Origin of the sequence: Streptantibioticus silvisoli (assembly GCF_027947535.2) — a bacterium.
Classification (GTDB): domain Bacteria; phylum Actinomycetota; class Actinomycetes; order Streptomycetales; family Streptomycetaceae; genus Streptantibioticus_C; species Streptantibioticus_C silvisoli.
In genome coordinates, this window is the sequence record NZ_JAAGKO020000044.1 from 1 (window position 1) to 57,090 (window position 57,090).

Below are 57,090 nucleotides of genomic sequence, written 5' to 3' on the forward strand. Positions count from 1 at the left end.
GGACGGGGGTGGGCGGGGTGGCGGCGCGGGGTGGTGGTCGGCGGACGGCGGCGTGGTGGGCGGTGAGACGGCGGCCTGGTGGTCGGCGGACGGAGGCGTGGTGGTCGGCGGGACGCGGGTGCGGCGGAGGAACGGAGTGGTGGACGGCGGCGTGGTGGACAGCGGGCGGCGGAGCGGCGAACGGCCGTGTGGCGGGGGGAGAGTCCGGCGGCGCCCGATCCGTACCGGCGGTCGAACAGCGGGCCCCGGAGCCCGGTGCCCGGCGGCGGGCAGACCCGCCGACGTCAGCAGCGCGGCGGGCGCTCACCGCAGCCCCGCCGGAACCGCACTCACCCCCGGAAAAGGGCCCGGACCCCGGCGGGACCGGGCAACCGTCCCGCCGGGGGCGCCGTCAGCCCTTCTCCGTGACGCCCGCCGCGTCGAACGTGGCGACCTCGTGCATGACGCGGGCCGCGCTCTGCACGAGCGGGAGGGCGAGCAGCGCGCCGGTGCCCTCGCCGAGCCGCAGGTCGAGGTCGACCAGCGGGCGCAGGCCGAGCTTGGTGAGCGCGGCGACGTGGCCCGGCTCCGCGCTGCGGTGGCCGGCGATGCAGGCGGCCAGCGCCTCGGGAGCGATGGCCCGGGCGACCAGCGCGGCGGCGCCGGCGCTGACCCCGTCGAGGATGACCGGGGTGCGCAGCGAGGCACCGCCCAGCAGCAGGCCGGCGATGGCGGCGTGCTCCAGGCCGCCGACCGCCGCGAGAACGCCGATCGGGTCGGTCGGGTCGGGGTTGTGCAGTTCCAGCGCGCGGCGCACCACGTCGACCTTGCGGGCCAGCATCTCGTCGTTGATGCCGGTGCCGCGACCGGTGACCTCGGCCGGGTCGGCACCGGTGTAGACGGCGATCAGCGCGGCGGAGGCGGTGGTGTTGCCGATGCCCATCTCACCGGTGAGCAGCACCTTGTTGCCGGCAGCCACCAGGTCGCGGGCGGTCTCGATGCCGACCTCTATGGCCCGCAGCACGTCCTGCCGGGTCATGGCGGGACCGACGGTGAAGTCGTCGGTGCCGGGCCGGATCTTGCGGGGCAGCAGGCCCGGGGTGCTGGGCAGTTCGCCGGCCACGCCGACGTCGACCACGCACACCTCGGCGCCGACCTGGTTGGCGAAGGCGTTGCAGACCGCGCCGCCGCCGAGGAAGTTGGCCACCATCTGGCCGGTGACCTCCTGCGGCCAGGCGGTGACGCCCTGGGCGTGCACGCCGTGGTCGCCGGCGAAGATGGCCACCACGGCCGGCTCCGGGATCGGCGGCGGGCACTGCCGGGACAGGCCGGACAGCTGCGCGGAGATGATCTCCAGCATGCCGAGCGCGCCGGACGGCTTGGTCATCCGCTTCTGCCGTTCCCACGCCTCGCCGAGCGCCTTGGCGTCCAGCGGGCGGATGCCGCGCAGCGTCTCGTCGAGCAGGCCGTGCGGCTCCTCGCCGGGCAGCGCCCGGTTGCCGTACGCCTCGTCGTGCACCACCCAGGACAGCGGGCGGCGCTTGGACCAGCCGGCCTGCACCAGCTCGGGGTCCTCGGGGAACTCGTCGACGTACCCGACGCACAGGTACGCCACGACCTCCAGGTGCTCGGGCAGGCCGAGTTCGCGGACCATCTCGCGCTCGTCGAAGAAGCTGACCCAGCCGACCCCGAGGCCCTCGGCCCGGGCGGCGAGCCAGAGGTTCTCCACCGCGAGGGCGGAGCTGTAGGGCGCCATCTGCGGCTGGGTGTGCCGCCCGAGGGTGTGCCGGCCACCGCGCGTCGGGTCCGCGGTCACCACGATGTTGACCGGGGTGTCGAGGATCGCCTCGATCTTCAGCTCGCGGAACTGCTTGGCCCGCGCCTTCGGCAGCGCGCTCGCGTATGCCTCGCGCTGCCGCTCGGCCAGTTCGTGCATCTTCTCGCGGGTCTTCTCCGACCGGATGACGACGAAGTCCCACGGCTGGGAGTGCCCGACGCTCGGCGCGGTGTGCGCGGCCTCCAGCACCCGCAGCAGCACCTCGTGCGGGATCGGGTCGGGCCGGAACCCGTTGCGGATGTCCCGCCGCTCCCGGATCACCTTGTGCACGGCGTCCCGCACGGCCGCGTCGTACCCGGGGCTCGGGGGCCCCTGCGGCGCCGCCACCGGCTCGGCCACCTCGGTTTCGGCCTCCGCCTCCACCGGGGCGGCAACGGGCTCGGCCGCGGTCTCCACGGTTTCGGCGACCGCCGCTTGCGGCCCGGTGTCCGCGCCGGTCCCGGACGGATCGTCCGCCGCGATCTCGGCCGCCGGCTCACCGTCCGTTGCGGGGGCCTCCGTTGCGGGAGCGTCCGTTGCGGGGGCCTCCGTTACGAGGTCCTCCGCCGCGGGGGACTCCGCCGCCTGAGACGGTTCCGTCGCCTCGGCAACGGAACCGGCCTCCGCGACCGGCTCCGGGTTGGTGACCGGGGCTGCGTCCTGCGGGTCCTGCGGCGCGGCGGCCGGGACCTCGTCCGGCAGTGCCTCGGCGACCGGCTCCGGCGCTTCGGCCTCCGCGACCGGCTCGGCGCCGGCTTCCGTCCCGGGGGCGGGCGCGGCGTCGGCCTCGGGCGCGGCATCCTCGGGGACGGGCGCGGCGTCGGGCTCCGGCGCGGCACCGTCGACGGCGACCGGCTCCGGCATCGGCTCGGCGTCCGGGACCGCAGCTTCTGGGACCGCGGCTTCCGGTGCGGGCGCCTCCGCCGGGACCTCCGCCGGGACCTCCGCCGGGACCTCCGCCGGGACCTCGGCGGGGATCTCCGCGACGGGCTCCGGCGCGGGCTCGGCAACGGGCTCCGCCACGGCCTCCGCCACGGCCTCCGGCTCGGCGACCTCCTGCGGCTCCGCTTCCGGCAAGGGCGCGGGCGCCAGCTGGACAACGTCAACAGGCGCCCAGTCGACGGGAGTTGCCTCACCCGGCGCAGGCACCTCCGCGGGCGCCACGACCGGCACCCCGGCCACGTCCTCCGGCGCGGGGACGGCCTCCGGTGCGGGCACGGCCTCCGGCGCGGAAGCCACCTCCGGGAGCGGCGCGGCCTCCGGGAGCGGCGCCGCCTCCGCCACGGGCAGCGCCTCCGGCTCGGCGACGGGCCCGGCGTCGGCGGGAGTCGCCACCTCCGGCGCGGGTTCCTCCTCGGCGGGAACGGTCCCGACCGGTGCCGGATCAACGGCGACGGCCTCCGCCGGAACCGCTTCCCCGGCGGCAGGCTCGACAGCCGCCGGATCGACGACGGCCGGCCCGGCCGGTGCCGGGTCAACGGCGGCAGCCTCCACGGCCGGCTCCTCGGCGTCAGCGGGCTGGGCCTCGGCCACCTCGGCGGCGGATGCCTCGGCGTTCAGCACCTCGGCGGCGGGCGCCTCGGCGATCGGCGCCTCGGCGGCCGGCACCTGGACGTCGGCGACCTGGGCGCCGGCATCCGCGACATCGGCCACCGGGACGTCGGCCTCCGCGACGGCGGCGACCTCAGCCGCTGCCTCGGGCACGGCCTCCGGCTGCTCGGGCGCCGCGACGGCTTCCTGCTCGACGGCCGGCGTGGCGGCTTCCGCCTCGGCCGGCGCCGCGGCGGGGTCGGCGGCGGGCGCCGGTTCCGCCACGAGGGCCTCGGGCGCCTCAGGGACTGCGGACGCCTCGGGGATCTCGGACGCTTCAGCGGCCTCCGGCGCCGCGAGGGCCTCCGGCGCCTCGGGGGCCGGCTGGGACTGCGGGAGTTCGGCCGCCGGGTCTGCGGCGGCCTCGGGGGCGGGCGACGGCTCGGCGACGGCCTGGAGGGGGTCGCGGTCGAGGTCGGCGAGGCCGCCGGGCTCGTCGGCGGGCACCGGCTGCGGGTTCTCCGGCACGGCCGCGGCGTCGTCGGGCGTACCCCAGCCGGCGCCCGGCAGCGGGGCGTCGGTGGTCTGCTGGCCCGGGATGACGACGGGCTCGGCGAACGGCGGCGCGGGCGGGGCGGGCGCCGGCGTCGGGCCGCGGTCCGCCAGCGAACGCACCGAGACGCCGGAGGTCGACTCCCGCGGGGTGCCGGGCGCCTGCGGGGGTCCGAGGTTCAGCGGGCGGCGCGGCGGCGGCGCCTGGTCGGCCGGTGCGGCCGGCTCCGGCACCCACGCGGCACCGGGCTCGGCGACGGCCGCCGCGTCCTGCGCCGGCGCCTCGGGCACCGGCGGCGGGCCGGCGGCCGGGTCGGGCATCGGGACGGCGGGGGGCGCGGCTTGGGCCGGCACCAGCGGTTCGAGGCCGACGTGTTCCATCGCCGGCTCCGCAGGCGGTGCGAACGGCTCGGGCGCCTGCGGGGCCTGCGGGAACGCGTCCGGCACGGCGGCGTAGGTCTGCGCGGGGTACCCCTCGGCCGGGTAGGCGTCCGCCGGACAGCCCTCGACGGGGTAACCCTCCGCCGGGTAGCCCTCCGCCGGGGCCGCCGGGATGCCGTCGGCGACGGGGGCCGGGTACTCGACGGGCTGCGGGGGCATCAGGTGCTCCGGGGACGGGGGTTGGGGCGCCGCGTGCTGCGGGGCCGAGGGCGGCGGTACGAACTGCGGGTCGGCCCAGCCGCCTTGCGGGCCGGGCATCAGCAGCTCCTCGTCCTCGTACTCGCCGGGCGGGGCGGCGGCGTCCGCGGGCTCCGGCTGGTCGAGGAAGGTGAACGCCGGGGTGGCGGGGGCCAGGAAGGCGTCGGTGCTCCAGTGGTGGCCGTGCGCCGCCGCGGCTACCGCTTCGCCGGGCTGTCCGGCGTGCGGCGGCCGCACCGCTTCCGTTCCAGCGCTCTCCGGCAGTCCCTCGCCGGGGACCGGGCCGGTGTCAGTCATGCGTGCCCCTCGCCCATCCGTATAGCTCCTTCCAGCCCCGTGACGCGCCGGTGGCCGCGACCCGGGTCCCGCCGGAACGGCACCTGGACCACCCCGAGCGGTACGAGCACGCGCGGCAGGCGGCACGACCGGCTCCGGGACGTCCCATTGTCCCGGCCGGCCGCGCGGCGCGACCACCCGAACCCGTCCCTCGACGGGGGTGAACCACACCACGTCCCGGACCGGCGCTGTGCCCGCGGCCAGCGAAAACACGTCACTGACGGGCAGAAGACGCACGATCACCGGAACACGGCACAACGGTCCGCCAGCCTACCCCGCGATCACCCGATCGTGTTGCGAGTCGGGCGGCGGTGGCAGCCTGCGGCCTCGAACAACCGTGGCCGGCAACGGGGTTGGCGTCAGTTACGCCGCGCGTTCGCCGGATCGCCGGGCGTGCCGCCGCCGGGGACGGCCGGGGTGCCGGTCAGCACGAAGACGGTGGCCCGCTCGATCTCGGCCCAGTCGCCGTCCAGTTCGACCGCCTGGACCAGGGAGCGTTCCACCGTGTAACCGCCCTCGGCGAGGGCGCGTGCGACGGCCTCCGCCTCGTCGCGGGTGCCGGCGGTGACCACCAGGCGTTCCGGCCGGCGGGCCGCGCAGGCGGCGACGACCTCGGCGCCGCCGGCCGCGATCCGTACGACGTCGGGCTCGGGCAGGTCCTCCAGCACGCCGGGCGCGGTGCCGTGCACGACCTGTGCCTGGACGCCGTAGCGGCGGACGTTGGCGGTGGTCAGGGCGCAGGCGTCGACGTCGTGGTCGACGGCGATGACCGCGGCGCCGAGCCGGGCGGCCTCGACGGTGAACTCCCCGCCGCCGGCGCCGATGTCCCACACCAGGTCGCCGGTGCGCGGTCCCAGGCGGGCGAGTTGCAGGGCCCGCGACTGCGCGGAGCGGCCGGGGGCGCCGGGGCCGCGTCCGTAGTCCTCGGCCGGCAGGGCCCAGCCGCGCAACGGGCCGTCGGCCGCCGGGTCCTGGCCGGCCAGCCAGCCGCCGGCGCCGGTCGCGGAGGTCGCGCCGATGACGATGACCACATTGGGATCACGCCAGATGTGGTCGGCGACCTTGTCCGAGGTCAGGACGGTGACGCGTTCACGTTCGGTGCCCAGGGCCTCGCAGATGACGAACGTGCGGTGCACCCCGCCGAGCAGCAGCGCGAGTTCGGCCGGCCCGGCGCCCGGGGCGGTGAGCACCGCGACCTTGGGGCAGGCGCGTATGACGTTGACGGCGCGGCGCAGGGTGCGGCCGTGCGCGACGACGACCCGGGCGTCGTCCCAGGGCATGCCGGCCCGGGCGAAGGCGGTCGCGATCGAGGAGACGGCCGGGACCACCTCGATCTCCAGGCCGTGTTCGGGGGCGCGCAGGGCGCGGACCACGCCGAAGAACCCGGGGTCGCCGTCGGCCAGTACGACCGCGGTGCCGCGGTGCGCGGCGATCCGGCGGGCGGCGAGTTCGACGCTGCCGAGCAGGACGCGTTCGGCGCCTTCCGGGACCTCGCACAGCGTGAGATGGTGCCGGGCGCCGGCCACCAGCGTGGCGGCGCCGAGCGCGGAACGTGCCGCTTCCGTGAGCGGGGTGCCGTCCCAGCCGATCACCGTGACCCGGTCCGCCATCCTCGTCCTTCGCGTCGTGTGCCGGCCGTGGGGCCGGCGGTGGGGTGGCCGCCCGGTGGGCCGGCGGCGCCGGTGCGTGAGCGGCGCGGGCCGTGGGCTGAACACACACTATCCCGCGCAGATTTTCAGACCGCCGCCAGCCGAGTCCGGACGTCCGGGGTCACCACTGACCGTCTCGACGCCGAACGCCTGGGCACCGGGCGTCCGGCGGGCGCCGCGAGCCCGGCAGGCGCCGGCGGCTCCGCTCACCGCCGGCGGTCCGCTCGCGGCACGGTCAGTGCCACTCCGGGTAGGCCGCCTCGGTGCGGCCGTCGGCGGTGGAGCCGGCCGGGGTCTCCAGGTCCTCCGGCAGCAGGCTCCAGACGATGAGGTCGGTCCGCACCGGGGACCAGCCGCTGTCCTCCTCGCGGTGCCGGACCACGCCGGCGTTCCGCAGGACGCCCTCGCTGATGCAGCCGATCTTCTGCGCCACCTGCTGCGCCGCGGAGTTGCCGGCCGCGGTGCGCAGCTCCAGGCGTTCGAACTTCTGGTCGTGGAAGAGCCAGTGGGCGACGGCGAGCACCGCCTCGCAGGCGTAGCCCTCGCCGCGGGCCCAGTGCGCGGTCAGGTAGCGGACCTCCGCGCCGAGCGTGTCCCAGTCGGTGCGGTGCAACTGCACGGTGCCGACCAGCCGCTGGGTGAGGAACTCGGTGACGGCGAAGACGATCCCGGCGCCCGAGTCGCGCTGCCGCGGCGCACTGGAGGTCACCCACGCGCGGGCGTCGGCCTCGGTGTACGGGTGCGGGGCGGGCAGCCAGGCGACGGCGGACTCGTCGTTCATCATCTCCACCAGCGCCGGGAGGTCGTCCTCGTCGTACGGGCGCAGGCTGAGGCGTTCGGTACTGACCGAGACGTCCGGGAAGATGGAAGTCATGCGCCGCTCCTCGCCGAGTGGCCGTGCCCGTCCGCCTCCGGCGTCGCCGCCCGCCGGGTGAAAGGGCCAGCCCGTGTGAAAAACACAGCATGCAGCATCGGACGGACGGCGCGCAGGATCGGGCCGGGCGCGGACCGCGGCGGACGCCGCCCGTTCCCCCCGTCGTCACCCGGTCCTGCTAGCGTCTGCCCGCGTGACGGTCCACCACGCAGCAGGAGTCGGCTACCAGCGTTCGGCGGGCGGATACGAGCGGTCCCGGCCGTCGTACCCGATGGCCGCGCTGAAGGAGCTGGCGGACGCGCTGCCGCTCCAGGGCGGGCGCACCGTGGTCGATCTGGGCGCCGGAACGGGCAAGTTCACCCGCCTGCTGGCGCTGACCGGCGCCGAGGTGATCGCGGTGGAGCCGGTGCGGGAGATGCGCGAGCGGCTGGCGGAGCTGCTGCCGGGGGTGGCGGTGACCGACGGGACCGCGGAGGACACCGGGCTGGCCGACGGCAGTGCCGACGCGGTGGTGGCCGCGCAGTCGTGGCACTGGTTCGACGCGGCCGGCGCGCTGGCCGAGGTGGAACGGCTGCTGCGGCCGGGCGGCGCGCTGGCGCTGGTGTGGAGCACCTACGACACGTCGGTGCCGTGGGTGCGCGAGTTCCAGGACATCTACTTCCGCCGCACCCCGCGCGACCTGCCCAGTCCGCTGGACGGCGGCTGGCGGGCGGCGTTCACCGGCCGGCCCGGCTGGTCGGCCCTGGAGGAGCGGCACTGGGCCAATCCGCACCCGACCACCGTCGACGACGTGGTCGAGCGGATGATGTCGTCCAGCCACATCGTGGTGCTCGGCGCCGCGGAGCAGGAACGGGTCCGGGCCGAGATGCTCGACCTGCTGCGCCGCCAGGGCGCCACCCACGGCGAACAGCGGCTGGAGATGCCGTACACCACCGACGTGTACTGGCTGCGCCGCACCCGCTGACCGGGGCCGGCGCCGGCCCCGGACCGCCCACCCCGGATTCCCGTCCGGCGCCCGCCACGGATTCCCTCTCCCGCACCCACCGCCGGTCCCCTTGCGGCGCCCACCCCGAACCGTCCTCCGGCGCCCGGGCCCGCGCCGCACGCCCCGGCCCGCGCGCACCCCCCGGCCCGGGCCGCACGCCGGGGGCACCGCGCGGGCGGGGCCGCGGCGCGTACTAGAGTCACCGCATGCCCGTTTCACCCTGCCCGGCGGCCGGTCGCCACCGTCGGCCCAGCCCGCGGAGGAGCCGGTGATCGGCGGTCTGACCGTGGCCGTGTCGGTGGCCGCGCTGCTGCTGGCCGCCTGGTGCGGTTACGCCACCGCCCGCGACCAGTCGACCAAGGACTGGCACTTCATCGGCATGGCCGTGGTGACCGTGCTGGCGCTGGCGCAGCTGGTGGTCGGCGTGGTCGAGCTGACCGGCGGGAAGGCCGCCGACGGCGGTGACGTGATCTTCGTGGCCTACCTGGCCGGCGCGGCCCTGGCGGTACCGGCGGCCGGCTTCATGTCGCTGCTGGAACGCACCCGGTGGGGGTCGGCGATCGTGACGGCGGGCGGTCTGGTGCTGGCGGTCCTGGAGATCCGCCTGTTCGACATCTGGGGAGGCGGCCATGGCTGAGACCGGAACGCGCGAGGACGGCCGGACGCCCGGCGACGGCGACCTGCTGCGGCCCGCACCGGACGGCGCGGTGGCCGGTCATCCGGCGGACGCTTCTCCCCAGGACCGCTCCCCGCAGGACGGCTCCCCGGCCGGGGACGGCGAGCGGCGGCGGCCCGGGATCGGCGAGGGGCCGGGGCGGCTGATCGTCTCGCTGTACGGGCTGTTCACCGTCGCGGCCGGTTCGCGGTCGATCTACCAGCTCATCGCCCAGTACGACCGGGCACCGCTGGCGTACCTGCTGTCGGCGGTCGCCGCGGTGGTGTACGCGTTCATCCTGGTGACCCTGGTGCGCGGCGGGGAGTCGGCGCGGCGGATCGGCATCGCCTGCTGCGCGCTGGAGCTGGCGGGCGTGCTGGTGGTCGGCACCCTGACGATCGTGACGCCGTCGCTGTTCCACGACCAGACGGTGTGGTCGTACTACGGGGCCGACTACCTGTTCATCCCCCTGGTGCTGCCGATCACCGGCATCCTGTGGCTGCGCCGGGCCGGCGCCGCGACGACCGCCGCCTGACCGCACGCCGCACGAGCCACCGCCGCACGAGCCACCGCCACGGCCGCACGCCGCACGCCGCACGGACGACCGTCGCACCGGCCACGCATCGCACCGGCCAGCGCCGCACGCCCGAGCCGCCCCACGCACCGCACCCCACGCGGCCCGGCGCGCAGGCCGCACCGCCCCCGGTATGGGACCGGCCGCCCCGGGCCGGAGCCCGGGGCGGCCGGCAGGGAGTCAGGCGGTCGCGGCCAGCGGCGGGATCTGCGCGGTCGGCAGCGGGACGACGGACTTTTCCAGGGTGACCTGGCTCAGGGTGCGGCTGACCTGCTCGGCACCGGTGCGCTCGTAGCCGAGGCGGCGGTACAGCCGCAGGTTGCCCTCGCTGCGGTGGCCGGTGAACAGCCGGAAGCGCTTGGCCTCCCGTTCGGCCGCGAGCCGGGCCTCGATGGCGCCGAGCAGCCGGCCGCCGAGGCCGTGGCGCTGCATGCGGGGGTGGACGATGAGTTTGCCTATCCGGGCGGTGCCGTCGGGGTCGACGGTGCCGCGTACCGAGCCGACGACCTCGGTGCCGAGCCGGGCCACCAGGACGCAGCCGTCGCCGAGTTCGGTCCGCAGGGCGGCGAGGGTCTGGGTGAGCGGTTCGATGCCGTAGTCGCCGTACAGCTCCGCCTCCCGCTGGTAGCAGAGGTACTGGAGTTTGAGGATGTTCTCGGCGTCCTCGTCGGTCGCCGAAGAGATGGTCACGCTCATGCCCATGTGCGCCGGCCTCCCCTGGAGTGGTCCCGGCCGCGAGTGGGTGAGGGTGCGCGTCCGGGAGGTTGCCCTGTCGCGGAGCGCGGCGTGGGCACCCCGCTCTCCGTGGCGCCGATGATGGCACAGGCGTTCCCACCCGCCGTTCCCGGTCGCCGTTGCCGGGTTCCGGCCCTGCGGGGTGTGTTCGCCCGGAGTGCCACCGGCCGCCACCCGCTGTTTTCCCCGTCGCCGCCGGGGCTCAACCCTCTGATCGCAGCAGGGTCCGCAGACAGCCCAGGCAGCGCGAGCGCAGCGGGCCCAGGCTGCCCTGTGAGATTCCCAACTCCCGGGAGATTTCGCGGTATGTGGGATCGGAACCGGACATCAGCGCCGAAAGCAGCTCAGGGCAGCGTCCGGGCAGCCGGCGCACCGCGTCGCGCAGCGCCCGGCCGCGTTCGGCGTCGAGGGCGGCGGCCTCGGCCGAGGCGACGGCGGGTACCGCGCCCGGGCCGTAGGGCACCTCGCGCCGGGCGCGGCGGCGGGCGGTGCGCGCCTCGGCCCGGACCGCGGCGCGCCGCCAGCCGGCGGCGGCCGCGGGCGGTGGACCGGGTCCCTCCATCAGCCGCAGCCAGACGGCTTGTTCGAGGTCGGCGGCCTCCGTTCCGCCCGCGGCGCGGGCCTCCGCGGCGGCCTCGGCGGCGAGCAGCGGGGCCAGCAGCGGCATGAGCAGCAGCCGGGCGGGGCGGTCGGGGCCCGGCGGGAGGGACGCCGGGCCGGGTGGCGGGGCGGGGGCCGAAGGAGCGGTCGCGAGGGTCGGTGTCATATCGGGTGAACGGCCGGGCGGGGGCGTCGTGATCCCGGTGTCGCCGACGTTCACCCGCACGAGCGACCGGGGCAGGCAGCACCGGACGCGTTTGTCAACTCTGTGTTCCGGCTGGGTGAACCTTGCGTGGAACTCGCCGATAACCGCGAGTATCGTCCCCACGGAAGCCGCGCAGGCCGCTTCCCCCGTGAGGAACGGCTCAGGGCCGCTTCCCCGGGCCGGCCGATCACCGACGGAGGATCCGTTGTCCCGCATGTTGCTCAAGGTGCTGCTGCTGATCGTCATGCGGGTGCTGTTCCGCCCGCGCGTCGAGGGCGCCGAGAACATCCCGGGGACCGGCCCGGTCATCCTGGCCGGCAACCACGTCACGTTCCTCGACTCGCTGTTCCTGTCGCTGGTGGTCAAGCGGCAGGTGTACTTCATCGGCAAGGACGAGTACGTCACCGGGCGGGGCCTGAAGGGCCGTCTGATGGCCTGGTTCTTCACCACCGCGGGCATGATCCCGGTGGACCGGGACGGCGGCCACGGCGGCGTCGCGGCGCTGATGACCGGCAAGCGGGTGCTGGAGGAGGGCAAGGTCTTCGGCATCTACCCGGAGGGCACCCGCTCCCCCGACGGCCGGCTGTACCGCGGCCGTACCGGCATCGCCCGGCTGGCGCTGATGACCGGCGCGCCGGTGGTGCCGTTCGCGATGGTGGGCACCGACCGGATCCAGCCGACCGGCAGCGGCGTGCCGCGCATCAGCCGGTTCACCGTGCGGTTCGGCTCGGCGCTGGAGTTCACCCGTTACGAGGGCATGGACCGCGACCGGTACGTGTTGCGGGCGGTGACGGACGAGGTCATGTCCGACGTGATGCGGCTTTCGGGCCAGGAGTACGTGGACGTCTACGCGACGAAGGCCAAGGCGCTCGCCGCCGACCACGCCAAGGCGGCCTGAGCCGACCCCGGCCCGCCGCAGCGCGGGCCGCACGCACGAACGGGCGGACCGGGATCACCCGGTCCGCCCGTCGGCGTTTCACACGGCGGTTCAGCGCCGGGCGTCGGCCCACTCGCGCTGGACGGCCAGGTCGGCCTTGACCTCGGCGAGCTGGACGGCGACCGCGGCGGGCGCGGTGCCGCCGCGGCCGTCGCGGGCAGCCAGGGCGCCGGGCACGTTGAGCACGGTGCGCACCTCGGGGGTCAGGTGCGGGGAGATCGCGGCGAACTGCTCGTCGGTCAGGCCGTCGAGCTCGATGCCGGCCGCCTCGCAGACCTTGACGCACTCGCCGGCCACCTCGTGGGCGACGCGGAACGGCACGCCCTGCTTGACCAGCCACTCGGCGATGTCGGTGGCCAGCGAGAAGCCGGCCGGGGCCAGTTCCGCCATCCGGTCGCGGTGCACCGTGAGGGTGGCCATCATGCCGGTGAACGCCGGCAGCAGCACCTCCAGCTGGTCGCAGGAGTCGAAGACCGGCTCCTTGTCCTCCTGCAGGTCGCGGTTGTACGCCAGCGGCAGCGCCTTCAAGGTGGCCATCAGGCCGGTGAGGTTGCCGATCAGCCGGCCGGACTTGCCGCGGGCCAGCTCGGCGATGTCGGGGTTCTTCTTCTGCGGCATGATCGACGAGCCGGTGGAGAAGGCGTCGTGCAGGGTGACGAAGGAGAACTCCTTGGTGTTCCAGATGATGACCTCCTCCGCGATCCGCGACAGGTCGACGCCGGTCATCGCGGTGATGAACGCGAACTCCGCGACGAAGTCCCGGGAGGCGGTGCCGTCGATGGAGTTGGCGACCGAGCCGCGTTCGAAGCCGAGGTCGGCGGCGACCGCCCGCGGGTCCAGGCCCAGCGAGGAGCCGGCCAGCGCGCCGGAGCCGTAGGGGGACACGGCGGTGCGCTCGTCCCACTGCCGCAGGCGTTCCGCGTCCCGCGACAGCGCCTGGACGTGGGCGAGCACGTGGTGGGCGAAGAGCACCGGCTGGGCGTGCTGGAGGTGGGTGCGGCCGGGCATGGCCACGTCCGGGTGGGTCTCGGCGAGGCCGACCAGCGCGTCCTGGAGGTCGGCGATCAGGCCGCCGATGATCCGGGCGTGGTCGCGCAGGTACATCCGGAACAGCGTGGCGACCTGGTCGTTGCGCGACCGGCCGGCCCGCAGCTTGCCGCCGAGGTCGGGGCCGAGGCGTTCCAGCAGGCCGCGCTCCAGCGCGGTGTGCACGTCCTCGTCGGCGATGGTGCCGGTGAACGACCCGTCGGCGACGGCCTGTTCGAGGTCGTCGAGGCCGGCGAGCATCCGGTGCAGCTCGTCGCCGGTGAGCAGGCCGGCGGTGGCCAGGGCCCGGGCGTGGGCGCGTGAGCCGGCGATGTCGTAGGGGGCCAGCCGCCAGTCGAAGTGGACCGAGGCGCTGAGTTTGGCCAGGGCCTCGGCCGGTCCGTCGGCGAACCGGCCGCCCCACAGCCGTACGTCCTGCGTCACTGGGCGAGGTCCCGCTTCGAGGCGATCTTGCTGCTCATGCCGAACAGCTCGATGAAGCCCTTGGACATCGACTGGTCGAAGGTGTCGCCGGTGTCGTAGGTGGCGAGGTCGAAGTCGTAGAGCGACTGCTCCGAGCGCCGGCCGGTGGGGACCGCGCGGCCGCCGTGCAGGGTCATCCGGATGTCGCCGCTGACGTGCTGGTTGGCCTCGTCGATGAAGCCGTCCAGCGCCCGCTTCAGCGGGGAGAACCACAGGCCGTCGTAGACCAGCTCGCCCCAGCGCTGCTCGACCTGCCGCTTGTAGCGGGCGAGTTCACGCTCGACGGTGACGGACTCCAGCTCCTGGTGCGCGGTGATCAGCGCGATGGCGCCGGGCGCCTCGTAGACCTCGCGGGACTTGATGCCGACCAGCCGGTCCTCGACCATGTCGAGCCGGCCGATGCCCTGGGCGCCGGCCCGGGCGTTGAGCTGCTGGATGGCCTCCAGCACGGTGACCGGACGGCCGTCGACGGCGACCGGGACGCCCCGCTCGAAGGTGATGACGACCTCGTCGGCCTCCCGGGGGGTGGCCGGGTTGTCGGTGTACTCGTAGACGTCCTCGATCGGCGCGTTCCAGATGTCTTCGAGGAAGCCGGTCTCGACGGCCCGGCCGAAGACGTTCTGGTCGATGGAGTACGGGGACTTCTTGGTGGTGGCGATCGGCAGGCCGGCCTTCTCGGCGAACGCGATGGCCTTGTCGCGGGTCATGGCGTAGTCGCGGACCGGGGCGATGCACTTCAGGCCGGGGGCCAGCGAGGAGATGCCGGCCTCGAAGCGGACCTGGTCGTTGCCCTTGCCGGTGCAGCCGTGGGCGACGATGCCGGCGCCGTGCTTGTGGGCGGCGGCGACCAGGTGCTTGACGATGGTCGGCCGCGACAGCGCGGAGACCAGCGGGTAGCGGTCCATGTAGAGCGCGTTGGCCTTGATGGCCGGCAGGCAGTACTCGTCGGCGAACTCGTCCTTGGCGTCGGCGACCTCGGCCTCGACCGCGCCGCAGGCCAGGGCCCGCTTGCGGATGATGTCCATGTCCTCGCCACCCTGGCCGACGTCCACCGCGACCGCGATGACCTCGGCGCCGGTCTCCTCGGCGATCCAGCCGATGCAGACGGAGGTGTCCAGACCGCCGGAATAGGCGAGTACGACGCGCTCTGTCACGGCTTTCTCCTTAACTGTGCGTGGGTGCGAGGTACCGGCGTCACCCGGCGTCAGGCATAAGTATGCATGAGTCCGTATGGAAATCAAAACTCGTCGCGCTACGGGTTCGCGCGCCTACCCGGCGCCGGGGGTGCGAACCCACCCGGTGCGCCGACGGCGACGGCCCACGCCGGTGAGGACGTGGGCCGGGGGCCGGGCGGCGCCGGGGCGGCGGGGCCGGGCGGGGTGGGACACCGGCGGGGTCGGGCGCGGCGGGGCGGTCAGACCCCGTGGTCGCGTTCGGCCAGCCGCAGCAGGTGGGCGGCGACCGCCTGGCCGCCGGCGGGGTCGCGGCTGATGAGCATCAGCGTGTCGTCGCCGGCGATGGTGCCGAGGATGTCGTGCACCTCGGCGGCGTCGATCGCCGAGGCGAGGAACTGCGCGGCGCCGGGCGGGGTGCGCAGCACCACCAGGTTGGCGGACGCCTCGGCGGAGATGAGCAGTTCGGCGGCCAGCCGGGCCATCCGCTCCTCCTTGACCGACTCCCCCAGCGGCGCCATCGGGGTGCGGAAGCCGCCCTCGGAGGGCACCGCGTAGATCAGCTCGCCGCCGGCGTTGCGGATCTTGACCGCCCCCAGCTCGTCCAGGTCCCGCGACAAGGTGGCCTGGGTGACGGTCAGGCCGTCGTCGGCGAGCATCCGCGCCAGCTGGCTCTGCGAGCGCACCGGCTGCCGGTTGAGGATGTCCACGATCCGGCGGTGCCGTGCGGTACGGGTCTGCGGGACGGCCTGGCCCGCGCTGGGGGCATCGGTCATGTCGTCATTCTCCGGGTCGTCGGGACCGCCGGACCGTCTCCAGGACGCCCGGCAGTTCGCGGAGGAACGTCTCCACCTCGTGGTCGCCGAGCACCAGCGGCGGCGCGAGCCGGACCGTTCCCGGTACGGCGGCGTTCACCAGGAGCCCGGCGTCCTGAGCGGCCTGCTGCACCTGGGGGGCCAGCGGCTCGGTGAGCACGATACCGATCAGCAGTCCGGCCCCGCGTACCCGCTCGACCAACGGGTCCGCGAGGGCCTCGATCCCGGACCGCAGCCGCTCCCCGGTGCGCTTGACCCGGTCCAGCAGCCCGTCCGCCTCGATGGTGTCCAGCACGGCGAGCGCCGCCGCGCACACCACCGGGTTTCCGCCGAACGTCGTGCCGTGCTGGCCGGGGGTGAGCAGGTCGGCGGCCGGGCCGAAGGCCAGCGTGGCGCCGATCGGCAGTCCGCCGCCCAGGCCCTTGGCCAGCGTGACGACGTCCGGCTCGATCCCGTCGGCCTGGTGGGCGAACCAGTGGCCGGTGCGGCCCACGCCGGTCTGGACCTCGTCGAGCACCAGCAGGGCGCCGGCGGCCCGGGTGATCTCGCGGGCGGCGGCCAGGTAGCCGGGTGGCGGCACCACCACGCCGTTCTCGCCCTGGATCGGTTCGAGGAAGACGGCGGCGGTCCGCCCGGTGACCGCGGCGCGCAGCGCGTCGGCGTCGCCGAACGGCACGTGGGTGACCTCGCCGGGCAGCGGGCGGAACGGCTCCTGCTTGGCGGGCTGGCCGGTGAGCGCCAGCGCGCCCATGGTGCGGCCGTGGAACCCGCCGACGGCGGCGACGTTGTGGGTGCGGCCGGTGCGGCGGCCGATCTTGAACGCGGCCTCGACCGCCTCGGCGCCGGAGTTGACGAACAGCACCCGGCCGGGCCGCCCCGCCAGCGCGACGAGGCGTTCGGCCAGCTCGACCGGCGGTTCGGCGATGAACAGGTTGGAGACGTGGCCGAGCCGGGAGATCTGCCGGGTGACGGCCTCGACGACGGCCGGGTGGGCGTGGCCGAGGGCGTTGACCGCGATGCCGCCGACCAGGTCGAGGTAGGCGTTGCCCTCGGCGTCCCAGACGGTGGCGCCGGCGCCGCGCACCAGGGGCAGCCGCGGCGTGCCGTAGTTGTCCATCAAGGTGCCCTGCCAGCGGCCGGTCAGGCTGGAGTTGGTCATGCGGGCCCTCCGGGGTGGGTGGCGGACGGGTCGTCGGGGACGACCATGGTCCCGATGCCCTCGTCGGTGAAGATCTCCAGCAGGATGGCGTGCTGGACCCGGCCGTCGAGGACCCGGGCGGTGCGCACGCCGCCGCGGACCGCGTACAGGCAGCCCTCCATCTTGGGGACCATGCCGGACGACAGCTCGGGCAGCAGCTTCTCCAGCTCGCTCGCGGTCAGGCCGCTGATGACCTCGTCGCTGTCCGGCCAGTCGGCGTACAGCCCCTCGACGTCGGTGAGCACGATGAGGGTCTCGGCGCCGAGCGCGACGGCCAGGGCGGCGGCGGCGGTGTCGGCGTTGACGTTGTAGACGTGGCCGTCGTCGGCGCTGCGGGCGATGGAGGAGATCACCGGGATGCGGCCGTCGTCCAGCAGCGCGTTGACGGCGCCGGGGTCGATGGTGGTGATCTCGCCGACCCGGCCGAGGTCGACGCTCTCCCCGTCGATGCGGGCGTAGTGCTTGGTGGCGGTCATGGTGTGCGCGTCCTCGCCGGTCAGGCCGACGGCGAACGGGCCGTGCGCGTTGAGCAGTCCGACGATCTCGCGCTGGACCTGCCCGGCCAGCACCATGCGGACCGCGTCCATGGCCTCGGCCGTGGTGACCCGCAGGCCGGCCTTGAACTCGCTGACCAGGCCGAGCCGGTCGAGGTGCGCGGTGATCTGCGGCCCGCCGCCGTGCACGACGACCGGCCGCAGCCCGGCGTGCCGCAGGAAGACCACGTCCTGGGCGAAGGCGGCCTTGAGCTCGTCGTCGACCATGGCGTTGCCGCCGAACTTGATCACGACGGTGCGCCCGTGGTGCCGGGTGAGCCAGGGCAGCGCCTCGATGAGGGTCCGCGCCTTCGGCAGCGCGGTGTGCTTGCGGGTGCCGGCGGCGGCCGCGGCGACCGGTTCGGTCACGGAACCGGCGGTCTCGGGGGCGGGCGCTACGGGGTCGGTCGCGGAAACGGGCGCCGCGGAGGCGGGCGCCGCGGAGGCGGGATGCGCCGCACCGGAGGCCGCGGCATCCGGCGTCGTGGAGGGGGGCGCCGAGGGGTCGGGGGGCGGAAGGCTCATGAGGAGTACGCGCTGTTCTCGTGGACGTAGTCGGCGGTCAGGTCGTTGGCCCAGATGACGGCGCCGGCGTCGCCGGCGGACAGGTCGGCGGTGATGCGGACCTCGCGGTAGCGCATGTCGACCAGGTCGCGGTCCTCGCCCACCGAACCGTTCCTGCACACCCACACGTCGTTGATGGCCACGTTCAGCTCGTCGGGTTCGAAGGCGGCGGAGGTGGTGCCGATGGCGGACAGCACCCGGCCCCAGTTGGGGTCCTCGCCGTGCACCGCGCACTTGAGCAGGTTGTTGCGGGCGATGGAACGGCCCACCTCGACCGCGTCGTCCTCGGTGGCCGCGTTGACGACCTCGATGCGGATGTCCTTCGAGGCGCCCTCGGCGTCGCCGATCAGCTGCCGGGCCAGGTCGGCGCAGACCTCGCGGACCGCCTCGGTGAACTCCTCGCGCGGCGGGGTGACGCCGGACGCGCCGGAGGCCAGCAGCAGCACGGTGTCGTTGGTCGACATGCAGCCGTCGGAGTCGACACGGTCGAAGGTGGTGCGGGTCGACTCGCGCAACGCCTCGTCCAGCGCGGCGGGTTCGAGGTCGGCGTCGGTGGTGACGACCACCAGCATGGTGGCCAGGCCCGGGGCGAGCATGCCGGCCCCCTTGGCCATCCCGCCGACCGTCCAGCCGGTGCGCTCGGCGACCGCGGTCTTGTGCGTGGTGTCGGTGGTCTTGATCGCGATGGCCGCCTTCTCACCGCCGTGCGGGGACAGTTCGGCAGCCGCCTTCTCCACCCCGGGCAGCAGCAGGTCCATCGGCAGCCGCAGGCCGATCAGCCCGGTGGAGGCGACCGCGATCTCACCGGCGCTGTGGCCGTCGAGCACCTCGGCGGCCTTCTCGGCGGTGGCGTGGGTGTCCTGGAAGCCGAGCGGCCCGGTGCAGGCGTTGGCGCCGCCGGAGTTGAGCACCACCGCGCTGACGGTGCCGCCGGCCAGCACGGCCTTCGACCACAGCACGGGCGCGGCCTGGACGCGGTTGGAGGTGAAGACGCCGGCCGCGGACCGGCGGGGGCCGTGGTTGACGACGAGGGCGAGGTCGGGGGCGCCGCTCTCCTTGAGCCCCGCGGCGACGCCGGCCGCGGTGAACCCCTTGGCCGCTGTGACACTCACTGTGCTTCTCCGTTTCGTGGCGCGGTGCCGGCCGGGTGGCCGGCGGTCGGGGTGCGGTGGGCCGGGCCGCCGGCGGGCCGGGAGGACCCGGGGGCGGTGGTGGCGGTGGCCGTGGCGGTGGGCCGGGAGGACCCGGGGGCGGTGGTGGCGCCGGCGGTGGGCCGGGAGGGCCCGGCAGCGGGCCCGGCGGCGGCCGGGGTGGCGTTCACGAGGGCCCGCCAGGCGGTGCGCCGGGCGCGGGCGGCGAACCGGCGGGCGGCCGCGCGGGGACCGGTGCGGCGGCCGGCGGCCGGCGGGCGCGACCGGCGGGACGACGTCGCACCGGTCGTGCTCACGGTGTGCACGGCCTTCACGGGCTTCACGGCCTTCACGGCGCGACCGCCGTGGTGGGCAGACCGGTCTCCTCGGGCAGGCCCAGCGCGATGTTCATGCTCTGCACGGCACCGCCGGCGGTGCCCTTGGTCAGGTTGTCGATCGCGGCGACGACGACGATCCGGGCGGCGTCGGGGTCGTGGGCGACCTGGAGCAGGGCCGCGTTCGACCCCTGCACGGCACCGGTGGCCGGCCACCGGCCCTCCGGCAGCAGGTGGACGAACGGCTCGGCGGCCAGCGCCTTGGCGTAGGTCTCGCGCAGCGAGGCCGCGGTGACGCCGGGGCCGGCCTTGACCGAGCAGGTGGCGAGGATGCCGCGCGGCATCGGCGCGAGCGTCGGGGTGAAGGAGACGGTGACCTGCCGCCCGGCGACTGCCGAGAGGTTCTGCGCCATCTCCGGGGTGTGCCGGTGGACTCCGCCGACGCCGTACGGGCTCATCGACCCCATGACCTCGCTGCCGAGCAGGTGCGGCTTGGCGGCCTTGCCGGCGCCGGAGGTCCCGGAGGCGGCGACGATCACCGCCTCGGGCTCGGCGATCCCGGCGGCGTAGGCGGGGAAGAGCGCCAGCGAGACGGCGGTCGGGTAGCAACCGGGCACCGCGATCCGCTTCACGCCGCGCAACGCCTCGCGCCCGCCGGGCAGTTCGGGCAGCCCGTACGGCCAGGTGCCGGCGTGCGGCGACCCGTAGTACCGCTCCCAGGCGGCCGCCTCCCGCAACCGGAAGTCGGCGCCGCAGTCGACGACCAGCACCCGGTCGCCGAGCCGCTCGGCCACCGCCGCGGACGCGCCGTGCGGCAGCGCCAGGAAGACGACGTCGTGGCCGGCGAGCACCTCGGGCGTGGTCGGCTCCAGCACCCGGTCCGCCAGCGGCAGCAGATGCGGCTGCACGGTGCCCAGCAGCTCGCCCGCGCTGCTGTTGGCGGTCACCGCGCCGATCTCGATCTCCGGATGCCCGAGCAGCACCCGCAGCACCTCACCCCCCGCGTACCCGCTCGCCCCGGCCACCGCAGCGCGCAACACCATCGAACCCTCCTCGTCGATGGCATGACTATACGGTCGATCGCAGTGTTATGCAACGATGACCGCGTGGGCCTTTCCGACTCCGCCGGCGGACCACCCCGCGGGGTCCGCCGGCGCGGCGGAAGGGCATGACGGAAAGGCGCTCCGGAGCGTCACCGCAGGGCCCGCCGCCGACCCCCAGGACGCCGGGCGAAACGGGCGGGAAACGGGCGTCGGCGCGGGCGATCCGGGCAGGCGGGGTGCCCGGTGGTGGGGGAAGTCCATTTCATCACGGAATCCACTCCCGCTTTTATGATAGGACCCTCTGGCGTGTATCGGGCCGATCGGCTAGCGTAGAACGTCGCACGAGCGGAAACGTTTGCGTCAGGAAGGACCGGCCAGAAATGAACGGGTATTCGGGGCTCAGTTCCGAGGAAATTGCACTCCTCCCGACCGACGAGGATGTACGGAACTGGTCCGAGCGCGGTTGGTATCTGTCGGGGAAGTTGCTGACCGACGAAGAGGCCGACGCGATGACCGAGGCCAGTAAGCGCTTCTACGCAGGTCAGGAGGATCGCCCCCTGGCCATGAATCCGCCGCGGCTCGACGACTGGAAGCCGAGCCACGGCGAGATCCAGCGCAAGACGGACTATATCCACTACCGGGACAAGACCTTCGCGGAAATTCTCCGCAAACCCATCATCGGAGCGGTGGCGGCCCGGCTCGCACAGGCGTCGAGGATCTCGGTTTTCCAGACCACGATGGTTTACAAGCCACCGGTCGCGGAAGAGACGTCGAATATCGTCTCGTGGCACTTCGATAAGTATTACTGGCCGACGTCGACCTCGGAGAACATGCTGACGGCGTTCATTCCGTTCCACGACTGCACCGAGGAGTTCGGTACCGTCACCATGGTCAGCGGAAGCCACCGGTGGAACTCGCGGCACGGCACGGTGCGCCCGCCGATCACCGAAGGGGACCGCAGGCGCGAGTACGTGCTGGAGGAGGACGCCGCGCGCAACGGGGTGGCCGTCCCGGAGAAGGCCGTGATCAACATCCCCAAGGGCCACATGTCCTTCCACCACTGCCTGCTCTACCACGGCAGCGGACCGAACGTCAGCGGGGTGCCGCGCCGCGCGGTGACGCTGCACATGCAGGACGAGACCAACGGCTACCGCGACTGGCGGCAGTCCGACGGCCTCCAGCAGGACTACAAGCACGACTACCTCGTGCGCCGGACGCCCGAGGGGCTGCCGGACTACACCGACCCGGAGTTCTTCCCGCAGATCTGGCCGGTTCCCGGCGACTCCGCCTCGTAGGCCGCGGGACGTCCCGGCCGCCGCGTGGGCGGGCGGCCGGGACGCGCGGTCAGGCCGGCAGCCAGCTGTCGGCGTCGATGCCGCCGACGACGAAGCCGGCGTGCTCGTCCACGAAGGCCGCCGTGCGGGAGCGGTTGTACTCGCGCACCGCGTCGGCGTCGGCGTCCAGCGGCCGGTCCACACCGACGAAGACGCTGTAGAGCGGGTTGGGCTGCGCGCCACGGACCATCTTGGCCTCGAACGTGCCCAGGCCCAGGTGGATGGCGCGCACGTCGCGGCCCACGCCGGCCGCGATCGGGTGGTAGAAGACCAGGTTGAAGTAGTCGGCGAGGTTGGGCGCGGAGTAGTCGAAGCCGGCGACCCGGCCGTAGAGCATGTCGCCCTGGCGGTAGCGCAGCGCGAAGCCGACCGCCTTGCCGTCGTCCTCGCTGATCAGCACGGTGCTGGAGTCGCCGAGGAAGCGGCCCTGCCGGTCGTAGACGCTGGTGACGCGCTCCTCGTCGAACGCGGTGTGCCCGTGCTTGAGCATCAGCGCGCTGTTGAGCGGGGCGATCTCCTTGACCACCTGCGGCAGCGGCGACTCGCGCACCGTGCGGCCGCTGGCCAGGAAGCGGCGCAGCTCGCGGCGGGCCCGCGGGCGGCGGCCGGACGGCAGCCAGGCCACGTACTCGTCGAAGTCGTTCCACAGGCCGATCGGCACCACGGTCTCCACGTCGTGGAAGAGCAGCACCGCGCCGTCGCCGGCGTGCGCCCGCGCCACCTCCTGCGCCTCCTCCAGCGGCAGGTAGTAGTAGGCCAGCACGCTCGCGTCCGCCGCGTCCGCCAGCCGCATCGCCTGCGCGGTGAGGTCGCCGACGGCTGCCGCGCGCTGTTCGGCGGGGACCCCGGGGCGGCCGGGCACCTGGCCGCGGAACTCCGACCAGCCGGCGGCGATGGACAGCGGGCTGGCCGCCAGGTGGGCGAGCCGCTCCGCGCCGATGACGCCTTCCAGCAGGTCGGCGGGGGTGAACAGGCCGTGCGGGGGGCGCAGGAAGGTGTAGCTCTCCATACCGGCGACCACCTCGCCGGCGGCGTCCCGGGCCAGCAGGTAGCGGCAGCGCGCCCCCGGGGGGAGTTCCTCCTCGCGGACGCCCGCGAAACCACTGGAGGAGTAGATGGTGGAACCGACGGTCAGGGCGTCCCAGTCGGCGGTGGGCAACTCGGCGAACGAGTCGTGGATGAAGACGGGCACGGGTAACTCCATGGCGGTCAAGAGGATGTAGCCGGCGGACACGTCCCGTGCGGGGTCAGTGTCCGCCGAAGCCGGCCGACGACAGCGCGTCGCCGCCCCGGACGTGGACCAGTCGGACGCCGGCGTCGCGCAGCCGGTCGAACAGTTCGGCGTCCGCCTGTCGTTGGGAACGGTGCACCTGGAGGGCGTACCAGAGGATGGAGTGCGGCCCCACCACGGTCCAGAAGGTCTCGCGGGTGCCGCCCCACAGCGGTTCGCGGCGTATCCAGCGGCGCACGGTGCGCCGCAGCAGCCGCGACCACGACACCGCCAGCGGCGGGTCGACCCACACCACGCAGTCGGCCCGGTCGACGAAGCCCTCGACGGCCGCCGGGTACTGGCCGTCGACCACCCACCGGTCACCGGCGAGCAGTTCGGCGAGCCGGTCGGTGAACTCCTGCGGCTTGAGCGGCACGCCGCCCGGACCCCAGTAGACGGCGTCCAGTTGCACCTGCGGCGCGCCGGTGCGGGCGGCCAGCGCGCCGGCCAGGGTGGACTTCCCGGAACCGGGGGTGCCCACGACCCAGACGCGGGACGGCGCCATCACACCGTTCCCACCGGGCACTTCGGGGTCGCTGGACACAGATGTTCCTCCAGCCATCGGGCCACTCCGTCGTCGTCGTGATGCGGCGCCACATCGTCGGCCACCGCGAGCACCTGGGGGGACGCGTTGGCCACGGCCACCCCGCGGCCCGCCGCGGTCAGCATGCCGAGGTCGTTGAGCCCGTCGCCGAACGCCAGGACCGACGTCCAGGGCGTGCCGGTGCGGTCCAGCAGCCACCGCACGGCCGAGACCTTGTCGGCGCCGGGCGCGGAGAACTCCAGCAGGCCCGGGGCGGACGAGGTCGCCACCACCGCGTGCCGGACGCCGAGCAGCGCCGCTGACCCGTCGTCACCTCCATGCACCATCAGACAGACGATACTCCGGCCGTCCGGCAGCTCGGTGACCGTCCGGGCATGGCCCGGACGGTCGGCGAGCACATCCGGCCAGCCCGGCCCGAGCAGCCGGTCGTGCTCGCGGTCGACCGCCCACACCGCGGCGGGGCCCAGATCCGCCACGACCGCGCGCACGGTGGCCGGCGCCATCGGCCGCACCCGCTGGACGCGGCCGGTGTCGAGGTCGCCGATCACCGCGCCGTTGGACGACACCAGCAGCGCCCCGGTGCCGACCGCGCCGGCCAGTACCGTTCGGGCTGACCAGGCGGGACGCGCGGTGGCGAAGACCAGCTGGACGCCGTGCGCGGCCACGTCGCGCAGCGCGGCCACCGACCGCTCGCTCAGCTGCCCGTCGGTGCCCAGCAGCGTGCCGTCCAGGTCGCTCACCACGACCGCCGGGCGGCCGCCCGGCCACGGGCGGCGGCAGCCGCCCGGGCCGGGGCAGCCGCCCGGCGGCACCGGCTCCGCAGTGGTCACGTCGCGGGGGTCGGCAGCGGCTTGCGGTGCACGATGGCCGCCGCATAACGGTGGTAGTGCCACTCCTCGTACCCCAGGTGGCTCTCGCCGTAGATGCCCAGGTCGGCGTTCTCGAACAGCTCCCAGCCCGGCCGGGTCAGGATCTTGCCCATCTCCGGGGTCTCCGGGTAGTAACCGCACTCGCGCTCTTCGTCGTTGAGGCCGATGAGGTAGTCGGCGAAGAAGATGCCGCGCGGCGCCACCATGTCCATCGCATGGGTCATCAGCGACTCCAGCGGGTGGACCCGGTTCGGCGGCTGCGACCACAGGCCGCTGCCCATGACCAGCTGGAAGTCGCCGTCGGCCGGCAGGGTCATGTAGTCGCTCTTCACGACCGTGCAGCGGTCCTCGAAGCCCTCCGAGGCCAGCCGGTCGTACAGGCCGACGATCTCGTGGTGGCCGTCGATGAGGTCGATCTCGCCGCCGTGCAGGAACAGCTCGTCGGTCTCGACCGCCACCACCTCCCAGCCGGCCCGCAGCAGCGGCAGGGCGAACTTGCCGTCGGAGGCGCCGATGACGCAGGCCCGGGGCCGGACGCGCCGGGCGTACTCGCCCAGCGGGATGTAGCGGGCGAGCGCGGGGAAGTACGTGAAGTACTCACCCCAGTAGCTCTTGCGGTCGACGTCGAGCACTTCGCCTCCCGGCTGCGGGATCTGGATGGTCATGGTCACGCTCCGGCTTCCGTCAGGGATTCGGCGGCACTGTTGCGCACGCTGCCCCACCTCTTGGCAGCGGCCTCATGGATGTACCAGATGTCGTCCTCCGTGAGGAGCTTGGAGATGACCTCCGGGTACGCCTCCTCGAAGTAGGTGAAAGGAGGCCGGTTGTCCTTGCGGGAGTGGTAGTCCAGCCGGTCCTGCCCGTGCTGGGCGGTGATGGCGGTACCGGGGTGGTAGGTGAGGATGTTGGGGCTGGCCATGATCAGCAGCTTGTCGTCGATCAGGCGGCCGATCTCCTCGATCGTCTCCTGGATCGTCTCGCGGTTCTCACCGTCCAGGCCGAACAGCACCGAGCTGCCGACCCGGATGCCGTGGCTGCGGATGGTGTCCAGGGCCTCGCGGACCTTGCTGACCCAGGTCTCGGGGTTGCGGCGCAGCAGGTTCTTGCCGACGTGCGCCATCACCCGCTGCGCCATGCTCTCGATACCGATGTAGATGTAACTGCACCCGGCCCGCGCCATCCGGTCCAGGCCCTCGGCGACCTCGTCGGACTTGGCCCGGTTCAGCACCACGTCGACGGTCAGCTGCGCGCCCCACTCGAACGGCCGCTCGTCGCCGCGTGCGGCCCGCAGCGCCTCGAAGTCGCGGCAGAAGTTGTTGATCGCCCGCCAGTTGCCGCCCCAGAAGACCGGGTCGTCGAAGAAGGCGGCCTCGGCCCCCCAGTCCATCATCTGGCCCAGCCGCTCCGCCGCGTGCTCGGTCTCGGTGACCGCGAAGCGGGTGGGCCGCTGGGAGACCTGGATGCTCTCCGAGCAGAAGGTGCACTTGAACGGGCAGGCGTCCAGGGTGAGCATGTGCGCGGTGCGGCTGCCCAGCGCCGAACTGTCGGCGCGGGTGAAGATGCCGAACCGGGCCCGCACGGAGAACGCCTCGTAGGGCGAGGGCAGTTCGGCCGACGACAGCCGGCGTCCCTGGACGGGGACGGCGGTGTAGCCGTCGGGCAGGATGCCGACGACGGTGAACGCCCCCGTCAGGTCCGGCTGCGCGCCGGCCACCAGCGGCAGGGCGTCCAGGACGGCGGCGGTGTCGACGCACTCCTCGGCTTCCGCCGGCAGGACGAGGGAGACCGCCTGGAGCAGCAGGTCCAGGCCGGGGGCGCCGTCGCCGGCGACCACGAAGTCGATCACCCGCTCGGACCGGCCGTCGCCGATGACGGCGACGGTGCTGCTCCACGACAGGTCGAGGGTGTGCGAGGCGCGCTGGTAGCGGACGGTCTCGTCCGCGTGCCGGCCGCCGATCACCACCACACACCCGGGCGAGTGGGTCTTGGCCAGGGCGGCCATCTCCAGCGCGTAGCGGTGCCCGGCGGAGACCGCGCTGAGCAGGACCACCCGGGGCCGCAGCGCGATCAGTTCGGCGACGAACTGCTCGCGGGCCGGATCGTCCCAGACCCGGGGGTCGAAGACGTGCCCGTCGGTCGTCGGGTTGTCGGCGATCAGCGTGGTCCGGTAGCCGTGTTCGGCACGCCGGTAGTCGTCGTCGGGGTAGTGCCCCCAGTCCGGGAGCACGTCGTCGAGCGACGGCTCCCGGGCCAGCAGGGCGTCCGGTGCGGTGGCGGACCGCTGGATGGTGAGGGTCAGTGCCGCGTACAGGCACATCGGGTCGCCGGGGTAGGCGACCTCACCACCGCGGCTGGTCGCCACCGGCACCAGGGCCGCCATGACCGGGAAACGGTGCGCCGCTCCGCCCGGTACGAAGCCGAACCGCCGGCGCCGGCCGGACAGGCGGCGGTCCAGCTCGCCGGTGTCCGGGGGGCACGGTTCCAGGAGAGCGCGGATCGTGTTGCTCACTGTGCTCACCGTCCCTCGGGTGCGTCAGATCGCGGCGATCAGGTCTGCCACGGCACCCCTGGCGGCTGGACTGGTCACGAGCGAGGTGGTGTCGCCGAGCTTGCGGTAGGCGTGGGTGGCCAGGCACGCGCGGGCCACGTCGGCGAACTCGGTGTTCGCCTTGTGGGCGGCGATCTCGTCGACGACGGCGGTGTCGCCCGCCTCGGCCGCCTGACGCAGCCGCAGTTCGAAGTCGATGAGCTCGCGTGCCACCTCGCGTCCGCCGTCCGCCGTGGCGGGGAAGGCCGGCAGGACGGCCTCGGTCGCCGGCGAATCGACGATCTTGCGGGCGAGCGGTACCTCGTTGTCGTAGAAGTGGAAGGTGCCGGCCTGGTGGATGTACGGGCCGGCCGGGACGCCGAGGAGCGAGGCGGCGAACTGGTGCATCCCCATGAAGAGGAAGGCGTCGTACGGCAGCACGGTCAGCGCCTGCTGGGCCCGCATGACGGTGAGCCAGGTCAGGGCGCCGTCGCGCAGGAACAGGTGGACGCCCACCGCGCAGGGGTACTCGCGGGACTGGCGGAAGTTGTCCTGCGGCTCCAGCACCAGGGCGAACGCCCGGCGGTGCGCCGGGTCGCGCTCGATGCGGCCGACGACCTCCTCCAGCTGGTTGCCGTTGGCGGTGATCAGCCGGTGGCCGAAGGCGCCGCTGAGGGTGTGCTGGTCGTCGGAGTACTCGTGGGCGCCGCGGCGGTAGTAGGCCGGGGTGCCGACGTCGTTGCGGCCGTCGAGGGACCAGGCCAGCAGCCCGAAGCAGTACGACAGGTTGAGCGGCAGGTCCGGGGTGACCGCGAGGGAGGACGTCGGGTCCTCGATCCGGGTCTGGTAGCCGATCAGCTCCCGGTACGGCCGGTCGCCCTGACCGAACCCCGAAGCCTTGGACAGCGGATCCCGCACGGACGGTACGTCATGACCCTCTTCGAGGACCTCACGTAAGCCGCCGACGTAGGACTCCGCGAACGATCGATAGCTGGACATGATGACCTTTCCGAAAAGGCATGCCGGAAGAGTGCCCGGACGCGGAACGTGGGGGAAGCGGCACGGAAGTCGGCTTTATCGGGAGGGGCATTTCTCCATTGGGGGAATGGATGGGGCGCCTGTGGTCTCGCGCCCCGAAAAGAGTGCGCAACAGCCCAACCCAGTGTCAAGACGTCAAAATCACGGGCTATTTCATGCACCCGTTACGCCCGGCATCCCGTTTGATTCTGCCCGTTCGGCGTGCGGCCGGCGCCGGGGTGCGGAACCTGTCATTCCGTCAACAGTACGCAGGTGCGGGGGTGTTGGGCTGACATACCGGTCCGCGCAGGACCTGCCTGGTGCGGGGACCGTGATGGGTCGCCGCGGACGGCGGCGCGGCGGAACGGGCCCCTCCGGCCCGGAAGCCCGCCGGAGCCTTCAGCGGGTCGCGCGCGGCGTGCTCGACCGCGGGGAGCGGTGTTTGTTTGCCCCGCCGCGCACCCCCGGACGGAAAGGAGCCGAGCCGGCGTTTGGCGGCGAAAACCCGGCCGCCGCCGGCGCGCGAAGCGCCCGCCGACCCGCCGTTCGCCCCGGCGCGGTCCGCGGGCGCGGCGGGGAGCCGGCGGTTCAGCGGGGCTTGCGGGGGTGCTCCGGAGGCGGGCCGGCGGCGGGTCGGTGGTGCTCCGGCGGCGGGTCGGCGGAGCACCGGAGGCGGTCCGGAGGTGCCTCGGAGGCGGTCCGGCGGTGCCTCGGAGGCGGTCCGGCGGCAGTCCGGTGGCGGTCCGGCATCGGGCCGCCGGTGGTCCGGCGGTGCTTCAGCGGCGGGTTCGGGGGGGCGGGTCCAGGGGTGCTTCAGCGGCGGGCGAGTTCGGGTCGGGGGGCCTGCTGGACGGCGCGGCCGTCCTCGGCGGCGGTGAGCAGCGGGCGCAGCGACAGCGCCAGCAGCGAGGCGACCAGGGAGCCGGCGACGACCAGCACGACCCAGACCGTGCCGCGGTCCAGCTCCAGCAGCGGGCCGGCGGTGACCGGGCCGATGACCCCGCTCATGCCGAAGACCATGGAGCTGACGGAGTTGTACCGGCCGCGCAGCGCGTCGCTGGCCAGCGCGTTGGTGACCGCCGGCATGACGGGCGACAGCAAGGTCTCGCCGAAGCCGAAGACCGCGGCGCAGGTGACCACGCCCAGCACCGGCAGGACGCCGCCCCCGGCGTGGCCGCCGGCGCCGAGCGCGAGCCAGGCGACGGCGAAGAGCCCGCCGACCGCGGCCAGCACCGCCGACCGGCTGCGGTGCTCCAGCAGCCGGACCATGAGCAGTTGGGAGACCACGATGACCACGGTGTTGCCGGCCAGCGCCCAGGCGACGATCCGGGGCGTGACGTGGGTGAACTGGACCGCGTAGGCGGTGAAGCCGACCTGGATCTGGGCGTAGCCGCAGGTGGCCAGGACCAGGCCGAACAGGATCAGCCGGCGGAACGGGCGGTCGCGCAGCACGGCCAGGTAGCCGACCGGCGAGCGGCCGGCGCGCGGTGCGGCGGAGGCGGCGGACGGGCCGGGCGTGGTGCGGCCGACCCCGCGCAGCATGAGCAGGATCACCAGGGGTGCGAAGAAGCTGAGCCCGTCGAGCAGGTAGATGGCCTGGAACGTCACCGGGCGGTGGACGTCGATGACCGCGCCCGACATCAGGCCGCCCAGTCCCATGCCGAGGTTGAGCAGGGTGAACTGGAGCCCGAAGACCCGCTGCCGCTCCCCCGGAGCGGTCAGCGAGGCCAGCAGCACCGACTGGCCGGCCCAGATCGCCGAACTGCCGATCGCGATCACCGTCATCACCAGCAGGACGGTCCACAGCGACCCCACGAACGCCAGCCCCGCGGTGCCCACCCCCTCGATCGCCAGGCACGGCAGCAGGACCCGCCGCACCCCGATCCGGTCGATGAGCGACCCGCCGACCGGCGACAGCACCAGGCTGCCCACGCCGTACAGCCCGATCGCCAGCCCGGCGAGCGTGCCGGACAGGCCGCGGACCTCGGTCAGGTAGATGAACAGGAACGGCAGCGTGAGCCCGCGGCCCAGGGCCGACAGGGCGGCTCCGACAAGGATCCACCGTGCCTCCGGTCGGCGCGGCAGAACGGGATGCGACATGGTGGTTCTCCTGCTGATCCTCGGTGGTTCGGTGGACGTGGCCGCCACGGCCGGAGCGGTCACGGGCGGGCAGGGCGGTGAGGGCCGGCGGTGCGGTGCCCGGCGGCCGGGCCCGCGGCGGACCGCCGCCGGGCACCGGACGGGGCCATACGGGCGGCGTCCACCGCACAACGGACATGTCCCTCGGCATACCGGGCCGTGCGTCCGGCGGCGTGCCGGCCGGCCGCGGCGGCCCGGGGCCCCCGCACCCGGCACGGTCGCGGCCCGCCGCGTGTGCGCGGTGCCCGTCCGGTTCCTGCGTGCAGTCCCATCCGCGTTCCCTCGCCCTCGGCGCCCCCGGTCGGGGCGCCGGCTGCCTTCGAGCGTAGGCGCTGCCGGTCGGGGGCCGGCGGAGCGAACGGGCGGCCCACGGGGGCGTGGCGGGCACGATCGGGCCTCAACTCGCCCCGAGGACAGGGACGTTGAGGCGGCGCGATGTGTCGCGACCGGGGTGACGCCGGGTCAGGTGGCTGCGGCGCGCCGGGACTGACCGCAGGGGCCGACGGCCGGGGCCGACCGTGGCGAACGGCCCCCGCGTCGGGGAACGGTTCGCGGGGGCCGCAGCCGGGCGCCGGTGCAGGGGCCGAACGGGTGCACGGCAGCCCCGCCGGGCGCGGTTACCGAACGGGTTCACGGCAGCCCCGCCGGGCGCGGTTGCCGAACGGGTTCACGGAAGCCGCCGGAAGCCCCCGCCGGGTACCGGTGCCTCCACCGGGCGCCGTCGAGCCTCACCGGTGCCACCGGGCACCGTTACCGCCGCCGAACGCGCCGCGGAAGCCGCCGAAGCCCCGCACGGCACCGGTGCCGCCGCCCGGCGCGGTCGGCGCGGGGCGGCGGCGGCCGTCAGGCGGGGAAGGCCTCGGTGGCGGGGTCGGCGGTACGGTCGCCGGCGGCGGCCGGGGCGGGGGAAGCGCTCAGGTCGAGGCCCTCGAAGGTGGAGATCGTCCGGTGGCCTTCGATGTCGGCGCCGCGCGGGTCGTCGGGCCGGCGCACGCCCAGCGTCCGCCATCCCGCCGCCGCCGCCGCGTCCAGTTCCCCGGCCACGTCGCTGAGGAAGACGGTGGCCCGCGCCGGCACCGCCAGGGCCGCGGTGATCGCCCGGTAGGAGTCCGGCTCCCGCTTGGGGCCGGCGTTCTCCAGGTCGAAGTGGCCGTGCAGCAGCCCCGACAGGTCGCCGAGGTCGCTGTGCCGGAACCAGTCGCGCTGCGCGGCGGCCGAACCGGAGGAGTACACGTGCGCGGTCACGCCCGCCGCCCGCCAGCGGCGCAGCGCCGGCGGCACGTCCGGGTAGACGTGGCCGTGCAGCACGCCCTCGCGGTAGCCGCCGGCCCAGATGCCGCCCTGTACGGCCTTCAGCGGTGCCGCCTTCGTGTCGGTGTCCGCCCACCCCTCCAGCGCCGCGACGGCGCCCGCCTCGTCCAGGGCCGGCTCACCGGTCTCGGCCCGCACCGCGTCCAGCAGCTCGGCGTGCTCCGGGCTGCCGCGCAGCGCCGCGACCCAGCCGGCGATGCGGGGCCGGGCGTACGGGAACAGCACGTCCTGGACGTGGGTGAGCGAACCGGTGGTGCCCTCGATGTCGAGCACCACCGCCGTCACGCCGCCGTGGGTCACGAACCCTCCGCCAGCAGGGCGTCCAACCGCGGGTAGTCCGCGCCCAGCTGGTCGCCGGTGAAGTCGCCGACCCAGCCGTCCTCGTCGCGGAAGAAGCGGATGGCGCAGAAGTCGGGGCGCGGTCCCATGTCGAACCAGTGCCGGGTGCCGGCCGGCACCGACAGCAGGTCGCCGGCCTCGCACACCACCGCGTACACCCGGCCGTCCAGGTGCAGGTAGAAGCAGCCGGTGCCGGCGGCGAAGTAGCGCACCTCGTCCTCGGCGTGCCGGTGCTCGTCGAGGAACGCCTTACGGGCCGTGGCGGCCTTCTCCCGCCACGCCTCGTCGTCGGCCGGGGTCAGCTGGGCCACGTCGACCACCCGCAGGTCCTCCGCGGCGCACAGCGCGTCGACCTCGGCCCGGTACAGCGCCAGCACGTCCTCCTGGCGGCGCTCGGCACCCAGCCCGTCGCGCACCGGCCAGTGCCGCAGGGACACGCCGCGCTCGGCGAGCTCCTTGGTGATCGTGTCGTCGTCGCGGGTGCGCAGCAGCACCGTGCGCGGCGCGTTGTCGGGCATTACCTGAAGCAGCGTCATGACGCGTCGGTCCTCTCGTCCCGCCCGGCGGTGGGGTCCGCCACGGGCCACACCGGGCGGGCGCCGAGCAACAGCAGTTGGCAGATGGATTCCAGGCATTCGAGGTGGTTGCGGGCCTGGGCCAGGTCGGCGCCCCAGGCGGTGACGCCGTGGTCCGCGATGAGCAGTCCCGGCGGCCCGTCCGGGTGGCCGGCCACGTACGCGGCCACCTCGTCGGCGATGTCGGCGACGCGGGCGTGGTTGGCGAAGACCGGCAGCGCGGTGGCCGACGGATCGGCGAGCCGCAGCCCCTTGAGCAGTTCGAAGCCGGACAGCGGCAGGACCGCGGTCCGGGGGCCGCCCGTGCGGCAGGCTACCGCTGTCGCGTGCGGCGCGTGGACGTGGATGACCGCGCCGGCGTCCGTCGCCCGGTAGACGGCGGCGTGGATCGAGGTCTCCGCCGAGGCCCGCGGGCCGTCCGGGTCGACCGGGACGCCGGTGCGCGCGTCCACCTCCACCACGTCGTTCTCGGTCAGGTCGCCCTTGTCGCGCCCGCTCGCGGTGATCAGCGCCCGGTCGCCGCTCGTGCGCACCGACAGGTTGCCCGAGGTGCCCGGCATCCAGCCGCGGGTGTACATCTCCCGGGTGAACGCGGCCAGTTGGCGTGCCGCGTCCCGGCCGGCCGCGGGGGCGTCGCGGCGCGGGTCGAAGACGCGGTCCTCCGTGACGACGGCGGTGATCAGCTCGCCGGGGGTCACGTCGAAGGCCGGGTTGAACGCCCGGGCGTCGAGCGGTCCGACCGCGGTGCCACCGAAGCCGATCACCTCGGCGGCCGGGCGCTCCTCCACCTCGATCGCCTCGCCGCCGGCCGTCCGGGGGTCCCAGCTGGACTCGGGTGCCACGACCACGAACGGCACGCCGTGCCGCGCGGCGGCCACCGCCAGCCCGTAGGTGCCGATCTTGTTGGCGGTGTCGCCGTTGGCCGCTATCCGGTCGGCGCCGACGAGCACCACGTCGACCATGCCGCGCGCCATCGCGGCCGCCCCGGCGGAGTCCACGCACAGCCGGTAGGGCACGTCGGCCTGGTCCAGCTCCCAGGCGGTCAGCCGCGCCCCCTGAAGCAGCGGCCGGCTCTCGCCGACCAGGACCTCGGCGACGAGGTGCCGGGCGTGCAGTTCCAGGATCGCGCCGAGCGCGGTGCCCACGGCGGCGGTGGCCAGCCGGCCGGTGTTGCAGTGCGTCAGCACCCGCAGCGGGCGGCGCGGCACGAGGTCGCACACCAGGTCCGCCGCGCGCCGGGCCGCCCGCAGGTTCGTCGCCCGGTCCTCCGCCAGCATCGCGGTCGCCTCGGCCAGCACCGCCTCCGGTCCGCCCTCCAGCGCGGTCAGCACCCGGCGGACCGCCCAGGCCAGGTTGACGGCGGTGGGCCGCGCGGTGGCCAGCTTCTCCGCGTCCGCACGCACCAGCGGCTCGTCGCACGACCCGTCGGCACGCCGGTGCCGGTGGGCGGATATCGCCACGCCCAGTGCCCCGGCCAGCCCGATCGCCGGCGCCCCCCGGATCGCCAGGGTGCGGATCGCGCCGATCACCTCGTCGACGCTCTCCAGCCGCAACAGCTCGACCTTGTGCGGCAGTTGACGCTGATCGACGACGACCAGCGCGCCGTCGTCCCAGACGAGGGAGGATTCGGCGTCCGGGCCGGCCACCCGCGCGGGGGCGGTCACCGGCCGCTCCGGTCGCCGCGATCCGCCACCGGCGCGCCGCAGGCGCCCCGGCAGGTCCCGCTCGTACCGCGCCGGCGCCGTAGTGGCATGGTTCGCGTCATCGGACCTCATGCTCCTAGGAAGTGGTGAGGCGTTCGAATCGTCAACGGGGGCCGGCCTGGGCGGTGGTGGGAGGGGTTCGGGGACGCGGGGCGGTGTCCGCCCGGCGCCGCGGGCCGACCGCGTGGCAACGGTATGTGAGCTACCCGGACCGCCCCTCACCCATTCCGTGACCCACGTCACGCGGACGGGGACGGCGTCGGCGCGTGACGCCGCGGCGGCGGGGGAACGCCCCGGCCGCACGCCTCAGTCGAGGTGGTGGCGGTGGGCGTAGTGGCTGGCGGCGACGCGGTCGCGGGAGCCGGTCTTGGTGAAGATGCGGTTGACGTGGGTCTTGACGGTGTTGTGGCTCAGGAAGAGGGCCGCGGCGATCTCGGTGTTCGTCATGCCGCGGGCGATCAGGGTGAGGATCTCCGTCTCGCGGGGGGTCAGCCCGTCGGGCGGGGTGTCGCCGGGCGGCGGTGCCACGGGGTCCGCCGGGGCCGGAACGGCCGTGGCGGCGGCCAGCAGTGCGGCCTGCACCTGGGGGTCCAGGACCGCGTAGCCGCCCGCGGCGCTGTGCAGCGTCCGGGCGATGTGGAGCTTGTCGGCGTCCTTGGTCAGGTAGGCGCGGGCGCCGGCCCGCAGGGTCTCCAGGACGGAGGTGTCGTCGGCGTAGGTGGTCAGCACGACGATGGCCACCTCCGGGTGCCGGGCGGTGAGTTGCCGGGTGGCCTCGATGCCGTCCATCACGGGCATGTGCAGGTCCAGCAGGATGACGTCGGGGTGGTGGCGGGCGACCTGTTCGAGGGCCTGGAGGCCGTTGGCGGCGGAACCCACGACGTCGATGTCGGGCATCAGGCCGAGCATGATGACCAGCCCCTCGCGGATGGTGGCCTGGTCGTCGGCGACCACGATGCGCAGCGGCGGCGCGGCGGCGTCGGTCATCGCGACACCCGGGCGGTGACGGTCCAGCGCCGGTCGTGGGCGCCCGCGGTGAGGGTGCCGCCCAGGAGCAGCAGGCGTTCGCGCATCCCGGTCAGCCCGTAGCCGCCGTCGACGGTCGCCAGGCGGGGGGTGGTCGGGGCGCGGTCGCCCAGCGGGTTGCTGACGGTCAGGGTCACCTGGTGGTCCTCGTAGCGAAGGGCGATGTCCACGGCCTGGGCCGGCGCGTGTTTGGCCGCGTTGGTCAGGGATTCCTGCGCGACGCGGACCAGGCAGACGGTCCGCTCGGGGGGAAGCGTGGCGGGCCCGCCCTCCACCGAGACGGTGACGGCGGCGTGGTGGTGCTGGCGGTGGGTCTCGGCGATGCCGGCCAGCGCCTGCGGGAGCGGGGGGACGTCGGTGCGCAGGGCCTGGACCGCCCGGCGGGTGTCGGCCAGGCCGTCGGCGGCCATCCGCTGGGCGACGCCGAGCAGGTCGTCGGCGCGGCGGGTGTCGTGGTCGATCAGGGTGCGGGCGGTCTGGATCTGGATGCCGAGGGCGCCCAGGGAGTGCGCCAGGACGTCGTGGATCTCGCGGGCGATCCGGGCGCGCTCCTCCAGCACCGCGGCACGGCGCTGTTCGGCGCGCAGCTGTTCGACCTGGGCGAGCAGCGCGGCGGTCTCCTCGGCCCGGACCCGGTAGACGCGCCGGTTGTAGCCGATCAGCAGGCCGGCCAGCAGGGAGAGCGGGTAGCCCAGCAGGACGGCGCGGTCCGAACCGTTGAGCAGGCCGCCGGTCTCGACGGCCAGGACGCCGAGGCCGGTCACGGTCCACCCGGCGGTCAGGTCGGTGGCGCCGCCGGCGTCGATCACGGCGATGATCGCCAGCCCCAGCAGGGCCCCGGCGTGCGGCAGGGTGCACACCGCCGCCGAGGCCGTCGCGGTGATCGCCAGCAGGAACACCTGGGTGCCGCGCCGCAGGCCGTTCGCGCGGACCTCCAGCAGCCCCCACGGCACCAGCGTCAGCCCGCACAGCGCGTAGGCGCCCGCCGTCACCTTCATGCTCGCGGAACCGAGGCCGGGGCCGGCGAAGGTCTCGACGCCGATGAGGGTGAACGCGACGGCCCGGGCCAGCCAGGACAGCGCGCGCAGCGTGGTGCCGCGGTGCGGGGCGAGCCACTTCGGCGGCCACCGGCCGGCCCGCGGCGCGGTCGCCGCACCGGCCCGGTGACCGGCGGCCGGCGCGTCGGCCTCCCCGCGCGGGGCGGCATCGGCGGCCGGTCGTGCGGGGGCGCCGGACGCGGCCGGGGCGGCTCCGGCGGAGTCGCGGGCGGTCGGGCGGGGCTGGCGGTCCGTCATCGGTGATCGTCCGTGGGGATGGCGTGGGCAGCGGCTGATGGCGGCCGGTCGGCGGCCTTCCTGCGGTGACTCCATGCTAGGAGACGCCCGGCCGCCGGGCATCACCCCGCGGGTGACCGGCCGGCCGCGGCGTAGTACCGGGGACCACCCGGCGGCCGGGCGCGGTTCACCCCGCTGTCGCCTCCAGCGGCGACGCCCGGCCCCCGTCCCGTGGCGGAATCTGAGGAGGTCGCACCAACCGCCCCGACCGAAAGGCCACGCATCGTGTCCAGCCTCGACCAGGCCCTGCTGATCAACGCGCTCGTCCTGTTCACCGTCCTGGAGGCGGATCTGGGACCGCACCGCAAGATCGGCCCGTTCCGCATCCTGCGCCCGCTGCTGACCGCCGGCGCGATCGTGCCGATCTACCTGAAGGGCTTCACCACCCGGGGGGCCGGCCTGGCGCTGGAGATCGCGCTGACCGCGGCCGGCCTGCTGCTCGGCCTGCTCGCGACCCGGCTCACCCGGGTCTACCGCAGCCCCCGCACCGGCAAGCCGGTCAGCCGCGCCGCCTGGGGCTACGCCGCCGTGTGGATCGCGGTGATCGGCGCCCGTACCGCCTTCTCCTACGGCTCGGCGCACTGGTTCGGCCCGCAGCTGGGCAGCTGGATGGTCGCCCACCGGGTCACCGGCGACGCCCTGACCGACGCGCTGCTGCTGATGGCCATCGCCATGACGCTCACCCGCACCCTGTCCCTCGCCGGGCGCGCCCACGCCCTGCCCCGCCGGCCGGCCGACGCCGTCACCGGCACCGGGAGCCACGCGGCGGCGTAGGCCGGGAAGCACGCCCGGGGGCGGGCGGCGCGGTCGGGACGCGGTCTGGGGCGCGGGTCAGGGACGCGGGCGGCGGGGCTGCTCGGACTTGGCGGCCTTGGCGGCGCTCTTGGCCTCGCTCTTGTCCTTGAGGTCCTTCAGGCGGACGGCTTCCTTGCGGACGTCGGCCTGGGTGGCGCGTTCCTGGCGGAGCCACTCGGGCTCCTCCTCGCGCAGTTCCTGGATCTGGTCGGTGGTGAGGGCGTCGGTGACGCCACCGCGGGCCAGACCCGAGATGGACACCCCGAGGCGCGCGGCGACCACGGGGCGGGGGTGGGGTCCGTGCTGGCGCAGCGCGCGCAGCCACTCGGGGGGATCGCTCTGGAGCGCGTTCAGCTCGTCGCGCGAGACGACACCCTCCTGGAACTCGGCGGGGGTGGCCTGAAGGTACACACCCAGCTTCTTGGCCGCGGTCGCGGGCTTCATCGTCTGGGTGGTCTGCTGCGACGTCATGGGTCCAGGGTATCGAGCGTGTGCGGCGGCCTCGACCACGACCGGTAGCCTGGCGGCGTGACAGGCTCGCACGTACCCCCTTCGTTCCGGCTCGCCTACGTCCCGGGGATGACGCCCGGCAAGTGGGTGCGGGTGTGGAACGAGCGGCTGCCCGACGTGCCGCTGGAACTCGTCGCGGTACCCGCCGCCGAGGCCAACGGCGTACTGCGGGACGGCGGCGCCGACGCGGGACTGGTGCGTACGCCGTTCGACCGCGGCGCCCTCAGCGCGATCCCGCTCTACACCGAGACGACGGTGGTCCTGGTACCGAAGGACCACCTGGTGACGGCGGTCGACGAGGTGTCGCTGGCGGACCTGGCCGACGAGATCGTGCTGCACCCCCTCGACGACACGCTGGAGTGGGAACACCCGCCGGGGCGCCCGGCGTTGGAGCGCCCCGCGACCACGGCGGACGCCGTCGAACTCGTGGCGGCCGGCATCGGCCTGCTGCTGCTCCCGCAGTCCGTCGCCCGCCTGCACCACCGCCGCGACCTCACCTACCGCCCGGTCCCGGACGCCCCCGGCTCCGGCGTCGGCCTGTCGTGGCCGCTGGCCGACGAGACCCCCGAACTGGTCGAGGAGTTCATCGGCATCGTCCGCGGCCGGACCGTCAACAGCACCCGCGGCCGCGGCCGCGCCCAGGGCGCAGAACCGGCGGCCGAACGCCCCGCGCCGGCCGCCGCCAAGCACAAGCCGGCCGGCGGTACCCCGAAACGGCCCACGCCACGCCGCGGCGCCGGCGGCTCGGGCGGCAGCGGCTCGGGCGGCGGCCGGCGCGGGAAGCCCCGGCGCCGGTCGTAGCGGGCAGCGGCAGCCGGGGTGCCGTAACGGGCTGCGGCAACCGGTGAAGGTGTGCGGCGCCCCGGAACTCCGGAGGCGGGGGCCGGGCACCTCCGTCGGCCGGGCCGGCGCCGCACGGCCACCGCACGGTCCGGCTCACGGGGGCCGCGAGCAGGTCGCCGTTCCGGTGGCCCGCAAGCGTTCCGCAGGCGTCCGCCGGCGTGCGTCGAGGTGCGGGCCTCGCGGGTGCGGACCCGCGAGGCCCTCGACCGCTCGGGGCCGACCGGCGCTCCCCTCCGGCGCCGGTCGGCCCGCGCGTCGCCCGGGGGAACTCCCCCGGGCCGTTCAGAGGGCCACCGAGCCCGCCTCCTGGCGGGTGACCACGTTGAGGCGGTTGAAGAGGTTGGTGACGCCGATCCACAGCACGAGCGCCGCCAGGCCGCGTTCGTCGTAGTGGCGGGCGGCCTCGTCCCAGATGGCGTCGGGGACGGCGTCCGAGCGGTCGGCGAGCCGGGTGGCGTACTCGGCGAGGGCGAGCGCGGCGCGTTCGGCGTCGGTGAAGTAGGGCGTGTCGCGCCAGGCGGCGACCGCGAAGAGGCGTTCGTCGCTCTCCCCGGCCTTGCGGGCGCCGCGGATGCCGAAGTCCACGCAGAAGCCGCAGCCGTTGATCTGGCTGACGCGCAGGTGGACCAGTTCCAGCGTGCCGGCCGGCAGACCGCCGGACCGGGCGACGTCCAGCAGGCTCATGATGGGCTTGACCGCCTCGGGCAGCACGACGGCCGGGTTCGTCATACGGGAGCGCATCTCGGATTCTCCTTCGGTGGGGCCGCGGGACCGGCGGGCTCGTCACGTCCGCGCGGCGCGGTGCGTCATACCTGTGACGGATGACGACGGGAGAATGTGACTGATGACCGCGCAACAGGACGCGTTGGCGGCCCGCTTCGAGGAGCAGCGCGGCCGGCTGCGCTCGGTGGCGTACCGGATGCTGGGCTCGCTGAGCGAGGCCGACGACGCGGTGCAGGAGGCGTGGCTGCGGCTGAGCCGGTCCGGCGGCGAGGGCGGCGAGCGGGTGGACAACCTGGCCGGCTGGCTGACGACGGTGGTGGGCCGGGTCTGCCTGGACGTGCTGCGGGCCCGCACCCGCCGGGCGGAGGACCTGATCGGGGAACCGGTGCCGGACCCGGTCGCCGGCCGGGACGGCGCGGCCGATCCGCAGGCGGAGGCGCTGCTGGCCGACTCGGTCGGCCTGGCGCTGCTGGTGGTACTGGAGACGCTGGGCCCGGCCGAACGGCTGGCGTTCGTGCTGCACGACATGTTCGGCGTGCCGTTCGAGGAGATCGCGCCCCTGGTGGACCGCACCCCGGCGGCGGCACGCCAGCTGGCGTCGCGGGCCCGGCGCCGGGTGCGCGGTGAGAGCGCGGCGCCGGAGCCGGACCGGGACCACGGGCGGCAGCGCGCGGTGGTGGACGCCTTCCTGGCCGCCTCGCGGGACGGCGACTTCGAGGCGCTGCTGGCGGTGCTGGACCCCGACGTGGTGCTGCGGGCGGACACCGGCGCCGGACTGCCCGGCCCGGTCCGGGTGGTGCGCGGCGCCCGGGAGGTGGCCGGCCAGGCGCTGGCGTTCCGCTCGATGGCGATGTTCGCCCGCCCGGCCCTGGTCGACGGCTCGGTCGGCCTGGTCTCGGCACCGGGAGGGCGGCCGGCGGTGGTCATGGGCCTCACGGTGGCCGGCGGCCGCGTCGTCGCCCTCGACATCGTCGCCGACCCGGTCCGCCTGGGCGGTACGCGGCCGGCCTACCTGGACGCTGAGGGGTGACGGGTGCCGGCTGACGGCCCCGCCGGTGCCGGGGCGGCGACCTCTGGCGGGCCCGGCGGGGTTCGGCTGCCCCGGCGGGTTCGTTGAGCCCCCGGCGGGGTTCGGCGCCCCCGCCGGGGCCGGAGAACGCCGCCGCCCCGGCCGGTGCGTACCGGGCGGGGCGGGGCGTGGCGGGCGGGGGTGCCGGCCGCGGGGCGGGTCAGGCCAGGGTGGCCAGCGCCTCGTTGAAGGTCTTCGACGGGCGCATGACGGCCTCGGCCTTCGCGACCGACGGCTGGTAGTAGCCGCCGATGTCGGTCGGCGAGCCCTGCACCGCGATCAGCTCGTCGACGATGGTCTTCTCCTGCTCGGTGAGCCGGTCGGCCAGCGCGCCGAAGGCCTGGGCGAGCTGCGCGTCGTCGGTCTGCCGGGACAGCTCCTGGGCCCAGTACAGGGCGAGGTAGAAGTGGCTGCCGCGGTTGTCGATCCCGCCGAGGCGGCGCGACGGCGACTTGTCCTCGTTGAGGAAGGTGCCGGTGGCGCGGTCGAGGGTGTCGGCCAGCACCTGGGCGCGGGCGTTGCCGGTGGTCTGCGCGAGGTGCTCGAAGCTGACCGCCAGGGCCAGGAACTCACCGAGGCTGTCCCAGCGCAGGTAGTTCTCCTTGACCAGCTGCTGGACGTGCTTGGGCGCCGAGCCGCCGGCGCCGGTCTCGAACAGGCCGCCGCCGTCGATCAGCGGGACGACCGACAGCATCTTGGCGCTGGTGCCCAGCTCCAGGATCGGGAACAGGTCGGTCAGGTAGTCGCGCAGCACGTTGCCGGTGACCGAGATGGTGTCCTCGCCGCGGCGGATGCGCTCCAGGGAGAAGGCGGTCGCGTCGGCCGGGGTCATCACGCGGATGTCCAGGCCCTCGGTGTCGTGCTCGGGCAGGTAGGCGTCGAGCTTGGCGATGAGGTGGGCGTCGTGCGCGCGGTCCTCGTCGAGCCAGAAGACGGCCGGGACGCCGGTGGCGCGGGCGCGGGTGACGGCGAGCTTGACCCAGTCGCGGATCGGCACGTCCTTCGTCTGGCACATGCGGAAGATGTCGCCGGCGCCGACGGCCTGCTCCAGCACCGCGTCACCGTTGGCGTCGACCGCCCGGACGGTGCCGGTGACCGGGATCTCGAAGGTCTTGTCGTGGCTGCCGTACTCCTCGGCGGCCTGCGCCATCAGGCCGACGTTGGGCACCGAGCCCATGGTCGCCGGGTCGTAGGCGCCGTGCGCGCGGCAGTCGTCGAGGACGACCTGGTAGATCGGCGCGTAACTGCTGTCGGGCAGCACGGCCAGGGTGTCGGCCTCGGCGCCGTCCGGGCCCCACATGTGGCCGGAGGTGCGGATCATGGCCGGCATGGAGGCGTCGACGATGACGTCGCTGGGGACGTGCAGGTTGGTGATGCCGCGGTCGGAGTCGACCATGGCCAGCGCCGGGCCCTCGGCCAGTTCGGCGTCGAAGGAGGACTTGATCGCGTCGCCCTGCGGCAGCGCGGCGATGCCCTTGAGGATGCCGCCGAGGCCGTCGTTGGGGGTGAGGCCGGCGGCGGCGAGCACGTCGCCGTACTCGGCGAAGGTCTTCGGGAAGAACGCGCGCACCACGTGGCCGAAGATGATCGGGTCGGAGACCTTCATCATGGTGGCCTTCAGGTGGACCGAGAACAGCACGCCCTCGGCCTTGGCCCGGCCGATCTGCGCGGTGAGGAACTCGCGCAGCGCGGCGACCCGCATCACGGAGGCGTCGACGACCTCGCCGGCCAGGACCGGTACGGACTCGCGCAGCACGGTGGTGGTGCCGTCGTCGCCGGTCAGTTCCAGGCGCAGGCTGCCGTCGGCGGTGATGACGGCCGACTTCTCGGTGGAGCGGAAGTCGTCGGCGGCCATGTGCGCGACGTTGGTGCGCGAGCTGGAGTCCCAGGCGCCCATGCGGTGCGGGTGGGCCTTGGCGTAGTTCTTCACCGAGGCGGGGGCGCGGCGGTCGGAGTTGCCCTCGCGGAGCACCGGGTTGACGGCGCTGCCCTTGATCTTGTCGTACCGGGAGCGGATCTCGCGCTCCTCGTCGGTCTTCGGGTCGTCCGGGTAGGCCGGCAGCGCGTAGCCCTGCTCCTGGAGCTCGGCGACGGCCGCCTTCAGCTGCGGGATGGAGGCCGAGATGTTGGGCAGCTTGATGATGTTGGCGCCGGGCGTCTTGGCGAGCTTGCCCAGCTCGGCCAGGGCGTCATCGATACGCTGGCTCTCCTGGAGGTACTCCGGGAAGTGGGCGATGATCCGCCCGGCCAGGGAGATGTCCCGCGTCTCCACGGTGACACCGGCGGTGGAGGCGTAGGCCTGGATCACCGGCAGGAACGAGTGCGTCGCCAGGGCGGGCGCCTCGTCGGTGTGCGTATAGATGATGGTCGAGTCAGTCACCAGGTGCTCCGCTCCAGGTCTGCAACATTACTCGACATCAAGATATCTCGTGTTCACCGGCTGCTGGCAACGGGTCGCCCGCGCCCACCACCGCCGCGGCGGCCTCGGCGTGGTGGCCGCCGGGGACGCGCAGCACCGTCAGCACGGCCAGGCCGCAGCCGGCGGCGGCGATCCAGGCGGTCGCGGTGAAGCCCGCGCGGACGACCAGGAAGGAGCCGGCGAGCGCGCCGATGAGGCCGGCGGCGGCCTGCACGACGCCGTAGACGGAGGTCACGCGGCCCATCAGGCGGTCGGGGGTGTGCCGGGCGAGGTAGGTGTCGGCGGAGACCAGGAAGATCACCGCGGGCGGGCCGATGAGGGTGGCCAGCGCCACGTCCCACAAGGCGACGTGCACGGTGAACAGCAGCCCGAACGCGACGGCGAGGCCGCCGAGCCCGACGGCGAACGCGGTGCGCGGGTCGAGGCGGGCCAGGACCGGCCGGGCGATCGGGCCGCCCGCGATGTACCCGGCACCGAGGGCACCCAGGATGCAGCCCAGCAGTCCGGCCGAGGCGTGCAGCCCGCGGGCGGTGTACGGCACGAGCAGCACGGAGATCGCGGCGTTGGCGGCGAACAGCAGCCAGGCGGAGACCATCAGCGCGGGCAGGCCGGGGGCGCGTCTGGCGTGGCCGGCGCCCTCGCGCAGTTCCGCGGCGAACCGGCGCAGCGTCCCGGCGGCGTCCCGCACCCGCCGGACGGGTTCGGCGCGGTAGCGGACGGCGCCGACCAGTGCGGCGGAGGCCAGGAAGCTGGCGGCGTCGGCGGAGACCACCGGGCGGAAGCCGAAGAACCCGTAGAGCGCGCCGCCGGCCGGGCCGCCGATCAGGCGGACGACGCCGGAGACGAGCGCGGCGAACGCGTTGGCCTCGGTGAGTTTGCCGCCCCGGCCGACGAGCACCGGGATCAGCGCCTGCCGCGAGGGGGTGAAGAACTGGCTGAAGGCCGCCTCGGCGACCAGCGCCGCGTAGATGATCCAGACCTGGCCCGGCCGGTGGACGCACAGCAGCACGGCGATGGCGGCGGCCCGCAGCAGGTCGGTGACGATCATGGTGCTCCGGCGGTCCCAGCGGTCGGCCAGCACCCCGGCGATCGGTCCGATCAGCAGCGCCGGCACGGTCTCGGCGGCCATCGACAAGCTGGTGGCGAGCGTGGAGCCGGTCAGCTTCAGCACGTAGTAGGGCGCCGCGATCAGCAGCAGCCAGTCCCCCAGCGTCGACAACGCCTGCCCCGATATGACAAGCGCGTAGTCCCTGTCGCGCAGCACCCCGAACACGCTGTTCCCCCCGTCCCGGCAGCACCGCCACCGGTCCCCTGGCGCGCCCACACCGGGCGCGCAGGTACTGGATACCAGCGGGCGCGGGGCACAGCAAGACGACGAAACCCCCCGCAAAGCAACGGAGTTGACCGCCGGCGGCGCGACCGTGCGCGGCTCAGGCCAGCGTGACCTCCAGCAGCGGCAGTTCGCGTCCGGGGATGGAGCCGGACGCGGTCGCGCCGATCCGTACCGCGCCCATCGCGCGATAGAAACCCTCCGCGTTCGGGTCCGCGTCGATCGTCAGCGTGGTGAAGCCGGCGCGCCGGGCGGTGGCGATCATCCGGTCGTACAGCAGGCGTCCCACGCCCTGTCCGATGAACGGCGGGTCGACGAACAGCGCGCCCAGCTCCCCGGCCGGCGGCTCGCCGTCGAGTGCCGCGTACCCGGCCGGCTGCCCGTCCGGCGCCTGCGCCACCAGCGCCCGCCCGGCCGACAGGCGCTCCGGCCCGAACGTCAGCTCCGCCCGGCAGGCCGCCATGAACGCCTCGTCGTACCCCCAGTGGGCCTTCGACCGCAGCGCCAGCGCGCTCAGTACCGCCGCCTCGGCCGGCCGGGCCGCCCTGATCCGCATCGTCACGCATCCGTTCTACCGCGTTCGTACCGGGCGTGCCGGGGTACGCGGCCAGCGGTACCGCTACGGGCGGACGGGCCGGCGGTACCGCGACGAGGGGACGGGAGCGCGATGGCGATCCGGCTGGGCAGCACGGTGATCAACTGCGCCGACATCGAGGTGATGACCCACTTCTGGTCCGAGGCGCTGGACCTGACCCCGGCGAGCCGCGCGCCCGGTGACGACTTCCGGGTGCTGCACGGCGACCACGGCACCGTCTCGCTCCAGGTGGCGGCCACCCCGGTCACCGCCCGCGACCAGATGCACCTGGACCTCTACACCGACGACCAGGCCACCGAGGTCCGCCGCCTGGTGCTGCTCGGCGCCCGCCACGTGCGGCACGTCGAGGACGACCCGGACGACGACTACGTGGTGCTGGCCGATCCCGAGGGCAACGAGTTCTGCGTGTGCGCCAAGCCGACCGACATCGCCGAGCGGCCCGCGCCGCGGCCCTGAGGCCGCGGGACCCCACCGGTGGGGACCGGGGCGATCGTCCGACCATCGCCCCGGCCGCCTGCACGATGGTCCGACGGTCCGCGCGGCCACCCGACCGTCCGCCCGGCGGTGCGCAACCGGTGCGACCGCCCGCCCGCGGTCCGACCACCCGCCCGGTGGGCTACCCCACCGCCTGCGCCGCCGCCCGCCCGGCCGCGCGGCCGGAGAAGAGGCAGCCGCCGAGGAAGGTGCCCTCCAAGGAGCGGTAGCCGTGCACGCCGCCGCCGCCGAAGCCGGCCGCCTCGCCCGCCGCGTAGAGGCCGGGCAGCGGTTCACCGGCCGCGGTCAGCACGCGCGAGGACAGGTCGGTCTCCAGGCCGCCGAGCGACTTGCGGGTGAGGATGTTGAGGCGGACGGCGATGAGCGGGCCGGCGGCCGGGTCGAGCAGCCGGTGCGGGGTGGCGACCCGGATGAGCTTGTCGCCGAGGTAGTGGCGGGCGCCGCGGATCGCGGTGACCTGGAGGTCCTTGGTGAAGCGGTTGGCGATCTCCCGGTCGCGGGCGGTGATCTCCCGGGCCAGGCCGTCCTCGTCGACGAGGTCCTCACCGGTGATCGCGTTCATGCCGCGGACCAGGGCGGACAGGTCGCGTTCCACCACGAAGTCGGCCCCCACGCGCATGAACGCGGCGACCGGTCCCGGGGCGCCCGCACGGGCCCGGCCCAGCACCTGGCGGACGCTCTTGCCGGTCAGGTCCGGGTTCTGCTCGGAGCCGGAGAGGGCGAACTCCTTCTCGATGATCTTCTGGGTCAGCACGAACCAGGTGTGGTCGTAGCCGGTGGTCATGATGTGTTCGAGCGTGCCGAGGGTGTCGAAGCCGGGGAAGAGCGGCACCGGCAGCCGGTTGCCGCGCGCGTCGATCCACAGCGAGGACGGGCCGGGCAGGATGCGGATGCCGTGCCGGTTCCAGATCGGGTTCCAGTTCTCGATGCCCTCGGTGTAGTGCCACATGCGGTCCGGGTTGACGACCCGGCCGCCGGCCCGCTCGGCCACACCGATCATCAGACCGTCGACATGGGCGGGGACACCGGAGAGCATGCGGCGCGGCGGTTCGCCCAGCCGGGCCGGCCAGTTGCTGCGGACCAGGTCGTGGTTGCCGCCGATACCGCCGGAGGTGACGATCACCGCCTGGGCGCGCAGCTCGAACGCGCCGGCCACCTCGCGGGAGGTGGCCGCCCCGCGCTCCACGTCGTGCGGCACCAGCACCTCGCCGCTGACGGTGTCCACCGCGCCGCCGGTGCGGCCGAGCGCGGTGACCCGGTGCCGGAAGCGCAGGTCGACCAGTCCGCTGGCCACGGCCGCCTCGACCCGGCGCACGAACGGCTCCAGCAGGCCGGGGCCGGTGCCCCAGGTGATGTGGAAGCGCGGTACCGAGTTGCCGTGGCCGGTCGCGCCGTAGCCGCCGCGTTCCGCCCAGCCGACGACCGGGAAGAACCGCACGCCGCGCTGGTGCAGCCAGGAGCGCTTCTCCCCGGCCGCGAAGTCGACGTACGCCTCGGCCCAGCGGCGCGGCCAGTAGTCCTCCGGGCGGTCGAACCCGGCGCTGCCCTGCCAGTCCTGCCAGGCCAGCTCCCGGCTGTCGCGCACCCGCATCCGGCGCTGCTCCGGGGAGTCGACGAGGAACAGCCCGCCGAACGACCAGAACGCCTGCCCGCCCAGCGAGGACGGTCCCTCCTGGTCGAGCACGATCACCTTGCGCCCGGCGTCGGCGAGTTCCGCGGCGGCGGTCAGCCCCGCCAGCCCGGCCCCGATGACGATCACGTCCGCGTCGTAGGACATGCCCCGCGTCCTTCCCCTGCGCCAGTGGTCACCGCAGGGTACGGGGAGCACGGCCGGCGGCGCACCCGCGGTCCTAGACTCGGAAGGAGGGCTCGAACGGAGAACTCGAACGCAGGGGCCCGACACCGAGGGCAGGAGGCCATCCCATGAACGCGCACGCGGGCGACACACTGCTGACGCACGGGCGGACCGTCGGGGAGCCGGACCGGGCCGGGGAGATCGTCGAGGTCCTGGGCCGCCGGGGCGAGCCGCCGTACCGGCTGCGGTTCGACGACGGCCACGAGTGCGTCATGTGCCCCGGCCCGGACTCGGTCGTGCGGCACGAACGCGGCGGACACCGGTGAGCGAGGCCGGCTCCTGCCCGGACCCGGCCCCCGCGGACGCGCTGCCCGTGGCGGACGCGCTGCCCGTGGCGGACGCGCTGCCCGTGGCGGACGCGCTGGGCTACCTCGCCGGACGCTGGCGGGTACGCCGGACGGTGCTGGACCTGACCGCCGGCGAGACCGGGCGTTTCGAGGGCGTCGCGGACTTCACCGCGCACGGCGACGACGGCACGCTGGCGCACGCCGAACGCGGTGAGTTCCACTGGCGCGGCACCGCGCGGTCCGCCACCCGTGCGCACGCCTACGCGCCGGGGCCGGGCGGCACCGCGCTGGTGGGCTTCCCCGACGGGCGGCCGTTCCACGACCTGGACCTGCGCACCGGGCGGTGGCGGGCGGTGCACGGCTGCCCGCCGGACCGGTACGAGGGGCAGTTCACGGTACTGGGCCCGGACCGCTGGCAGGTGGTGTGGCGGGTGACCGGGCCGGCGAAGAACCTGCTGCTGACCACCGTTCACGACCGCTCCCGGTGAGGGCCCGCGGCCGGTGTAGGGTCGGCCGGAGCCGAAGCGCCGACGCGTGCGACCGGCCGCCGAGCACCCCGTGACCCGGGGTCGTCGACACGAGAGAGCGGGACACCGGAATGAGCGAGGACTCGGCGGCGGGCGACATCCGCAACGTCGGCGTGGTGGGCTGCGGGCAGATGGGCGCCGGCATCGCCGAGGTCTGCGCCCGCTCCGGACTGGACGTGCGGGTGGCCGAGACCACCGGTGAGGCGCTGGAGCTGGGCCGCACCCGGCTGACCAACTCCCTGTCGCGGGCCGCCGAGCGCGGCAAGATCACCGCGGAGGAGCGCGACGCGACGCTGGCCCGGCTGACGTTCACCACCGACCTCGGCGAGTTCGCCGACCGCGACCTGGTCATCGAGGCCGTCGTGGAGAACGAGCAGGTCAAGACCGAGATCTTCCAGGTGCTCGACCAGGTGCTGACCCGCCAGGACGCGATCCTGGCCTCCAACACCTCCTCCATTCCGCTGGTGAAGCTGGCCGTCGCCACCTCCCGCCCGGACCACGTCCTGGGCATCCACTTCTTCAACCCGGCCCCGGTGCAGAAGCTCGTCGAGCTGATCCCCGCGCTCACCACCGGCGAACAGACCCTGCTGCGCGCCGAGAAGCTGGTCACCGACGTGCTGGGCAAGCACGCGATCCGCGCCCAGGACCGGTCCGGCTTCGTGGTCAACGCGCTCCTGGTGCCGTACCTGCTGGCCGCAGTGCGGATGTTCGAGTGCGGCAGCGCGACCCGCGAGGACATCGACAACGGCATGGAACTCGGCTGCGCCCACCCGATGGGCCCGCTGAAGCTGTCGGACCTGATCGGCCTCGACACCGTCGTCGCCATCGCCGACAGCCTCTACTCGGAGTACAAGGAGCCGCTGTACGCCGCTCCCCCGCTGCTCCAGCGGATGGTCGCCGCCGGCCGGCTGGGCCGCAAGACGGGCCACGGCTTCTACGACTACGCCTGACGTCAGCCCGGCAGGCCCGCACCGAAGGAGGTGCGGCCGGCCGGGTCGTCGCGGGCCGGCGGCACCACCGGCGCCGGGTCGCGGATCAGGGCGAGCAGGGCCACGTCGTCGGTCAGTCCGCGCGGCCCGGTGTGGGCGAGCAGCGCGGCGCGGACCGCGGCGACCAGGACGGCCGGGTCGACCACGCCGCCGGTGACCGCCTGGCCGGCCGCGCGGGTCAGGGCGTGGCGCAGGTCGAAGAACTGCCCGGCCGGATCGCGGGCCTCCTCGGCGCCGTCGGTGTACAGCAACAGCCCCTGGCCGGGCGCCAGCCGCACCCGCAGCACCACCGGCCGCCCGGTGCCCGGGTCGAGCACCCCGAGCGGCGGCAGCGGGTCGGCGGTGGTCAGCGGCTCCACGCGGGGCCGGACGCCGCCGGTGATCCGGTACGGGCCGGGGTGGCCGCAGTTGATGACCGACAGCGTGCCGTCCTCGCGCAGTTCCAGCAGGACCGCGGTGGCGAACTCCTCGGTGCGCGGGCCCGCCCCGTCGCCGGCCGGCGCGGGCTCGCGCAGGTGGCGGGCGAGCGAGCGGTCCAACCGCCGCAGCACACCGGCCAGTTCGGGTTCGTCGTAGGCCGCCTCGCGGAAGCAGCCCAGCAGCGCGGCCACCGTGCCGACCGCGGACAGCCCGTGGCCGCGTACGTCGCCGAGCACCACGCGGATGCCGTACGGGGTGGCCAGCACCTCGTACAGGTCGCCGCCGATCCGGGCGCCGCGGCTGGCGGACAGGTAGTCGCAGGCCACCGTCAGCGGCCCGGTGCGGCGCGGCAGCGCGCGCAGCACGACGCCCTGCGCGACGACGGCGACCTCCCGCACCCGGTCCAGCTCGCGGCTGAGCCGCACCCGGCGGCCGGTGATGGGGTAGCTGGCCCCGATGACCGCGAGGATGGCCAGCACGTGGCCGAGTTCGGACTCCAGGTTGCCGGGCGCGCCGGCGTCGGTCAGCGGCAGCAGGCCGACGAGCGCGCAGCCGCCGCCCAGCAGGACGTACCGCGGCTGTCCGCTGCCGGCGCAGGCGATCACCGGTGCGACGGTGAGGAGTTGCACGACGTGGAACCGGCCGGGGACCACGAAGGCCAGCGCGACGACGGTGCCGGTCCACAGCCCCGGCAGCACCAGGAGCAGGAATCTGCCGACGGCCGAGCAGCGGTCGGCCGACCGGTGGGTCAGCGTGGGCATCAGATTCATCCCGACGGCTCCCGCTCGCGGCGGGGCCGCGGGTTGGCTCGACCCGCTTCCGGGGTGCCCCGCGCGGTGGCCGGGGTGAAGCGAATCCTGGTGGGTCGCGCACGATTCTGGCGAGCCGGAAGCGGTTTTTGGCGCAGCCGGGCGACTATTCACCCGAATCAGTGAGGAAAACGCGAAGGAGGCGCACCCCGCGTGTCGCGGAGCGCGCCCCCTGGGGACTGCGGTGGTTACGCGCCGCGCAGCACCGCGCCGGTGCGCTCGGCGGCGGCGCCGACCGCCGCGTCGCGGGCGGCGGACGCCTCGTCGGCGGTCAGCGTGCGGTCGGCGGCGCGGAAGCGCAGCGCGTAGGCCAGCGACTTCTTGCCCTCGCCGAGCTGTTCGCCGGTGAAGATGTCGAACAGCCGCAGGGACTCCAGCAGGGCACCGGCGCCGTCGCGCAGCGCGGACTCCACGTCGGCGGCCGGGACGCCGTGGTCGACGACCAGGGCGACGTCCTGGGTGGCCACCGGGAAGGTGGAGACCCGCGGCGCGCGGACCGGGCCGCCGGCGGACCGCTCCAGCGCGTCGAGGTCGAGCTCCATCGCGCCGGTGCGCTCCGGGATGCCCAGGGCCTTCACGGCCCGCGGGTGCAACTCGCCGGCGTGGCCGACGAGTTCGTCGCCCACGTACAGCGCGGCGCAACGGCCCGGGTGCCACGGCGGGTAACCGCCCTGCCGGACCGTCAGCTCGACGCCGACCTCGGCGGCGACGGTACGGGCCGCCTCGACGGCGTCCGCCCAGCCGGCCCGGTGGCCCTCGCCCCACCAGCCGGCCCGCTCGCGGGCGCCGGTCAGGACGACGGCGAGGTGCCGGGGCTGGTGCGGCAGCGACGCGTTGAGCGCGGCGATCTGCTCGCCGTCGGGCCGGTGGTCGGCGGAGGGGCGCGGCGGGGCCGGCTCCTCACCGGTCGGCAGGAAGACCAGGCCGGTCTCGAACAGCGCCAGGTCGTGGCTGCCGCGGCCGACGTTGCGCCGCAGGGCGGTGAGCAGGCCCGGCAGCAGCGTGGTGCGCAGCGACGGTTCCTCGTCGGAGAGCGGGTTGACCAGCCGGACCGTGCGGCGGCGCGGGTCGCCGGGCTCGACGCCGAGCTGGTCGAGGACGCCCTCGCCGATGAACGGGTAGTTGAGCGCCTCGGTGTAGCCGGCACCGGCCAGCGCCCGGCCGATCCGGCGCTGGAGCAGCTGGGACTCGGTGAGTCCGCCGCCGGCCGGCGCGGTGGGCAGCGTGGAGGGCAGGTTGGCGAAGCCCTCCAGCCGGATGACCTCCTCGGCGAGGTCGTTGGGCGCGGTGAGGTCGGGGCGCCAGCTGGGCGCGGTGACGGTGAGCAGGTCGCTGCCGGAGACCGCGCAGCCGATCTGCTGGAGCCGGCGCACGACCGTCTCGCGGCCGTACCGGGTGCCGGCGACCCGGTCCGGGTGGTCGGCGCGCATCAGGACGGTGCGCGGCCGGTACGGCTCGGCGACCTCGGTGACGCCGGCCTCGGCGGTGGCGCCGGCCAGCAGCACCAGCAGGTCCACGGTGCGCTGCGCCGCGGCGGCCGCCGCCAGCGGGTCGGTGCCGCGTTCGAACCGGCGGGACGCCTCGGAGGACAGCTTGTGGCGGCGCGCGGTGCGGGCGATGGAGATCGGGTCGAAGTGCGCGGCCTCGATGACGACCGCGGTGGTGGTGGCACCGGTGTCGTCGATCTCGGAGCTGGCGCCGCCCATGACGCCGGCCAGGCCGATGGGGCCGGCGGCGTCGGTGATCAGCAGGTCGCCGGCGTCCAGGACGCGCTGCGTGCCGTCGAGGGTGGTGAGCTTCTCGCCGGGCTCGGCGCGGCGCACCCCGATCGGGCCGTCGACGCGGGCCCGGTCGTAGGCGTGCAGCGGCTGGCCGATCTCCAGCATCACGTAGTTGGTGATGTCGACGGCGAGCGAGATGGGCCGCATGCCGGCCTTCTGCAGTCGGCGCTGGAGCCAGATCGGCGAGAGGGCGGCCGGGTTGACGTTGCTGACCGTGCGGGCCACCAGCCGGTCGCAGCCGGCCGGGTCGGCGATCCGCACCGGGTAGCCGTGGGCGTTGCCGGCCGGCACGTCGATCAGGGCCGGGTCGCGCAGCGGCAGGCCGTAGGCGATGGCGGCCTCGCGGGCCAGGCCGCGCATGGACAGGCAGTAGCCGCGGTCGGGGGTGACCGCGATGTCCAGCACCTCGTCGACGAGTTCGAGCAGCTCGACGGCGTCGGCGCCGACCTGGTACTCGGGCGGCAGCACGATGATGCCGGCGCCGCCGCCGAAGAAGTCGGACTCGCCCATGCCCAGCTCGGAGGCCGAGCAGATCATGCCCTCGGAGGTGTGGCCGTAGGTCTTGCGGGCGGCGATGTGGAAGTCGCCGGGCAGGGTGGCGCCGGGCAGCACCACGACGACCTTGTCGCCGACCGCGAAGTTGCGGGCGCCGCAGACGATGTTCTGCGGCTCGCCGGTGCCGTTGGCGTCGCCGACGTCGACCTGGCAGTAGCGGATGGGCTTCTTGAACTCGGTGAGCTCCTCGATCGCCAGCACCTGGCCGACGACCAGCGGGCCCTTCAGGCCGGCACCGAGCTGGTCGACGGTCTCGACCTCCAGGCCGACGGCGATGAGGCGTTCCTGCACGTCACGGCCGGTCTCACCGGCGGGCAGGTCGACGTACTCGCGCAGCCACGACAGCGGGGCCCGCATCAGATCTCCATCCCGAACGGAAGGGTGAAACGCACGTCACCCTCGACGATGTCGCGCATGTCCTCGATGTTGTGGCGGAACATCAGCATCCGCTCGATGCCGAACCCGAAGGCGAACCCGCTGTACTTGTCCGGGTCGATGCCGCAGGCGGTCAGCACCCTGGGGTTGACCATGCCGCAGCCGCCCAGCTCGATCCAGCCCTCGGAGGAGCAGGTGCGGCAGGGGCGGTCGGGGTTGCCCACCGACTCGCCGCGGCAGACGTAGCACACCATGTCCATCTCGGCGGACGGCTCGGTGAACGGGAAGAAGTTGGGCCGCAGCCGGGTGCGCATGCCCTCGCCGAACAGGGCGCCGACCATGTGGTCCAAGGTGCCCTTGAGGTCGGCCATGGTCAGGCCCTCGTCGACGGCGAGCAGCTCGACCTGGGTGAAGACCGGGGTGTGGGTCGCGTCGAGCTCGTCGGTGCGGTAGACCCGGCCGGGGCACACGACGTAGAGCGGGGGCTCGGAGTCGATCATCGAGCGGATCTGCACCGGCGAGGTGTGGGTGCGCAGCACCAGGCCGGAGTCCTCGCCGCCGTCGGCGCCACGGACGAAGAAGGTGTCCTGCATCTCCCGCGCCGGGTGGTCCGGCGGGAAGTTGAGGGCGTCGAAGTTGAACCACTCCGTCTCGACCTCGGGTCCCTCCGCGACGCGGTAGCCGAGCGCGGTGAACACGTCGGCGATCCGGTCGGCGAAGGTGGTCATCGGGTGACGGGCGCCGGCCGGGCGGCGGTCGTAGGACAAGGTGACGTCCACCGCCTCCTCGACCAGCACGCGGGCGTCGCGTTCCGCCTCCAGCTCGCCCTGCCGGGCGGCGAGGGCCTTGTTGACCGCTCCGCGGGCCTGGCCGACGCGCTTGCCGGCGTCCGCCTTGGCGTGCGGCGGCAGGGCGGCGATCTCCCGGTTGGCCAGGGCGAGCGGCGAGCGGTCGCCGGCGTGCGCGGCCTTCACCTCGCGCAGCTCGTCCAGGTCGGACGCCGCGGCGACGGCGGCGACCGCCTCGTCACGCATCCGCTCGATCTGTTCCGGTTTCAGTGCCTCGACCTCGACAGGGTCGTACGACTTATTGGGTGCCGACATGTCTTCCCGTACTTCCGGTTCGCTGGCGCGCGGCCTGGGCGCGGCCCAGCCGGGCTGCGGTGGGCCAGGGCCCGAGTCTAGTGGTCACCGCGAGGGGTGGCCGACGCGCCGATCACGGGTGGGCGCCGGCCGGCGGCGTCCACGGGGCGCTGTGTCCTGCCGGAGGGCCGCAGGACGGGCGTGGGGCGGGCCCGCCGGGGTCAGCCGAGAACGGCCGGCATGCCGACGGGCAGGATAAATCGGAAGCGGGCGCCGCCGCCGGGGGCCCGGTCCACGGTGATGAGACCGCCGTGCGCCTCGATGATGCCCTTGACGATGTACAGGCCCAGGCCGGTGCCGCCGCGCCGGTTGCCCCGCCAGAAGCGGGTGAAGACGCGGCCCAGCGACTCCTCGGGGATGCCGGGGCCTTCGTCGCTCACGGTGACGGCCGTTCCCTCCGTGTCGGGCTTTCCTCGCGCGCCGGGCAGGACTGCCGGCGACACGTCGATGGTGACAGCTCCGGCGCCGTGCCGCACCGCGTTTTCCAGCAGGTTGCCCAGGATCTGCTGCACCTTGTCGGGGTCGGCCCACAGCGCGGGCAGGGCCTCGGCGACGGTGACGCGGAACCGGTCGGCGCCGGTGCCGGCCGCGATGAGGGCCTCGACGCGGTGCCGGACGGCGGCGGTGATGTCCACCGGCTGGCGGCGCACCTCCAGGCGTCCGGTGTCGATGCGGGAGATGTCGAGGAGCTCGGCGATCAGGCGGGTGACGCGGTTGGCGTCGGCGTCCACCGTCTGGAGCATCAGCTTCTTCTGGTCCTCGGTGAACCGCTCCCACTTGGCCAGCAGGGTGGCGGTGAAGCCCTTGACGGAGGTCAGCGGGGAGCGCAGTTCGTGGGCGACGGTGGCGATCAGCTCGACGTGACTGCGTTCGGTGCGGCGCCGCGACTCGGTGCCGCGCAGCGCGACGACCAGCCGCCGCACCGGTCCGCGCGGGTGGTCGCGGACGTAGCGGGCGGAGACCAGCACCTCCCGGCCGCCGGGCAGCAGCAGGTTGCGCTCCGGCTGGCCGCGCCGGATGGCCGGGCCCCGGTAGGGGTCGGTCAGCGTCCACCATCTGCGTCCGTCGAGGTCCTGGAGCGGCAGGGCGGCGTCGAGCGGCAGGCCGAGCATGTCGGCCTGCGTCACGCCGGTCAGCCGGGCGGCGGCGGCGTTGAAGCACACGATGCGGCCGGTCTCGTCGGCGACCACCAGGCCGTCGGGCAGGTCGTCGGGGTGCAGGACGTACGCGGCCGCCGGGGCCCGCGCCGGGGCACCGGACGGCGGGGGTAAGGCGGCGGCGGGGCGGGCCGGTGCGGTCGGGTCGTCCCCGCACGGCGCACTGGTGCTGTCCAACCGTCTCCCCCTCCCGCCTGTCGCCTCCGAAGCCCGCCAGCCTACTAGGTCCTGTCCGGTGGATCGGGGTGGAACGGGGTCGATCGGAGCGGATCGGAGCGGATCAGGCAGCGGCGCCCGGTGCGGTACGGGGAAGGCACCGGGTCCGACCGGGGAACGCGCCGGGTCCGCGGATCAGTGCCCGGCGCCGCGGCAACCGCCGGGGGCGCGCTGGGCGCGGGCGGAGGCGTAGAGGCAGACGGCGGCGGCGGTGGCGAGGTTGAGGCTCTCGGCGTGGCCGTGCAGCGGGACGCGGACCACCGCGTCGGCGAGGTCGCGGGTGGCCTGCGGCAGGCCCCACGCCTCGTTGCCGAAGACCCAGGCGGTCGGCCCGCCCATCGCGCCCTCGTCCAGCTCGGCGTCCAGGTCCCGCTGCCCCGCGCCGTCGGCGGCCAGCACCCGGACCCCGGCGGCGCGCAGCCCGGCCACCGCCTCGGCGGCCGGCACGCCGACCGCGACCGGCAGGTGGAACAGGCTGCCGGCGGAGGCCCGGACGGCCTTGGGGTTGTAGATGTCGACGGAGGCGTCGGTGAGCACCACCGCGTCGGCCCCGGCGGCGTCGGCGCAGCGCAGGACGGTGCCGGCGTTGCCGGGGTCGCGGACCGAGGCCAGCACGGCGACCAGGCGCGGGCGGGCGCGCAGCACCTCGTCGAACGGGGTGTCCAGGAAGCGGCAGATGCCGACGACGCCCTGCGGAGTGACGGTGTCGCAGACGTCGGCGACCACCTCGTCGGTGGCGGTGAGCACGGTGACCCCGGCCTGCCGGGCGGCGGCCACGATGTCGTGGTGGCGTTCGGCGGCCTCGGGGGTGACGTAGACCTCGACGAGGTGGCCGATGGCCTCGCGCACCGCCTGCGGGCCCTCGGCGACGAACCGGCGCTCCTTGCCGCGGAAGGACCGCTTGGCCAGCCGGCGGGCCGCGGTGATCCGGGGGGACCGCAGGGAGGTCAGCTCGGGGCTCGCCATCGGGTGGGTTCGCTTCCAGGGGTGCGCGGGCGGGTCGGCGCCGTGGGGCGGGTCCGCCGGGGAACGGCGACGGGCGGACGTGGTGCCCGCCGGGGGGAGGGGACAGCGCGCGGCCCGCCCCCGCGGTGCGGGAAGGGCGGGCCGACAGCGGACGGACCCGCAGGCGCGGCCTGCGGGTCCTTCACGACCGGGAGCGCGTCAGGCGGCCTTGGGGGCGTTGACGTCGTCCGGGAGCGCCTTGTGGGCGACCTCGACCAGCGCGGCGAACGCGGTGGCGTCGTTGACGGCCAGCTCGGCGAGGATCTTGCGGTCGACCTCGACGCTGGCGGCCTTCAGACCCTGGATGAAGCGGTTGTAGGTCATGCCGTTGGCGCGGGCAGCGGCGTTGATGCGCTGGATCCACAGCTGACGGAAGTCGCCCTTGCGCTTCTTGCGGTCGTTGTAGTTGTAGACGAGGGAGTGGGTGACCTGCTCCTTCGCCTTGCGGTACAGGCGGGAGCGCTGGCCACGGTAGCCCTTGGCCTGCTCGAGGATCGCCCGGCGCTTCTTGTGGGCGTTGACTGCCCGCTTGACGCGTGCCACTTGGTAACTCCTTGTAGGTGACCGCGGTGGGTAGTCACGCGGTCAGTGAGCGAATGGTCCCGGTGTACGGCTGCCCCTCCGGCGGGAGGGAGCGGCCGTCACTTGCCGAGGAGCTTCTTGATCTTCTTGGCGTCGCTGGGGGCCACCTCGACCGTGCCGGTCAGGGCGCGCGTCTTGGACGACGGCTTGTGCTCCAGCAGGTGGCGCTTGCCGGCCCGCTCGCGCAGCACCTTGCCGGAGCCGGTGATCTTGAAGCGCTTGCTGGTCCCGCTGTGCGTCTTGTTCTTCGGCATGGCG

At 74.6% G+C, this 57,090-nt stretch carries 50 protein-coding genes; 12 read left to right on the forward strand and 38 right to left on the reverse strand.

From position 1 onward, the window contains the following. Positions 1–391 precede the first annotated feature (391 nt). From cobT to POF43_RS25305, 3 genes are all read right to left on the reverse strand, one after another. Positions 392–4,813 (reverse strand): nicotinate-nucleotide--dimethylbenzimidazole phosphoribosyltransferase, encoded by a 4,422-nt coding sequence (gene cobT / locus POF43_RS25295; RefSeq protein WP_282704770.1) that lies wholly within the window; start codon positions 4,811–4,813, stop codon positions 392–394. 398 nt (positions 4,814–5,211) lie between these two features. Then, positions 5,212–6,462, reverse strand: a complete 1,251-nt coding sequence (gene cbiE / locus POF43_RS25300; protein WP_271317742.1) for a precorrin-6y C5,15-methyltransferase (decarboxylating) subunit CbiE — start codon at positions 6,460–6,462, stop codon at positions 5,212–5,214. A 274-nt stretch (positions 6,463–6,736) separates the two neighbouring features. Further along, entirely contained in the window at positions 6,737–7,375 is a 639-nt protein-coding gene (locus tag POF43_RS25305) for a GNAT family N-acetyltransferase (RefSeq protein ID WP_271324702.1), read from the reverse strand. 193 nt (positions 7,376–7,568) lie between these two features. Between POF43_RS25305 and POF43_RS25310 the strand changes: the two genes are divergently transcribed. From POF43_RS25310 to POF43_RS25320, 3 genes are all read left to right on the forward strand, one after another. Continuing rightward, positions 7,569–8,339, forward strand: coding sequence for a class I SAM-dependent methyltransferase (locus tag POF43_RS25310; RefSeq protein ID WP_271324703.1), 771 nt, complete (start codon positions 7,569–7,571; stop codon positions 8,337–8,339). 289 nt (positions 8,340–8,628) lie between these two features. After that, the gene (locus tag POF43_RS25315; protein WP_271316053.1) at positions 8,629–8,997 is read left to right on the forward strand and encodes a hypothetical protein; all 369 of its coding nucleotides are present in this window, start codon (positions 8,629–8,631) and stop codon (positions 8,995–8,997) included. Then, positions 8,990–9,550, forward strand: a complete 561-nt coding sequence (locus tag POF43_RS25320; RefSeq protein WP_308217764.1) for a hypothetical protein — start codon at positions 8,990–8,992, stop codon at positions 9,548–9,550. Before POF43_RS25315 ends, POF43_RS25320 begins: the two co-directional genes overlap by 8 nt. 219 nt (positions 9,551–9,769) lie before the next feature. Here POF43_RS25320 and POF43_RS25325 read toward each other — a convergent pair whose 3' ends face one another. Beyond that, positions 9,770–10,291 (reverse strand): GNAT family N-acetyltransferase, encoded by a 522-nt coding sequence (locus POF43_RS25325; RefSeq protein ID WP_271318743.1) that lies wholly within the window; start codon positions 10,289–10,291, stop codon positions 9,770–9,772. Between the two features lie 235 nt (positions 10,292–10,526). Further along, a complete protein-coding gene (locus POF43_RS25330) occupies positions 10,527–11,090 on the reverse strand; it encodes a sigma-70 RNA polymerase sigma factor region 4 domain-containing protein (protein WP_372516119.1) in 564 nt (187 codons plus the stop codon). A 244-nt stretch (positions 11,091–11,334) separates the two neighbouring features. Between POF43_RS25330 and POF43_RS25335 the strand changes: the two genes are divergently transcribed. After that, positions 11,335–12,027, forward strand: coding sequence for a lysophospholipid acyltransferase family protein (locus tag POF43_RS25335; RefSeq protein ID WP_271317823.1), 693 nt, complete (start codon positions 11,335–11,337; stop codon positions 12,025–12,027). Positions 12,028–12,117: 90 nt separating this feature from the next. Here the strand turns inward: POF43_RS25335 and argH are convergent, their stop codons facing one another. The 8 genes from argH to argC form a co-directional block, all read right to left on the reverse strand. Continuing rightward, positions 12,118–13,536 (reverse strand): argininosuccinate lyase, encoded by a 1,419-nt coding sequence (gene argH, locus POF43_RS25340; protein WP_271325327.1) that lies wholly within the window; start codon positions 13,534–13,536, stop codon positions 12,118–12,120. After that, entirely contained in the window at positions 13,533–14,729 is a 1,197-nt protein-coding gene (locus tag POF43_RS25345; protein WP_271317825.1) for an argininosuccinate synthase, read from the reverse strand. Before POF43_RS25345 ends, argH begins: the two co-directional genes overlap by 4 nt. Before the next feature lie 260 nt (positions 14,730–14,989). Beyond that, positions 14,990–15,523 (reverse strand): arginine repressor, encoded by a 534-nt coding sequence (locus tag POF43_RS25350; RefSeq protein WP_271317704.1) that lies wholly within the window; start codon positions 15,521–15,523, stop codon positions 14,990–14,992. Between the two features lie 4 nt (positions 15,524–15,527). Beyond that, positions 15,528–16,721, reverse strand: coding sequence for an acetylornithine transaminase (locus tag POF43_RS25355; RefSeq protein ID WP_271317705.1), 1,194 nt, complete (start codon positions 16,719–16,721; stop codon positions 15,528–15,530). After that, positions 16,718–17,662, reverse strand: a complete 945-nt coding sequence (argB, locus tag POF43_RS25360) for an acetylglutamate kinase (protein ID WP_271325278.1) — start codon at positions 17,660–17,662, stop codon at positions 16,718–16,720. Before argB ends, POF43_RS25355 begins: the two co-directional genes overlap by 4 nt. 152 nt (positions 17,663–17,814) lie before the next feature. After that, the gene (gene argJ / locus POF43_RS25365) at positions 17,815–18,969 is read right to left on the reverse strand and encodes a bifunctional glutamate N-acetyltransferase/amino-acid acetyltransferase ArgJ (protein ID WP_271317707.1); all 1,155 of its coding nucleotides are present in this window, start codon (positions 18,967–18,969) and stop codon (positions 17,815–17,817) included. Continuing rightward, positions 18,966–19,304, reverse strand: a complete 339-nt coding sequence (locus POF43_RS25370) for a hypothetical protein (protein WP_282704771.1) — start codon at positions 19,302–19,304, stop codon at positions 18,966–18,968. Before POF43_RS25370 ends, argJ begins: the two co-directional genes overlap by 4 nt. A gap of 32 nt (positions 19,305–19,336) precedes the next feature. Next, on the reverse strand, positions 19,337–20,365 hold the full coding sequence (argC, locus tag POF43_RS25375) for an N-acetyl-gamma-glutamyl-phosphate reductase (protein ID WP_271324045.1): 1,029 nt from the start codon (positions 20,363–20,365) through the stop codon (positions 19,337–19,339). Between the two features lie 380 nt (positions 20,366–20,745). On the opposite strand from argC, the gene POF43_RS25380 reads away from it, so the two are divergent. Then, on the forward strand, positions 20,746–21,660 hold the full coding sequence (locus POF43_RS25380) for a phytanoyl-CoA dioxygenase family protein (RefSeq protein WP_271315179.1): 915 nt from the start codon (positions 20,746–20,748) through the stop codon (positions 21,658–21,660). Between the two features lie 49 nt (positions 21,661–21,709). On the opposite strand, the gene POF43_RS25385 is transcribed toward POF43_RS25380, so the two are convergent. The 12 genes from POF43_RS25385 to POF43_RS25440 form a co-directional block, all read right to left on the reverse strand. Beyond that, positions 21,710–22,891, reverse strand: a complete 1,182-nt coding sequence (locus tag POF43_RS25385) for a GNAT family N-acetyltransferase (protein ID WP_271315180.1) — start codon at positions 22,889–22,891, stop codon at positions 21,710–21,712. A gap of 55 nt (positions 22,892–22,946) precedes the next feature. Beyond that, positions 22,947–23,513: a P-loop NTPase family protein gene (locus tag POF43_RS25390; RefSeq protein WP_271315181.1), complete on the reverse strand. Its 567-nt coding sequence runs from the start codon at positions 23,511–23,513 to the stop codon at positions 22,947–22,949. Then, positions 23,474–24,343, reverse strand: coding sequence for an HAD family hydrolase (locus POF43_RS25395; protein ID WP_271315182.1), 870 nt, complete (start codon positions 24,341–24,343; stop codon positions 23,474–23,476). The genes POF43_RS25390 and POF43_RS25395 overlap by 40 nt, the downstream gene beginning before the upstream one ends. Beyond that, the gene (locus tag POF43_RS25400) at positions 24,340–25,047 is read right to left on the reverse strand and encodes a class I SAM-dependent methyltransferase (protein ID WP_271315183.1); all 708 of its coding nucleotides are present in this window, start codon (positions 25,045–25,047) and stop codon (positions 24,340–24,342) included. Before POF43_RS25400 ends, POF43_RS25395 begins: the two co-directional genes overlap by 4 nt. Before the next feature lie 2 nt (positions 25,048–25,049). Beyond that, a complete protein-coding gene (locus tag POF43_RS34990) occupies positions 25,050–26,891 on the reverse strand; it encodes a B12-binding domain-containing radical SAM protein (protein WP_271324043.1) in 1,842 nt (613 codons plus the stop codon). A 24-nt stretch (positions 26,892–26,915) separates the two neighbouring features. Further along, entirely contained in the window at positions 26,916–27,908 is a 993-nt protein-coding gene (locus tag POF43_RS25410) for a thymidylate synthase (protein ID WP_271315185.1), read from the reverse strand. Positions 27,909–28,739: 831 nt separating this feature from the next. Further along, positions 28,740–30,026: an MFS transporter gene (locus tag POF43_RS25415; RefSeq protein ID WP_271324994.1), complete on the reverse strand. Its 1,287-nt coding sequence runs from the start codon at positions 30,024–30,026 to the stop codon at positions 28,740–28,742. 882 nt (positions 30,027–30,908) lie between these two features. Then, the gene (gene mtnC, locus POF43_RS25420; RefSeq protein WP_271324995.1) at positions 30,909–31,676 is read right to left on the reverse strand and encodes an acireductone synthase; all 768 of its coding nucleotides are present in this window, start codon (positions 31,674–31,676) and stop codon (positions 30,909–30,911) included. Next, positions 31,673–32,251 carry a 1,2-dihydroxy-3-keto-5-methylthiopentene dioxygenase gene (locus POF43_RS25425; RefSeq protein WP_271324996.1) on the reverse strand — a complete coding sequence of 193 codons (579 nt, stop codon included), beginning with the start codon at positions 32,249–32,251 and terminating at the stop codon, positions 31,673–31,675. Before POF43_RS25425 ends, mtnC begins: the two co-directional genes overlap by 4 nt. Next, on the reverse strand, positions 32,248–33,954 hold the full coding sequence (mtnA, locus tag POF43_RS34995) for an S-methyl-5-thioribose-1-phosphate isomerase (protein ID WP_271324997.1): 1,707 nt from the start codon (positions 33,952–33,954) through the stop codon (positions 32,248–32,250). Before mtnA ends, POF43_RS25425 begins: the two co-directional genes overlap by 4 nt. Positions 33,955–34,299: 345 nt before the next feature. After that, positions 34,300–34,980: a response regulator gene (locus POF43_RS25435; RefSeq protein ID WP_271324813.1), complete on the reverse strand. Its 681-nt coding sequence runs from the start codon at positions 34,978–34,980 to the stop codon at positions 34,300–34,302. Then, positions 34,977–36,314, reverse strand: coding sequence for a sensor histidine kinase (locus POF43_RS25440; RefSeq protein ID WP_271324814.1), 1,338 nt, complete (start codon positions 36,312–36,314; stop codon positions 34,977–34,979). The genes POF43_RS25435 and POF43_RS25440 overlap by 4 nt, the downstream gene beginning before the upstream one ends. A 264-nt stretch (positions 36,315–36,578) precedes the next feature. Here POF43_RS25440 and POF43_RS25445 point away from each other — a divergent pair, with 264 nt between their 5' ends. Then, positions 36,579–37,127 carry a hypothetical protein gene (locus POF43_RS25445; RefSeq protein ID WP_271324815.1) on the forward strand — a complete coding sequence of 183 codons (549 nt, stop codon included), beginning with the start codon at positions 36,579–36,581 and terminating at the stop codon, positions 37,125–37,127. 57 nt (positions 37,128–37,184) lie between these two features. On the opposite strand, the gene POF43_RS25450 is transcribed toward POF43_RS25445, so the two are convergent. After that, positions 37,185–37,619, reverse strand: a complete 435-nt coding sequence (locus tag POF43_RS25450) for a DUF5997 family protein (protein WP_271324816.1) — start codon at positions 37,617–37,619, stop codon at positions 37,185–37,187. A gap of 57 nt (positions 37,620–37,676) precedes the next feature. On the opposite strand from POF43_RS25450, the gene POF43_RS25455 reads away from it, so the two are divergent. After that, positions 37,677–38,459 (forward strand): LysR substrate-binding domain-containing protein, encoded by a 783-nt coding sequence (locus POF43_RS25455; RefSeq protein ID WP_271324817.1) that lies wholly within the window; start codon positions 37,677–37,679, stop codon positions 38,457–38,459. A 324-nt stretch (positions 38,460–38,783) separates the two neighbouring features. On the opposite strand, the gene POF43_RS25460 is transcribed toward POF43_RS25455, so the two are convergent. Beyond that, a complete protein-coding gene (locus POF43_RS25460) occupies positions 38,784–39,242 on the reverse strand; it encodes a carboxymuconolactone decarboxylase family protein (protein ID WP_271316805.1) in 459 nt (152 codons plus the stop codon). 103 nt (positions 39,243–39,345) lie between these two features. Between POF43_RS25460 and POF43_RS25465 the strand changes: the two genes are divergently transcribed. Beyond that, positions 39,346–40,254 (forward strand): sigma-70 family RNA polymerase sigma factor, encoded by a 909-nt coding sequence (locus POF43_RS25465; RefSeq protein WP_271324818.1) that lies wholly within the window; start codon positions 39,346–39,348, stop codon positions 40,252–40,254. A 199-nt stretch (positions 40,255–40,453) separates the two neighbouring features. Here POF43_RS25465 and POF43_RS25470 read toward each other — a convergent pair whose 3' ends face one another. From POF43_RS25470 to POF43_RS25480, 3 genes are all read right to left on the reverse strand, one after another. Beyond that, complete coding sequence (locus tag POF43_RS25470) at positions 40,454–42,673, reverse strand: NADP-dependent isocitrate dehydrogenase (protein WP_282704772.1); 2,220 nt, start codon at positions 42,671–42,673, stop codon at positions 40,454–40,456. A 37-nt stretch (positions 42,674–42,710) separates the two neighbouring features. Beyond that, positions 42,711–43,976 (reverse strand): MFS transporter, encoded by a 1,266-nt coding sequence (locus tag POF43_RS25475; protein ID WP_271322550.1) that lies wholly within the window; start codon positions 43,974–43,976, stop codon positions 42,711–42,713. 166 nt (positions 43,977–44,142) lie between these two features. After that, positions 44,143–44,598 (reverse strand): GNAT family N-acetyltransferase, encoded by a 456-nt coding sequence (locus POF43_RS25480; protein WP_271322559.1) that lies wholly within the window; start codon positions 44,596–44,598, stop codon positions 44,143–44,145. Positions 44,599–44,709: 111 nt separating this feature from the next. Here POF43_RS25480 and POF43_RS25485 point away from each other — a divergent pair, with 111 nt between their 5' ends. Further along, positions 44,710–45,093 carry a VOC family protein gene (locus tag POF43_RS25485; RefSeq protein ID WP_271322551.1) on the forward strand — a complete coding sequence of 128 codons (384 nt, stop codon included), beginning with the start codon at positions 44,710–44,712 and terminating at the stop codon, positions 45,091–45,093. Between the two features lie 160 nt (positions 45,094–45,253). On the opposite strand, the gene POF43_RS25490 is transcribed toward POF43_RS25485, so the two are convergent. Beyond that, entirely contained in the window at positions 45,254–46,909 is a 1,656-nt protein-coding gene (locus POF43_RS25490; protein WP_271322552.1) for an FAD-binding dehydrogenase, read from the reverse strand. A 146-nt stretch (positions 46,910–47,055) separates the two neighbouring features. Here POF43_RS25490 and POF43_RS25495 point away from each other — a divergent pair, with 146 nt between their 5' ends. The 3 genes from POF43_RS25495 (at position 47,056) to POF43_RS25505 (ending at position 48,751) form a co-directional block, all read left to right on the forward strand. Then, the gene (locus POF43_RS25495) at positions 47,056–47,253 is read left to right on the forward strand and encodes a DUF1918 domain-containing protein (RefSeq protein WP_271322553.1); all 198 of its coding nucleotides are present in this window, start codon (positions 47,056–47,058) and stop codon (positions 47,251–47,253) included. Next, positions 47,250–47,762 carry a DUF6314 family protein gene (locus POF43_RS25500; RefSeq protein WP_308217765.1) on the forward strand — a complete coding sequence of 171 codons (513 nt, stop codon included), beginning with the start codon at positions 47,250–47,252 and terminating at the stop codon, positions 47,760–47,762. The genes POF43_RS25495 and POF43_RS25500 overlap by 4 nt, the downstream gene beginning before the upstream one ends. A gap of 110 nt (positions 47,763–47,872) precedes the next feature. Next, positions 47,873–48,751 (forward strand): 3-hydroxybutyryl-CoA dehydrogenase, encoded by an 879-nt coding sequence (locus POF43_RS25505; RefSeq protein WP_271314154.1) that lies wholly within the window; start codon positions 47,873–47,875, stop codon positions 48,749–48,751. 2 nt (positions 48,752–48,753) lie between these two features. Here the strand turns inward: POF43_RS25505 and POF43_RS25510 are convergent, their stop codons facing one another. The 7 genes from POF43_RS25510 to rpmI form a co-directional block, all read right to left on the reverse strand. Next, positions 48,754–49,980, reverse strand: coding sequence for a PP2C family protein-serine/threonine phosphatase (locus POF43_RS25510; protein ID WP_271322554.1), 1,227 nt, complete (start codon positions 49,978–49,980; stop codon positions 48,754–48,756). Positions 49,981–50,207: 227 nt separating this feature from the next. Continuing rightward, positions 50,208–52,712: a phenylalanine--tRNA ligase subunit beta gene (gene pheT / locus POF43_RS25515; protein WP_271314152.1), complete on the reverse strand. Its 2,505-nt coding sequence runs from the start codon at positions 52,710–52,712 to the stop codon at positions 50,208–50,210. Then, positions 52,712–53,833 (reverse strand): phenylalanine--tRNA ligase subunit alpha, encoded by a 1,122-nt coding sequence (pheS, locus tag POF43_RS25520; RefSeq protein WP_271322555.1) that lies wholly within the window; start codon positions 53,831–53,833, stop codon positions 52,712–52,714. The genes pheT and pheS overlap by 1 nt, the downstream gene beginning before the upstream one ends. 200 nt (positions 53,834–54,033) lie before the next feature. Continuing rightward, positions 54,034–55,206 (reverse strand): sensor histidine kinase, encoded by a 1,173-nt coding sequence (locus tag POF43_RS25525; protein ID WP_372516121.1) that lies wholly within the window; start codon positions 55,204–55,206, stop codon positions 54,034–54,036. A 174-nt stretch (positions 55,207–55,380) separates the two neighbouring features. Further along, positions 55,381–56,211 carry a TrmH family RNA methyltransferase gene (locus POF43_RS25530; RefSeq protein WP_271314160.1) on the reverse strand — a complete coding sequence of 277 codons (831 nt, stop codon included), beginning with the start codon at positions 56,209–56,211 and terminating at the stop codon, positions 55,381–55,383. Between the two features lie 198 nt (positions 56,212–56,409). Beyond that, complete coding sequence (rplT, locus tag POF43_RS25535) at positions 56,410–56,793, reverse strand: 50S ribosomal protein L20 (protein WP_271318481.1); 384 nt, start codon at positions 56,791–56,793, stop codon at positions 56,410–56,412. 98 nt (positions 56,794–56,891) lie between these two features. Next, complete coding sequence (gene rpmI / locus POF43_RS25540) at positions 56,892–57,086, reverse strand: 50S ribosomal protein L35 (RefSeq protein WP_271318480.1); 195 nt, start codon at positions 57,084–57,086, stop codon at positions 56,892–56,894. Positions 57,087–57,090: the final 4 nt, after the last annotated feature.

What these genes read in the sequence shown, in the direction of transcription:
- POF43_RS25495 (WP_271322553.1), top strand. Translation starts at nt 47,056, where the DNA reads ATGAACGCGCACGCGGGCGACACACTGCTGACGCACGGGCGGACCGTC.
- POF43_RS25400 (WP_271315183.1), bottom strand. Translation starts at nt 25,047, where the DNA reads ATGACCATCCAGATCCCGCAGCCGGGAGGCGAAGTGCTCGACGTCGAC.
- POF43_RS25425 (WP_271324996.1), bottom strand. Translation starts at nt 32,251, where the DNA reads ATGACGCTGCTTCAGGTAATGCCCGACAACGCGCCGCGCACGGTGCTG.
- cbiE (WP_271317742.1), bottom strand. Translation starts at nt 6,462, where the DNA reads ATGGCGGACCGGGTCACGGTGATCGGCTGGGACGGCACCCCGCTCACG.
- POF43_RS25355 (WP_271317705.1), bottom strand. Translation starts at nt 16,721, where the DNA reads ATGACCAACTCCAGCCTGACCGGCCGCTGGCAGGGCACCTTGATGGAC.
- POF43_RS25450 (WP_271324816.1), bottom strand. Translation starts at nt 37,619, where the DNA reads ATGACGTCGCAGCAGACCACCCAGACGATGAAGCCCGCGACCGCGGCC.
- POF43_RS25325 (WP_271318743.1), bottom strand. Translation starts at nt 10,291, where the DNA reads ATGGGCATGAGCGTGACCATCTCTTCGGCGACCGACGAGGACGCCGAG.
- argC (WP_271324045.1), bottom strand. Translation starts at nt 20,365, where the DNA reads ATGGTGTTGCGCGCTGCGGTGGCCGGGGCGAGCGGGTACGCGGGGGGT.
- POF43_RS25350 (WP_271317704.1), bottom strand. Translation starts at nt 15,523, where the DNA reads ATGACCGATGCCCCCAGCGCGGGCCAGGCCGTCCCGCAGACCCGTACC.
- POF43_RS25305 (WP_271324702.1), bottom strand. Translation starts at nt 7,375, where the DNA reads ATGACTTCCATCTTCCCGGACGTCTCGGTCAGTACCGAACGCCTCAGC.
- POF43_RS25440 (WP_271324814.1), bottom strand. Translation starts at nt 36,314, where the DNA reads ATGACGGACCGCCAGCCCCGCCCGACCGCCCGCGACTCCGCCGGAGCC.
- POF43_RS25330 (WP_372516119.1), bottom strand. Translation starts at nt 11,090, where the DNA reads ATGACACCGACCCTCGCGACCGCTCCTTCGGCCCCCGCCCCGCCACCC.
- POF43_RS25530 (WP_271314160.1), bottom strand. Translation starts at nt 56,211, where the DNA reads ATGGCGAGCCCCGAGCTGACCTCCCTGCGGTCCCCCCGGATCACCGCG.
- POF43_RS25510 (WP_271322554.1), bottom strand. Translation starts at nt 49,980, where the DNA reads ATGAATCTGATGCCCACGCTGACCCACCGGTCGGCCGACCGCTGCTCG.
- POF43_RS25505 (WP_271314154.1), top strand. Translation starts at nt 47,873, where the DNA reads ATGAGCGAGGACTCGGCGGCGGGCGACATCCGCAACGTCGGCGTGGTG.
- rpmI (WP_271318480.1), bottom strand. Translation starts at nt 57,086, where the DNA reads ATGCCGAAGAACAAGACGCACAGCGGGACCAGCAAGCGCTTCAAGATC.
- POF43_RS25435 (WP_271324813.1), bottom strand. Translation starts at nt 34,980, where the DNA reads ATGACCGACGCCGCCGCGCCGCCGCTGCGCATCGTGGTCGCCGACGAC.
- POF43_RS25465 (WP_271324818.1), top strand. Translation starts at nt 39,346, where the DNA reads ATGACCGCGCAACAGGACGCGTTGGCGGCCCGCTTCGAGGAGCAGCGC.
- POF43_RS25320 (WP_308217764.1), top strand. Translation starts at nt 8,990, where the DNA reads ATGGCTGAGACCGGAACGCGCGAGGACGGCCGGACGCCCGGCGACGGC.
- POF43_RS25410 (WP_271315185.1), bottom strand. Translation starts at nt 27,908, where the DNA reads ATGTCCAGCTATCGATCGTTCGCGGAGTCCTACGTCGGCGGCTTACGT.
- POF43_RS25480 (WP_271322559.1), bottom strand. Translation starts at nt 44,598, where the DNA reads ATGCGGATCAGGGCGGCCCGGCCGGCCGAGGCGGCGGTACTGAGCGCG.
- POF43_RS25415 (WP_271324994.1), bottom strand. Translation starts at nt 30,026, where the DNA reads ATGTCGCATCCCGTTCTGCCGCGCCGACCGGAGGCACGGTGGATCCTT.
- POF43_RS25380 (WP_271315179.1), top strand. Translation starts at nt 20,746, where the DNA reads ATGAACGGGTATTCGGGGCTCAGTTCCGAGGAAATTGCACTCCTCCCG.
- POF43_RS25460 (WP_271316805.1), bottom strand. Translation starts at nt 39,242, where the DNA reads ATGCGCTCCCGTATGACGAACCCGGCCGTCGTGCTGCCCGAGGCGGTC.
- POF43_RS25490 (WP_271322552.1), bottom strand. Translation starts at nt 46,909, where the DNA reads ATGTCCTACGACGCGGACGTGATCGTCATCGGGGCCGGGCTGGCGGGG.
- pheT (WP_271314152.1), bottom strand. Translation starts at nt 52,712, where the DNA reads ATGCGGGCCCCGCTGTCGTGGCTGCGCGAGTACGTCGACCTGCCCGCC.
- POF43_RS25485 (WP_271322551.1), top strand. Translation starts at nt 44,710, where the DNA reads ATGGCGATCCGGCTGGGCAGCACGGTGATCAACTGCGCCGACATCGAG.
- pheS (WP_271322555.1), bottom strand. Translation starts at nt 53,833, where the DNA reads ATGTCGGCACCCAATAAGTCGTACGACCCTGTCGAGGTCGAGGCACTG.
- cobT (WP_282704770.1), bottom strand. Translation starts at nt 4,813, where the DNA reads ATGACTGACACCGGCCCGGTCCCCGGCGAGGGACTGCCGGAGAGCGCT.